The organism is Streptomyces sp. P1-3 (genome assembly GCF_050613155.1).
Taxonomy (GTDB): Bacteria; Actinomycetota; Actinomycetes; order Streptomycetales; family Streptomycetaceae; genus Streptomyces.
Genome location: NZ_CP192512.1, coordinates 4080255 through 4137754, shown reverse-complemented (window position 1 = coordinate 4137754; position 57500 = coordinate 4080255). Strand labels below are relative to the sequence as shown.

Below are 57500 nucleotides of genomic sequence, written 5' to 3'. Positions count from 1 at the left end.
CTGGAACGGCACGATGGTCGTCCTGGACAAGGCCCCCATGGTCAACATGACCAGCGAGTCCGTCGGCATATCCGACCCCTACAACAAGGACGTCCCCTGGGCCGTTCACCTCACCACGTCCGGCACCTACGCCCACGCCGCACCTTGGAACGAGGGCAAGGGCATCTTCGGTAACGTCAACAAGAGCCACGGCTGTGTCGGTATGACCAGCAAGGACGGCAAGTGGTTCTACGACCGCGCGGTCCGCGGCGACATCGTCGAGGTAACCGGCTCCAGCCGCCAGACCGTGCCCACGGGCAACGGCTACGGCGACTGGAACCCGTCGTACGAGGAGTGGCAGAAGCTCAGCGCCCTGGACTGACGAGCCGTCGGCTCATGAAGAGCGCGGTCTCGCCCTCCGACTGCGTGCCGTCGTACAGGCTCGTGTCCAGACCGCACAGGGTGAAGCCGATCCGCTGGTAGGCGCGGATCGCGGGGGCGTTCACGTTGGTGACCTCCAGCCAGGCTGTGCGGGCGCCGCGGTCGTGGCCGTAGGCGAAGGCCCGGGTCATCAGGTGGCGGCCGATGCCCTGGCCTCGGTGGGTGGGGGCCACGGTGACCTGGCGGATGACCAGTCGGTGGTTCCAGTCCTCGTAGTCGAGTGCGATGAAGGCGCAGATGCGGTCGCCGTCCACCGCGACCACCGTGTGGTCGACCCGGTCGTCGTCCTCGTCGTCCTCGTCGTCCGGGAAGTGCTTCGTCAGGGGCGGGCGGACGGGTGCCGGGTGGAGCGAGAAGCCGGTCGCGGTCGCGGTGACCTCGTACACGGTGTCCGTGGTGAAGGAGTCGTCCAGCGCCGTGAGTTCGGCGTCGTCGGCCGGGGTCGCTGTGCGGTACATGTACGGGGGCGTCGTCATTGACCAACCTTCAAGCGATCGAATAGCGGCTGCGGCAGGCTTCGGATCCGGACAGACCGGCGGCCCTGGTGTCAAGGGGGGAGAGAGACCAGGGCCACCGGCGTATCAGGGCGTGGGGGGGAAGGAGGGAAGCAATGGGTGGGGGGCGCGGGCGTGCGGCGTCCGTTACGGGTTCTGGCCGTGCTCCCGCAGCCAGGCCAGCGGGTCGATCGGCGCTCCGCCGCCCGGTCGTACCTCCAGGTGCAGATGCGGTCCGGTCACATTGCCCGTGGCACCGACGCGTCCGATCACGTCACCCGTCGACACCGAGCCCGATGTCCGGACCATGGAGGACAGATGGCAGTACCAGATCTCCGTGCCGTCCTCCAGCGTGAGCACGATGCGGTAGCCGTACGACCCCGCCCAGCCGGCCTCGGTGATCGTCCCGCCGTGCACCGCCTTGACCGGGGTGCCGGTCGGGGCCGCGAAGTCCTGGCCCGTGTGGTCGGCCGACCACATGTCGCCTGCCTCGCCGAACGTCGAGGTCAGGGTGTACGAGGAGAGGGGAAGGGCGTAGGACGCGGCCAGCTTCGCGCGGCGCTCGGCCTCGGCCTTGCGGGCGGCCTCCGCCGCCTTGCGCTCGGCTTCCTCGGCGGCCTTCCGCTTGGCCTCCTCCTCGGCGGCCTTCCGCTCCGCGACGTCCTTCGCCTTCTGCTCCGCAGCCGCCTTCGCAGCGGCCTCGGCCTCCGCCCGCGCCGCCGCCGTCCACTCGGCCTCGTCGGCGGCCGTCTGCTGCTGCTCCGCCTGCTGCATGATGCGGGCGCGGAGCGCCTCGCCCGCGTCCGTGGTGCCGCTCGCCCGGTCCTCGGGGGTGAGCCCGGCCTGGGAGAGCGGAGTGGAGGAGCCCTGTGGGGCGGTCCCGGAGGAGTCGCCGCCGGAGATCAGCGGTCCGATGCCGGGAAGGTCCTCGGTGTCCGGGAGCGCGTCCCGCACCTCGTCGGCGACATGAGCCAGGTCCGGCATGGATATCGGGGCATTCGGCCGGTCCTTGGCGGTCGCCATGCCGCCCGCGCCGACCGCCGCGATGACACCGACGCCGAGCACGGCGCCGCTGCGCGCCATGGTCCCGCCCCGCTGCTTGGCGACCCGGTGCCTGCCGCGGACCGGGGCGACGGACTCCTCGGTGGGGTTCCACTCCTCCCACGGCTCGCCGTCGTCGGCGGCGCCGGGGGCGAAGACGGCGGTCCCGGAGGGCCCGGCTCCGCCGGAGATTCCGTACGGTGCCTCGTCAAGGGCAGACCTGTTGGACGCCACCGGGGCGCACTCCTTTCCTTCCTTCTCGCCTACCGGGTTAGCTGACGGGTTCGGAGCAGGAAGGTCTCCTACGGGCCCAGGTGCGGCCCGATTCACCCCAAGGTTGGTGGTTCCCCGGTTCCCTTGGTGTTGCTGGTGGTGCAGTGGTGGTGCGTAGGGATTCGGCGACGGCGCACGGTGCCGCCTCTGCGACGGCTGTGACGACCGCGCTGCGTTATCGAACGTTAATAGACCCGGCGACATGATTCCAAGCCGTTCCCCGGAATCCATGAACCTTTGACGCACACCAAACGGTCATTTGTGGGCAGTGTTGGGCGAGTTACCGCCCTGCCTGCCGCGCGGTGGCGCTGTGTTCCATGTACACGCAAACCTGACACGCCTGATCGTGTGTCAATCGTTATGCCGGGCGGGTCACCTTCGACTACGGCCCGTCACGCCCGAGGCGCCGCCATCACACCCGAGGCCCCCATCACGCCCGGGGCCGCCGGCGCGGGCTGTGGCCCGGACGCCACCGCGCCGCCGACGTGCGCTGGATCGCGAGCAGCGCCATGTCGTCCACCCCCGCCCCGCCCGTGTGCCGCGCCACATCCGCGACAAGGGCGTCCAGAAGGACGTCAGGGCCGCGGTGGGCCCGGCCGCTCAGCCACCCGACCGGGTCGTAGAACCGCCCCCGCCGGTCGCGCGCCTCGGTCACGCCGTCCGTGAAGAGCAGCAGCGTCGCGCCTTCGGGGAAGTCCACCGCCTCCACCCGGTCCGGCCATACGCCCAACTCGCCCATCCCCAGCGGCAGCGCCGGGGTCGCGGGCTCGGCCTCGTACACCGTGCCGTCAGCGTGGAGCAGCAGCGGAGCGGGGTGACCGCGGCTGATCAGGCGGACCGTGCCCTCGGCCGGCGGGATCTCGCCCAGTACGGCCGTGGTGAACCCCTCGAACCGGTCGATGCCCGCGCGCGTCGCACCCTCCCGGTCCAACGCCCGTTCCAGCCGGGCGGCCAGCCCCTCCAGCGCCGGCTCCTGCTCCGCCGCCTCCCGGAACGCCCCGACGACGACGGCCACCGCCTCCACCGCGCCCAGGCCCTTGCCTCGGACGTCGCCGACGATCAACCGTACGCCGTAGGGGGAGTCCTGCACGGCGTACAGGTCGCCTCCGATCCGGGCGTCGGCCTGCGCCGCCTCGTAGCGCGCCGCGATGCGCAGCCCGCCGAGCGCGGCGGGAGGGGCGGGCAGCACCGCCCGCTGCACGGCCTCGGCGATCCCGCGGGCGGACTCCAGCTGCTGGGTGCCCCGCCGTACGACCCGGTTGGTGACAAGGGCGAGGAGGGCGACGGTGAGGACGGTGGTGAACTCGACCATCGCCCCGGTCTGGCCCCGCATCCCGTGGACCACGGCCAGGACGAGCGCCGCGCCGGACGACGCGACGGCGGTGGCGACGGTCGTGCGCAGGGTGTTGAAGGGAGCGGCGATCAGCGGGGCGGCGGAGAGGAAGGGGGCGGCGGTGTAGTCGCGCGGGGTGATCACGTCGAACGCGACGCCACCAACGATCAGAACGGCCGAAATCCAGCGGGTGAAGCGACGGTTCCGGGCATCGCTCGCGTCCGGTGTCCTGCCCATGCGGGCGGCCCTGGACCCTCGCACCCGCACCGGCCACTCCCGTTGTCCGCTGTCCCACCGCCCCACAAGGCTCGCGGCTCCGGTGCGGGCGGGCGACTCGGTGTCGGCCATGTGGGGCAACGCGCCGGGCGGACTCAGGCCCGGGTGGACGACGGGCGAGGGCAGGCCGGACGGGGGCGGACTCAGGCCCGGGGAGACGACGGGCGGGGGCAGGCCTGGTGGCCGCCGTCCGGGCAGGCCGCGGCCGGGCCCTTCACGTCACAGGTCCACGCCGAGTGCCCGGGCCCGCCGGTCCGCCGCCAGCTCCGCCGCGACCTCGTCGAGATAGACCTCGCACACCAGCCGCCCGTCGCTCGTCAGGTTGTGCTCCAGCTCCCACAGACTGATCTCGTCCCCGCACGCCAGCAGGAACGCGTGCTCATAGAAGCGGCACCAGGTCGCGTCCCGTCCTCCCGAGCGGCGCCGCGGCTTCGGGGCGAGCGCGATGTCGTGCGCGAACGCGGTCGTGAGCAGCTGCTCGACCTCCTCGCCCGGCCGGTCGGCGTTCTCCGCACGGCGCAGCACGCGCCGCGCGTGGTCGGCGGAGTTGTCGGCCACGTACGCGCGCGACATCTCCAGCGGCACCGTGGAGTGCAGCAGTTGCTCGGGGAACCACACCGGGCCCTTCTCGAACTCCTCCCAGTCCTCGTCCTCCCAGCGGCCGCCGCCGGTGAGCTCGTGCACACGGCGCTCGGCAGCGGTGAGGGCCTCCTCGTCCAGGTACAGCTCGTACAGCAGGCTCCCGTCCCGGGCGGTGTTGTGCTCCAGCTCCCACAGCAGCCCACTGCTGCCGTCCGGCAGCAGGAAGACGTGCCTGAACGTGCTGTATCCCACCGGCCCTTGCGGCTCGTTGCACTGCCGGCACGACCGCAGTTCGGTCTGGTGCATCAGGGCGTCACGCAGCCGGGCGAGCTCCGTGTCGTCGAGCTCGAACGCGTTCTGGGCGCGGGCCAGAACCCCGTCAAGATGCTCGGCGGGCGACCCACCGGCTTCTGCGTGTCCCATGTCTCTACTCCTCCCGGACATCGACTCGCCGCGCCCCCGAAGCGACATCTCGCGACTTACCGTAGCGGCGTCGACACACCCCGCGTGCGGTGTTTGGCGAAGCCGTGAACCGCACTTCCTTCGCCCCCTCCTGCGGCGCTTGGCCGAGAATCATCACTCTGCGGGCTCGTACGGTGACGAATTCGGCCACATGCGGCGCGGGGCCGGAGAAGCCGGGAAGGGCCCCGTCTGGCACACGCTCCATCCGGTGGGGATCATGACCGGCGTGACCCTCGTGCTGAGCCGCGGCGACCTGCTCGCCGTGCTGGATCCGGAAGCCTGCGTCGCCTCCCTGCGGGAGGGGTTCCGCCGCGCCGGCACCGTAGGGGCGCGTGGCGGCGCGCCCGTGGACGGGCTGCGGATCCGTACGGATCTGCCGTTCCCCGGGACGGCCACGGCGCTCATCCCCGGGGTGCTGCCGGGGATCGAGGCGTACACGGTGAAGGTGAACGCCAAATTCCCCGGCGCCCGCCCGGCGCTGCGCGGGGTGGTCTGCCTGCACAGCGGCCAGGACGGCGAACTGCTCGCGCTGATGGACTCCGCCACCGTCACCGCCTGGCGTACGGGGCTGGCCGCGGCCCTCGGCACACATCTCCTGGCGCCCGCCGACCCGGCGGGAGGCGCGGTGCTCGGCGTCATCGGCGCGGGCGCCCAGGCCGAGATCGCCGTCGGCGGGCTGCGCCGCCTGCGCCGCTTCCGCGACCTGGCCGTCCACGACATCGACCCGGCGCGCGCCGCCGACTTCACGTCCCGGCACGGCGGCCGTACGGTCGCCTCGGCCGCCCGGGTCGCGGCGGCCGCCGACATCGTCGTGCTGGCGACCTGGTCACGCGCACCGTTGCTGCGCGCCGCGGACACCCGGCCGGGGCAGCACCTGACCACGCTCGGCGCCGACGAGCCCGGCAAGCAGGAACTCGCCGCCGACCTCCTCGAGACCGGACTCCTCGTCGTGGACGACCGGGACCTGGCCGCCGACATGGGCGCGCTCGCGGCGGCGGGGCTGCCGCCCGCCGCCGCCGTCACACTCGGCGAGATCCTCCGCGGCGATCATCCCGGCCGTACGCACGCCGCGGAGCGCTCCGTCTACGCCCCGGTCGGGCTGCCCTGGCAGGACCTCGCCATCGCCTGGACCGCGTATCAGCGAGCGCGGCAGCTCGGCGTCGGAACGCGCGTCGACCTGCTGTCGTAAGTACCGCCGTCCCAGGTACCGCCGTCGTAGGCACTGCCGTCGCAGGGGTGGCGTCGTTCCGTCACGCGGCGCGCCGGATCCGCGGAAAGGCCGGGACCGCGGCGATGAACAGCCAGGTGGTGATGGTGAAGGGCCAGGTGAGGGTCCGTCCGCCGAAGGGCGTGAAGTAGGCGTTCAGAGCGGCTGTCAGTACGGTGGCGGCGGCCACGGCCACCAAGGTGTAGACCGCGCTCGGCACCGTCCTGGCCAGGAAGAGGGTGCCCAGGGCGACGGCCACCAGGACTCCGTTGTAGCCGTAGACGCCCACCGCGACCGCGCCCGGCGGGGCGCCCAGGGCCCAGGCCACGAGGACCGCGACGGCGCTGCCCAAGACGGCGGCCAGCCCCTGCCGGATCCCGGCGACGAACAGCCCCACCAGCATGATCGCGCCGACATACCAGTGGGCCGAGAGGGCGACCTGGGAGATGTTGGTGAAGAACCCGTGCCACAGGTCGGTCCACGTGTAGTCGACGCCCGCGGTCGCCATGACGGGCAGGGCCGCGGGGCTTCCGCCGTGCCAGACCCGGGTGAAGGCCGGGGCCCCCATCACCGCCACCCCGGCGACGACGCAGAACGGCGCGGTCAGCGCCGGGAGGTTCCAGGGAGCCAGCAGGTTGGTCAGTGCCGAGTACAGCGGCACGCAGGCGACGGCGCCGCCCACGGTCAGCAGGTAGGTCGCGGGGTAGTGGCCCAGGAACACGAACAGGGCCATGCCGGTCAGGCAGCCGCTGAAGCCCTGCAACCCGAGGTCGATGGTGCCCTTGTCGACGCCCAGCGCGTACGCGGTCGCGGTGGCGACCGCGGCGCCGAGCAGCCCGAGGGCGCCCATCCGCCAGTCGCCCACGAAGAGCGCGAGCAGGATGATGGCCCCCGCCCATACGTTCGCTTGCAGGCTGAGCTGGGCGAAGCCGCGGACCAACTGCGCCGCGAGGCGGACCGGGCCGGGCGGAGCCGCGGCCTCCGCGGTGTCCGGCGAGGCCGTCTGCCATGTGTCGGGAGCGGTCATGGTGCCTCCAAGGCGGCATGGACGTCTCCACGACCGCGTCCGGCCTCACGACAGGACGTGCGGCGTCGATGAGGGTGTTGACGAGGGCATCGGCGAGGTATCCGGTGAGAGCGTCGGCGAAGTGTCCGGTGAGGAGGTATCCGGTGAGAGCGTTGGCGAGGTGTCCGGCGAGAGCGTCGATGTGGGCGCCGGCAAGGGCGTCGGAGGGAGCGTCGACGCGCCGGGCTCGAACTGCCATGGACCGTCGTCCTCGCGAACGGCGACGACGCGCGCGCCCGCCAGGCACCCCCCGGCCCCCGCGAACCAGCGGGCGTCGCTCGGGTCCCACCACCGGTCTCCGACCCGGATCACCTCGTGGTGCACCACGCTCCGCCCGATCCACGCGACGTTCGCCTGCGCCTCGTTCCAGCTGACGCGCCAGTGGGCCGGGGCCAGCGGCCCGGTCAGCAGCGCGGCGCGACCCCGCGCGTGGGGAATGCCTTCCCGCTCGAGGAGCGCCGCCGCCACGTCGGCGTGGACCCCGCAGTCGCCGGCGAGCCCGTCATGGTCTGCCAGGTGGCACCAGTACGCGGGCCACTGCACGGGCCCCCAGCGGAAGAGCTCGGGAACGGCGGCGAGCCGGGCTCCCATGTCCGCGTACTGCGTGAGCCGGGCGAACACACCGTGCCTGACCATGTGGCAGCACGCCGCCGCATGGCTGGCCACCCGGGACAGGCCGATCCGGTCGAACCGCTTCAGCTCCGCGAGCAGCTCCGTCGTGGCTACTGTCGCCGCCCCACTTCCCGCGGTCATGACTGCCCCAGTTCCCGTGGCACGGTCCCGCGCCCGAAGTCGTAGGCCATCGACGTGTCGTACGCGCCGCACATGCCGAACGCGAGGTAATCGCCCTCCCGGACGCCGGACAGGTCGAGGCAGACGGAGAGCACGTCGTGCTCCATGCAGGATCTGCCCAGAATCCGGTTCCGGCCGGGGAGCAGCGGGACCCAGCGGGATCCGTCGAACCGGACCACGGGGTGCGGGTGGAACGGCGCCTCGGGCATGTCGCCCTCGGCCGCGTCGACGACGACGTCGCAGCCGTGGCGGGACTCCCGGCGCACCAGGACCTGGGTGACGACGGCGGCCGTCGGCTGGGTGAGGAGCTTGCCCGCCTCCAGCACCAGCAGCGGATCCGCGTCGTGTACGGCAGAGGGACCGTGCGCGAGCACGTACTCCATCGACGTACGCAGCCCCGGCATGTCGTCGACGTGCCACCCGCCGCCGATGTCCAGCACGGCCGGAGCCTCCCCCAGCTGATCCGCCAGCGGATCGGCGGCGCCGAGCGCCGCCGCGCACTCGCGCTGCCAGCGCGGCGCGCCGAGGACGCTCTGGGCGTAGTGGAAGTGCAGTCCCCAACGGGCCCCGAGCCGCTCCGCGAGAGTGCCGAGGAGCTGAGCCGTCTCGGCCATGGCGTCGCGCTCGTGCAACGGGATGCCGAACCGGCTGGCGAGGCCGACCGGGGCGACGCGGACCCCGACCACCTCGGCCTCCAGCTTGAAGCCGTCGTCCAGCAGGGCGGTCAGTCCGCGCAGTTCCGCCAGGGAGTCGGCGAAGAAGGCCCAGCAGCGCACGCGGTCGGCGGCGGGCCACCATTTCGCGGGCCCGTTGAGGATCGCCTGTTCGGCCGCCAGGCCGAGGCGGTCGGCGGCGTCCAGCTCGTCCAGGCTGATCGCCTCGGCGACCAGGCCGAGCCGTGCGGCCTCGCGCAGCACCTCGGGCTGCGGGCAGGTCTTCACGCTGTGTGCGAGAAGTACTCGGCACAGTCCTTCGAGCTCCTGCCGCACGGCCTGGACCCGCTCGGTGAACAGGGGCACGAGGAGCTGTCTGCGCGGCGTGGCCCCGCGCCCGGGGGGTTCGAGCAGGTCCTCGAACCCACCGGTCTGGTCGGCCGCCACCGCATGGCTCCCGACCGGCTCCTCGGCCGCCGCGTCGCCTTCGGTGGGGACCAGACGCCGCTGGCCGAGCGCGGGCATCCCGGAATGGTGGTGCTTGTCCTCGGGATGGGACAACCCACCGGCGACCCACCCGATGGGGGTGATGCCCAGCGCCGGGTTGACCGGGATCTCCTCGACCACCCGGGTGAAGCCCGGCACCAGGCGCCTGCCGGGGCCGGTGGCACTCCCAGAGGTCGTGGTGGCAGCGCCGGCGAGCAGGGCGGCGGGCAGGTTGGCCCCGCACACCGAGGCACCGTGGATCCAGGCGGGGAGGCGTGGGTTGACCTCCATGAGCGTGAGGTCGCCGTTCCAGGCGCGGATCAGCTCCAGCTCGCCGCCGCCGGTCCACAGGACCTCGGCGACCAGATCGGCCAGTCGGTCGCGCAGCGGCCCGTCCAGTTCCGCGACTTCACCGGACCACGTCTTGCCCTCGCCCGTGACCATCGCCTTCGTCATGAACACCGCGTCGAGGAGCCGGCCGTCGAAGGCGCAGAACGCGATGCTGCACTCCTGGCCCGCGACGTGCGCCTCCACATGCCACCCGCCGCCCCACGTCCGGCGGACGACGTCGCCCAGGGCCAGCGCCTGCCCGGCGGTGTAGGCCCGGTACGCGTCGTAGTGCTGGCCCTTCACCCACACCCCGTGCGGAGCAAGGCGGACGAACCGGTCGATGGCCGGCCAGCTGGTGTCGGTCTCGTACGCCGGAGTGCGCAGGCCGAGCCGTTCCGCGGCATCGAGCGGAGGCTTGCGCACCAGGTCCAGCGCCGTCTTCGAAGGGCCCAGAATCCGGTCGTGGGAGCCCAGCTCCCTGGCCAGCAGCCGGACTTCAAGATCCAGGCAAGGGATCAGGTACGCGTCCTCGGGCTCTAGGAGCCGGCCCATCTGCTCGGTCCAGGTGGCGAGGTGCGCCCGCTTCCACGGCGGAAGGCACACCAGGTCGTCGAGGAGGCCGGAGTGCAGCCCCGAACTCTCCGACGAATAGTCCAGGCCGACGATCCGCAGTTCGGGCCAGGCCAGACGCAGGGAGCGGGCGACACTCAGGCCCGGCGACGGGTTCGGGCCGCTGTGCATGCCGCTGATGAAGACCGTGCCGGCTGCCGCCGCGGGGCCGAAGGAGCCCACCGCCTTCTCCGCCCATGGGGCGATTCCCTGCGATGTCTCAAGTCTTACGACATCCCGGGTCGCGCCCACTGGCTCGCGTCCAGTACGTGCTAGAAGCCCCATGCCGACATCATCAGCAGAGGTCACTCCCCCGCGCACCCGGTGGCATCCGGCAGGGTGAGCCGCCCCTCCGCGACCTCCGGCACCTCGCGACGCCACTCCCGCGCGGCGGCTCTCACACGCGACGCCTCCGAACGCGGAAGCGCCCCGGCCGGTGAGTGTGGCCGAGGCGCGTTTCCACTGGTCAGAGGCCCTGAAAGGGGGCCTGTCCGGTGGGTCATCAGGGGCTCGAACCCTGAACCAATGGATTAAAAGTCCACTGCTCTGCCAATTGAGCTAATGACCCCGCACACCGCAGCATAGCCCGGACGGCGGCGAAGGCCCGAGCCAATACCCTCCAGAGGCCGTGTCAGCTGATCGGCACCGCTCAACTGGGCGGATTCCGCGCGGGCTTGCCCACGGCGCACGAAGGCCCGTACGACACACTCCGGTGTCGTACGGGCCCAGGTGTCAGAGCCTGCCGGGGTCAGCCGTTGCGCTTCCAGCGCGGCTTGTCGGCGCGGCGGTCGAAGGAGCGGGCACCGGTGGCGCCGCGGTGGTCGTCACGGCGGGCCGGGCGGTCGTCGCGACGGTCCCGGTTGAACGGACGGTCGTCACGGCGGTCGCGGTTGAACGGGCGGTCGCCGCCACGGTGGTTGTGGTCGCGGAAGCCGGGCTCGCGGCGCTCGAACGAACGAGCCGGACGCTCGTCGCGGCGGTCGCGGTTGAAGCCGCCGCGGTCGCCGTCACGGCGGTCGCGGTCGCGGTTGAAGCCACCGCGGTCGTCACGGTCGCGGTTGAAGCCGCCACGGTCGTCGCGGTCACGGTTGAAGCCACCGCGGTCGTCGCGACGGTCGCGGTTGAAGCCACCACGGTCGTCACGGCGGTCACGGCCGAAGCCGCCACGGTCGTCACGGCGCTCATACGAACGGCCGCCACCGAAGCCGCCGCGGTCGCCGCGGTCGCCGTCACGGCGGTCGCGGTAGGACGGACGGTCCCCACCGCGGTCACGGTCCCCGCCACGGTCACGGCCGAACCCGCGGTCGCGGTCCCGGTCGCGGTTGAAGCCACCACGGTCGTCACGGTCACGGTTGAAGCCGCCACGGTCGTCGCGACGGTCGCGGTTGAAGGACCGGTCGTCACGGCGGTCACGGTCACGGCGCTCGAAGTTGCCACGGTCGTCACGGCGCTCGTGCGCGGGGGCCCGGCGCGGCGCCTCGGCCGCGCTGGCGCCCTCGGCCTCCGACGCGGCGGCCTGCTCCGGCACCACCGGAGCGTCGGCGGCGGCCACGGCGGCGGTGTCGGCGATCGCCTCGCCGGCCGCGGCGGCCGCGGCGGCCTGCGGCTCCTCGCCGCGCTCACGCGCGGCACGTGCCGCCAGCCGGTCGGCCTCCTCGCGCAGCTCGGTCGCGCGCCGCGTCACCTTCTCCAGCTCCCGGCTCAGGTGCTGCACCTCACGCTCGGCCTGCTTGGCCGAGTTCGCCGCCGACTCCGCCTGCACCTCGGTGAGCGAACGCGCACCGGTGATACGGGCCACGTCCTCGTCGAACGCGCCGGCGCCGCCGACGATGTGGCGCGAGGCGTCCACGCCCGCGTCCTCCATCAGCCGGAAGATCTGCCGCCGCTGGTGCGGCAGGGCGAGCGAGACGACCGTGCCGCTCTGCCCGGCACGGGCCGTGCGGCCACTGCGGTGCAGGTAGTCCTTGTGGTCACCGGCCGGGTCCACGTTCAGCACCAGGTCGATGCCGTCGACGTGGATACCGCGCGCGGCGACGTCGGTGGCGACCAGCGCGTTGACGTAGCCGTCCTTGAAGTCGGCGAGCACGCGGGTACGGGCACCCTGCGTCATGCCGCCGTGCAGCGCGTCCGCCTTCACGCCCGCCTCGACGAGCTGCTCGGCGATACGGTCGGCGCCCAGCTGCGTCCGTACGAAGATGATCGTGCGGCCCTTGCGGGCGGCGATGGCCGCCGTGACCGGCGCCTTGTCCTTGGGCTTCACGACGAGGACGTGGTGCGTCATGGTCGTGACGTTGCCCTGGGCGCTGTCGACCTCGTGGCTGACCGGGTTGTTCAGGTAGCGCTTGACCAGCGTGCCGATCTCGTTCTCCATGGTGGCGGAGAAGAGCATGCGCTGGCCGCCCTCGGGCACCTGGTCGAGCAGCTCGGTGACCTCGGGCAGGAAGCCCAGGTCGGACATCTGGTCGGCCTCGTCGAGGACGGCGACCTGGACGTTCTCCAGGGAGCAGGCGCCGCGGTTGATGATGTCGCGCAGACGGCCCGGGGTGGCGACGAGGATGTCGACGCCGCGCTCGAGGGCGTAGATCTGGTTGCCCATGGACGTACCGCCGCAGACGACCTTGATCTTCAGGCCGAGCACGTCGCCGTACGGCTGGAGGGCGTCCGCGACCTGCATCGCGAGCTCACGGGTCGGGGTGAGGATGACCGCGCGGGGCTTCTTCTTCTCGGTGTGGCCGCCGGCCAGCCGGGCCAAGGTCGGCAGACCGAAGGAGAGCGTCTTGCCGGAGCCGGTGCGGCCGCGGCCGAGGATGTCCTTGCCGGCCAGGGCGTCCGGGATGGTCGCGGCCTGGATCGGGAAGGGCGTGGTCACACCGTTCTGCGCCAGCTTGCGGACAATCTGCTCGGGGAGCCCGAGGTCGGCGAAGGTGATCTCCGGAGCCTTGGCGGCCTCGGGCTCGGCCGCGGTGGCCTCGTCGGCAGCGACCTCGTCGGCAGCGGCGACGGCTTCAACCGTCTCCTCGGTCGCCTCCGGCACCTCCACCGCCTCATCGGCAGCGGGCATGACGGTGTGATCAGTGGAAATGGACATGCGAAATGCGAAACCTTCCGGAGTCTCGGCACGCGCCCAAAGCTCCGTGTCATTTCGCAAACGACCGCCTCAATGCGGTCAGGCCACGGCAAAGTAAGGAACGCGCCACGCGGCGCGCTTCGGTGTGGCGCCGGGCAAATGGGATCAAACGATCTACCACCATACGCACTCACCCCCACCGAAAGCAAATTGACCCTGGACGGCCCGCCGCGGATCCGGTAAAGGCCCTGCTCAGCGGCGCCCCGATGGCCGCCGCCCGACCGCCGTCCGCCCGGCCCTCACCTCGCTCCCCCGGACTCCGGCGATGCCCCCGGCACGGTTCCACCTCCGCCCGGCGGCTCGGAGGTCGGCGAAGGCGACGGCGGCTCAGACGTGGTCGGCTGCGGCTCGGAGGCGGTCGGCGCCGGGGCCGACGGGCGCGGCGGCCGGGAGGGGGACGGCGCGGGGCCCGACGGGCCGCCGCCCGGGCCCGAGGAGGTGGAGGGCGGCACGGGTAGGTGCGGGTTTCCCGACCGCGACACGGACGCGGAGGCCGACGGGGACGCCGAGGGCCTGCCCTTCTCCTTCGCCGCCTTCTTCTTCCCGCTCTTCCTCCCGTCCCGCCCCTCACCATCACCCCGGTGCCCCGCCTCCGCCGACCCCAGCGGCCCGCCGCCCGGCTCGACGCCCTCCGTGCCGCTGCGCTGCTGGGTGCGGCCGCGCGAGTCCGGCCGCTCGGGGCCGTCGGACACGCTCATGCAACCCCCCAGGGCCACGGCGGCGGCTATGACCGCCGCGACACGCGCCGCGGCACGGGGGGCGCGAGGGGGCAGAGCGGGAATTCCAGGCATGGGCGGGCCACCTCCAGGCCGCAGGGTGCAGACTCCCTGCCCAACTGGCGCCGCCCCGCGCAGGACACGCGCTCAGCCGTACCCGAGCGCGTGCAGCCGCTCGTCATCGATCCCGAAGTGGTGGGCGATCTCGTGCACCACGGTCACTTCGGTCTCGGCGACCACGTCCTCGCGTGTCTCGCACATCCGCAGGGTCGGGCCCCGGTAGATCGTGATCCGGTCCGGGAGCACGCCCGCGTACCACTCGCCCCGTTCGGTCAGCGGAGTCCCCTCGTACAGCCCGAGCAGCTCGGGGTCGTCCGCGGGCGGCTCCTCCTCCACGAACACGGCGACGTTGTCCATCAGCCGTGTCAGCTCCGCCGGAATCCGGTCGAGCGCCTCGGCGACCAGTTCCTCGAACTCCTCGCGCGTCATCTCCAGCACGCCGCCATTGTCGACCAGGACGCCCCCGCCGGGGCAGCCCGGCCACGCTGCGCGTCCCGACCCCGCCCCACCGAGGCCCCCGCGGCGCTCCCCCGATCCCCCGAGGAGACCCCCGTGGCGCCCCTGGAACAGGCCGTTCGCCCAGGCGGCCGTAAACCGTTTTGGCGAACCTCCCCGGCATCCCATATGCTTCTCACGTCCCCGACGGCGCCGAGAGGCGCAAACGGTGGGCCATCAGCCCTCATCGTCTAGTGGCCCAGGACGCCGCCCTTTCAAGGCGGTAGCACGGGTTCGAATCCCGTTGGGGGCACGCAACACCATGTGCGAGACTAGTCCTCGCACAAGCTTGGTCCTGTGGAGCAGTTTGGAGTGCTCGCCACCCTGTCAAGGTGGAGGCCGCGGGTTCAAATCCCGTCAGGACCGCTGCAACCGCGAGGTTGCCTCCCCAAGCTCTTCGAGCTGGGGGACGCCCATGGCTGGGTAGCTCAGTTGGTACGAGCGTCCGCCTGAAAAGCGGAAGGTCGCCGGTTCGACCCCGGCCCCAGCCACCATAGGAAAACCCCTGGCGAGATCACTCGCCGGGGGTTTCTTCCATTTGACGACGCAAACATCCAAGGTCGCCGCCGCCCGCAGGGTCGGCGGCTTCCACACCGCCCCGGTCGTCCACCGCCCCGGTCGTCGACGCCGACCCGAACGCCGAGGCGCCCTGGCTCGCCACCGCCCTACGTCCCCGGCCCCACCCTGTCCCAGCTGATCGCCGCCCAGGGCCCAGTGGAGTGCCCTCCTCGACGCCGTGCTCCGGCGCTGCGCCCCCGGACTCTGACCGCCCCCGTGCCCCGCGTCCCCGCGCCCGCGGATTCATGTCCGACCGCTCACGGATTCACGCTGACGCCGCCGTCCCCGACATACTTCCCCGATTAGTCCGGACAGAAATGGCTCGCCAGCCGTTTCGGCGAAGTGAGATCCTGGATCGCGTATGTCCACAATGCCTGCCCCCACCCTCCCCGCCCTGCTGGAGCGGATCCCCGAGCTGATGCTGCGCGACCAGCAGCGGCTGGGGCGCCGGCTCGACGGCGCGCGCCGGATCCGTAAGCCCGAGGCACGGACCGCCGTGCTCGCCGAGATCGCCGCCGACGTCGAGCGGGCCGAGCTGCGGGTCGCCGACCGCCGCGCCGCAGTGCCCCAGGTCAGCTACCCCGAGGCGCTGCCGGTCAGCCAGAAGAAGGACACGATCCGCGACGCGATCCGCGACCACCAGGTCGTGATCGTCGCCGGCGAGACGGGTTCCGGGAAGACGACGCAGATCCCGAAGATCTGCCTGGAGCTGGGGCGGGGCGTACGGGGCCTGATCGGCCACACCCAGCCGCGCCGGATCGCCGCCCGCACGGTGGCCGAGCGCGTCGCCGAGGAGCTGAGCACCCCGCTGGGCGAGTCCGTCGGCTGGAAGGTCCGTTTCACCGATCAGGTGAGCCCGGACACCCACATCAAGCTGATGACGGACGGCATCCTGCTCGCGGAGATCCAGACCGACCGCGAGCTGCGCCAGTACGACACGATCATCATCGACGAGGCGCACGAGCGCAGCCTCAACATCGACTTCATCCTCGGCTACCTCGCGCAGCTGCTGCCGCGCCGCCCCGACCTGAAGGTCGTCATCACCTCGGCCACGATCGACCCGGAGCGCTTCTCCCGGCACTTCGGCGACGCGCCGATCGTCGAGGTCTCGGGCCGTACGTATCCCGTCGAGGTGCGCTACCGGCCGCTCCTCGAAGAGGGGGGCGAGGACTCCGACCGCGACCAGATCACCGCGATCTGCGACGCGGTCGACGAGCTCCAGGCCGAGGGGCCCGGCGACATCCTGGTCTTCCTCTCCGGCGAGCGGGAGATCCGGGACACCGCCGACGCGCTCAACAAGAAGCAGCTCAGGCACACCGAGGTGCTGCCGCTGTACGCGCGGCTCTCGCACGCCGAGCAGCACCGGGTCTTCCAGCGCCACACGGGGCGGCGGATCGTGCTGGCGACCAACGTCGCGGAGACGTCGCTGACCGTGCCCGGTATCCGGTACGTCATCGACACCGGCATGGCCCGCATCTCGCGCTACAGCTACCGCACCAAGGTGCAGCGCCTGCCCATCGAGCCGGTCAGCCAGGCCAGCGCCAACCAGCGCAAGGGCCGCTGCGGCCGCACCAGCGACGGCATCTGCGTCCGGCTGTACTCCGAGGACGACTTCCTCGGCCGCCCGGAGTTCACCGACGCGGAGATCCTCCGTACGAACCTCGCCTCCGTGATCCTCCAGATGACCGCGGCGGGCCTGGGCGACATCGAGAAGTTCCCCTTCATCGACGCGCCCGACCGGCGCAACATCAAGGACGGCGTGCAGCTCCTGGAGGAGCTCGGCGCCCTGGACAGCAAGGAGAAGGAGCCGAAGAAGCGGCTCACCCCGACCGGGCGCAAGCTGTCGCAGCTGCCGGTCGACCCGCGGCTGGCCCGGATGGTCCTGGAGGCCGACCGCATCGGCTGTGTGCGCGAGGTGATGGTGATCGCGGCGGCGCTGTCCATCCAGGACCCGCGCGAGCGCCCCTCCGACAAGCAGCAGCAGGCCGACCAGCACCACGCCCGCTTCAAGGACGAGACCTCCGACTTCCTCGCCTTCCTCAATCTGTGGAAGTACATCCGCGAGCAGCAGAAGGCGCTGTCGTCGTCCGCCTTCCGCCGGATGTGCCGCAGTGAGTATCTGAACTACCTCCGGATACGCGAGTGGCAGGACATCTACAGCCAGCTGCGTACGGTCGCCAAGTCGATGGAAATCCATCTGTCCGAGCAGGACGCGGCGCCCGAGCACATTCACACCGCGCTGCTGGCGGGGCTCCTTTCCCACCTGGGACTCAAGGACACCGACAAGAACAACGAGTACCTGGGCGCGCGCAGCGCCAAGTTCGCGGTCTTCCCCGGCTCGGCGCTCTTCAAGAAGCCGCCGCGCTGGATCATGTCGGCGGAGCTGGTGGAGACCTCGCGGCTGTGGGCGCGGGTCAACGCGCGCATCGAGCCGGAGTGGATCGAGCCGCTGGCCCAGCACCTGGTGAAGCGTACGTACAGCGAACCGCACTGGGAGCAGAAGCAGGCGGCCGTGATGGCGTACGAGCGGGTCACGCTCTACGGTGTGCCGATCGTCGCCCAGCGGAAGGTGAACTACGGGCGGATCGACCCGGAGACGAGCCGGGATCTGTTCATCCGCAACGCGCTGGTAGAGGGCGACTGGCGCACACACCACCAGTTCTTCCACGACAACCGCAAACTGCTCGGCGAGGTCGAGGAGTTGGAGCACCGGGCGCGGCGCCGGGACATCCTGGTGGACGACGAGACCCTGTTCGACTTCTACGACCAGCGCATCCCCGAACACATCGTCTCGGGTGCCCATTTCGACTCGTGGTGGAAGCACAAGCGCCGCGACGAACCGGAGTTGCTCAACTTCGAGAAGTCGATGCTCATCAACGAGCGGGCGGAAGGCGTCACCAAGGACGACTATCCGGATTCCTGGCGGCAGGGCAAGCTGAAATTCCGGGTGACGTACCAGTTCGAACCGGGCGCGGACGCGGACGGCGTGACCGTCCATATTCCGCTCCAGGTGCTCAACCAGGTCTCTCCCGAGGGCTTCGACTGGCAGATCCCGGGGCTGCGCGAGGACCTGGTGACCGAGCTGATCCGGTCGCTGCCCAAGCCGGTGCGGCGGCACTACGTCCCGGCGCCGAACTATGCCAAGCGCTTTCTGGACGGCACCGTCCCCCTCCAGGAGCCTCTGACGGCCGCTCTCGGCCGTGAGCTCCAGCGGATGGTCGGGGTGAAGATCGAGGCGGAGGACTGGGATCCGGCGAAGGTCCCGGACCATCTGAAGATCACCTTCCGGGTCGTGGACGAGCGGCGCCGCAAGATCGCCGAGGACAAGGATCTGGAGGCGCTGCGGCTGAGGCTCAAGCCGAAGACGCGGGCCGCGATCTCCAAGGCCTTCGAGACGTCCAAGGAGGGCACCGGCATCGAGCAGCGCACCGGGCTGACGGCGTGGACGATCGGCGCGCTGCCGCGCACGTTCGAGACCCGGCGGTCCGGTCAGCCGGTCAAGGCGTATCCGGCGCTGGTCGACGAGGGCGCCTCGGTCGCCGTACGGCTCTTCGACACCGAGGCCGAGCAGCGGCAGGCCATGTGGCGCGGCACGAGGCGGCTGATCCTGCTCAATCTGCCGTCCAACCCCGCCAAGTTCGCCCAGGACAAGCTGACCAACAGCGCGAAGCTGGCCCTGGCCCGCAATCCGCACGGCGGCGTCCCGGCGCTCTTCGAGGACTGCGTGGCGGCGGCGGCCGACCGGCTGATCGCGGCGCGCGGCGGCCCGGCCTGGGACGAGGAGGCCTTCCGCAAGCTCTTCGACGCCGTGCGCGCGGACATCACGGACGCCACGCTGGACACGATCCGCAAGGTGCAGGAGGTGCTGGCCGCCTGGCAGGCGTGCGAGCGCCGGCTGAAGGCCACCACGAGCCCCGTGCTGCTGGCCTCCCTCGCGGACGTCAAGGAGCAGCTGGCGGAGCTGGTGAAGCCCGGTTTCGTGACCGCGCACGGAGTGCGCCGGCTGCCCGATCTGATGCGCTACCTGGTGGCGGCGGACCGGCGGTTGCAGCAGCTCCCGGGGAACGCCGAGCGGGACCGCGCGCGGATGGCGAAGGTGCGCGAGATGCGGGACGAGTACGCGTGGCTGCTGGAGCAGCTCCCCCAGGGGCGCCCGGTGCCGCGCGAGGTCCTGGAGATCCGCTGGATGATCGAGGAGCTGCGGGTCAGCTACTTCGCCCACGCGCTCGGCACGGCCTATCCCGTGTCCGACAAGCGCATCGTGAAGGCGATCGACGCGGCGGTGCCGTAGGGCCGCCGGGTGCGGCGACGCGCTGCTCGGGGCGGGCCCCGGCCGGGTGCCGAGGCGCCCCACGACCTTCGGCCGGAAGGTGTTCCACCGCGAGTTCGACCGCACCCCCTGACCTGCTGTAGAGTCTGTTTCCGCAGCGCACACCGTGCGAAGCGAAGCAAGGTCCTGTGGAGCAGTTTGGAGTGCTCGCCACCCTGTCAAGGTGGAGGCCGCGGGTTCAAATCCCGTCAGGACCGCCCGAGATGAAGGCCCGGATCCATCCCAGGATCCGGGCCTTCGTGTGTCTTGACTGGGGCATGTACCGGCGGTACCCAATCAGTGAGTGATGTGGGGGCGCGGGAGGTGCGCGTATGACGACATCCGCGAGGCATGAGATCCGGGCGCTGCTGCGCGCCCATCTGTCCGCTGCGACGGGGTACCGGCACTCCACCCGTCACTGCCCGGTCTGCCATCGGCTGCTGCGCCTCGCGATGGAGCACGACCCCGCCGCTTCCCGGCCGGGCGACGCCACCCCATCGAGCGACACGCCACCCGAGCCCGCACCACCGGATGGACCGCCGGCCCAGTGCGGCCGAACCGAATGAGGCCGGCCCTCCGCCGACCCGACCGCCCCTTTACCGTAGGTATGCGCTTGATGACAAGCCGCACGCAATGTGACGGGAGTCACCGAACGGCTTTGTAGAACGGCCGAACTTACCCCCCTCCTACAACGGGTCAATTTAATATGTGCAATTGCACCAACCTCGAAGAGGCACCCGGAGCGCCCGTCGACACCCCTCCGGGAGGCGCTTCCGGAGTCGGCCGCCTGGCCCGAAGAGCGCCCTTGCGATGCCCCCCGAGCGGCGCCGTCAGGGCATAAAAAGATCGCGCTGGATCCGGCGGAATCCAGCGCGATCGACGACTCACCCCGATGTGCGGGCGGCGGGCCTGTTGGGGCAGGCACCTGTCGTGTGGTGCTCAGGGTCGGACGGTCACCAGGCTGGGATGCCTGGAAAATGCCCGGTCATGCGGTATGTCAGGCCTCGCTGCGCTGCTGCGGGATGCCCGCGAGAAGCGCACGGACCTCCGCTTCGCGGTAGCGCCGGTGCCCTCCGAGCGTGCGGATGGACGTGAGCTTGCCTGCCTTGGCCCAGCGCGTGACCGTCTTCGGGTCCACGCGGAACATCGTGGCAACCTCAGCCGGGGTCAGCAGCGGCTCGGCATCAGGGGTGCGAGCGGTCATGAGCGGCCTCCTCGGGAGAACCGAACCATCACGGTTCTTTCCTCTAAATTCTGCACCTTGACCCGCGTTGCCCGAAATGGCGGACGCGGGCCGAGTCGGTTATAGGACGAACGGCTTGTCCTCGGCACTACAACTACACCATCTGTCCAGCCCCGTCGGCCAAACCGACGGAATTGCCCTCTCAGGTGTTCAACCTCGGCGGATGCCGATGGACCATGTCATAGCGGACAGTCACCCCGTCGTAACGATCAGTCACAACAGGATCAGGGGTCACCAGACCCACCAAGGCGTGCAATACCGAGAAATCCGCCCTTACTTGGGCGGAAGGAGGCCCACCTGGACTCCTTGTCCTATTTTGACACGAGGGTAGGGGATACCCGCAAGACCCTAGGAAAGTGGGTTACATCACGCTTGACGTTAAAAGTCCGTATCGGGACCTACGTCCTGACCGTCCGACATCAAGACGGCGTCAACTCGCGTTCTGCCGTGCCCGCACCGCGGTCCAGCGTTCCGTCAGCCTCTCGTACGCCTGCCCCGCCCGATCCCCGTCGCCGTCGCGCAGGGCCGCCAGCCCCTCGGCCACATCCGCCGCCGAGTGATCGCCGTCGAGATCCTCCTCGGGCACCGTGTGCACCAGGCCGCCGTAGTCCAGTTCAACAAGCGAACGCGGATGGAACTCTTCGAGCCACCGTCCTACATCTACCAGGCCGTCGATGAGCGGCCCCTCCCCCAGGGCCTCACGCAGCACCTTGAGCCCGCGCGCCACCCGCCGCCGCGCGTCCACCATCGGCGTCCGATAGCGCAGGACGAGCCCGTCCTCCCCCTTGGTGAATTCCCGCTCCTCGTCCGAGAAGAGGGCGAACCAGCGCACCGGGACATGCCAGGTCGCCGACCGGATCCACGGCCGGGCGTCCGGATTGCGCTCCAGCCACCGCTCGAAATCGGACAGCGCCTGCCGGCGCACCACCGGCGGCAGCACGGCGTCCAGCAGCGGCGCCGGGAACCGCTCCGCGAGCTCCTCCAGGGCCAGCCAGCCCCGCAGGCGGGTCCGCCAGGGACACACGCAGACGATGCCGTCCACGACCGCCACGAAGGCGTCGCCGCTCTCGTGCACCGGAACCGCCACCGGCGGCACCGGCAGCAGGTCCGCCAACGAGCGCCGCAGTTCGTCCTGGGCGCCGGGCAGCCGCGCGCGCCGGGCGTAGCGCGCCCAGTGGGTGCGTTCCGGCTCCGGAAAGGCCGCCAGCGGCTCGTAGACCCGCAGATACGCCGCGTACGGGACGATCACCGAAGACGCCAAGGCCACGCACGCTCCCTCAAGGCCGATTCCACCACGGGCAGTTGCCTCCCCGACGCTCGAATCGTCCCACGCCGTCCACGCAGTGGACTCGGCGACTCGGCTGCCAGGTCGAGGGCGAAGAGCGGCCCCATACGGCCCCGCCAGGGCTTACTCTCTTGGCGACCGGCCCTCCCCCACCCCCGGGAGGGCGTCCACCGCGACATATGGGAGTCACCACCGTGACTGACGTACGTCTCACCGACGATGCTGATGGCGTGCTGAACACTCTTTTCCGCTCCGAACAGGGCGGCCACGAACAGGTCGTCCTCTGCCAGGACCGCGAGACGGGTCTGAAGGCCGTCATCGCGATCCACTCCACCGCCCTGGGCCCCGCCCTCGGCGGCACCCGCTTCCACGCGTACGCCTCCGACGAGGAGGCCGTCATGGACGCGCTCAACCTCTCCCGGGGCATGTCGTACAAGAACGCGCTCGCCGGGCTCGACCACGGCGGCGGCAAGGCCGTGATCATCGGTGACCCCGACCAGATCAAGACGGAGGCGCTGCTGCTCGCCTACGGGCGATTCGTGGCCTCCCTGGGTGGGCGCTACGTCACCGCCTGCGACGTCGGCACCTATGTCTCGGACATGGACGTCGTCGCCCGCGAGTGCCGCTGGACCACCGGGCGCTCCCCGGAGAACGGCGGCGCCGGAGACTCCTCCGTGCTCACCGCCTTCGGCGTCTTCCAGGGCATGCGCGCCTCCGCGCAGACCGCCTGGGGCGCGCCCACCCTGCGCGGCCGCCGGGTCGGCATCGCGGGTGTGGGCAAGGTGGGCCACATCCTTGTCGAGCACCTGCTGGAGGACGGTGCCGAGGTCCTGATCACCGACGTACGGGCCGCTTCGGTGGACCGGGTCCGGGCCAAGCACCCGCAGGTGACCGCCGTCGCCGACACCGACGCGCTGATCCGATCCGACCTGGACGTGTACGCGCCGTGCGCGCTCGGCGGCGCGCTGAACGACGACACCGTGCCGGCCCTGACCGCCAAGGTGGTGTGCGGCGCGGCCAACAATCAGCTCGCGCACCCCGGTGTGGAGAAGGACCTCGCCGACCGCGGCGTCCTCTATGCCCCGGACTACGTCGTGAACTCGGGCGGTGTCATCCAGGTCGCCGACGAGCTGCACGGCTTCGACTTCGACCGGGCCAAGGCCAAGGCGACGAAGATCTTCGACACCACGTTGGCCATATTCGAACGTGCGGTGCGGGACGGTGTGCCGCCGGCGGTGGCCGCCGACCGGCTGGCCGAGCAGCGGATGGCCGAGGGACGCCGGAAATGATCCGCCCGGCGGACGGGCACGCGCACCGCTCCGCCGGTTCCGCCTGGCCGTCCCGGTAGCTCGACCCGGCCGTTTTCGGCCAGACGGGCAGACGGGTCACCCGTTTGTCGGCACTCCGACAGGCCGTGAGGGAGAGATCCCTCACGGCCTGTCGGCGGGTCGGCGCTCAGGACACGTTAAAATCGCAGCTGACCAGCGAGGACGGGGCGCCTCGCGGGTTGTGTGACGTGGCACGTCATGCGGGCGACGTACCGTATGGCCACAGAAGCAGGTACCGTTGAAGCCCTACGGACCGGGTTCTCTCTGGAGAGTCCGCTCCGATTCATGAACGTGAACGCGTGTCAAGACTCTGGGGCCGTCGAGCCCCGTCGTTGAGGGGGTCGAGCCATGGGGCGCGGCCGGGCCAAGGCCAAGCAGACGAAGGTCGCCCGCCAGCTGAAGTACAACAGCGGTGGGACGGACCTCTCACGCCTGGCCGAGGAGCTGGGCGCATCGCAATCGAGCCAGCCGCCGAATGGCGAGCCGTTCGAGGACGATGAGCACGACGAGGATCCGTACGCACAGTACGCGGATCTGTACAACGACGACGAGGACGAGGACGACGACCAGTCGTCGGGGTCGTCCGCGCACCGCCGTCGCGCCTGAGCGCGCACGCGCAGCTGGCATCCAGCCACTCGCTGCACCTCCGCCGGTCCGGGGCAACCGCCTCGGACCGGCTTCTGTGCTGCCTTCAGGGCGCCGCCCAGCTCGCGGCTCGCGCCCTCAGCTCGCGTAGTCACCGGTCAGCGCCACCGCTTCGGTGTGGCCACCGTCGCGCTCCAGGATCTCGCCGCACACCCAGGAGTCGACGCCGCGGTCCGCGAACGTGGTCAGCGCCACGTCGACGGACTCCTGCGGGACGACCGCGATCATGCCCACGCCCATGTTGAGCGTCTTCTCCAGCTCCAGCCGCTCCACCGAGCCGGCCTGGCCGACCAGGTCGAAGATCGCGCCCGGCGTCCAGGTCGACCGGTCCACCGTGGCGTGCAGGTGGTCGGGGATGACCCGAGCCAGGTTGTTGGCCAGACCGCCGCCGGTGATGTGCGAGAAGCCGTGCACCTCCGCGGTACGGGTGAGGGCCAGGCAGTCCAGCGAGTAGATCCGGGTGGGCTCCAGCAGCTCCTCGCCCAGAGTCCGGCCGAGCTCCGGAACCTCGCGGTCCAGCGCCCACCCGGCCCGGTCGAAGAGCACATGCCGGACGAGTGAGTACCCGTTCGAGTGAAGTCCGGACGACGCCATCGCGATCACCGCGTCACCCGTACGGATACGATCGGCGCCCAGCACCCGGTCCGCCTCGACCACACCGGTGCCCGCGCCCGCCACGTCGAACTCGTCCTCGCCCAGCAGGCCGGGGTGCTCGGCGGTCTCGCCGCCGACCAGCGCGCAGCCGGCCAGCACACAGCCTTCGGCGATGCCCTTCACGATCGCGGCGACCCGCTCCGGGTAGACCTTGCCGACGCAGATGTAGTCCGTCATGAACAGCGGCTCGGCGCCGCAGACGACCAGGTCGTCCACGACCATGCCGACCAGGTCGTGGCCGATGGTGTCGAAGACGCCCATCTTCCGCGCGATGTCCACCTTGGTGCCGACGCCGTCGGTGGCCGACGCCAGCAGCGGCCGCTCGTACCGCTTGAGGGCGGAGGCGTCGAACAGACCGGCGAAGCCGCCCAGGCCGCCGACGACCTCCGGACGGGTGGCCTTCTTCACCCAGTCCTTCATCAGCTCGACGGCGCGGTCGCCCGCCTCGATGTCGACGCCCGCGCTCGCGTAGCTGGCACCGGTGCCCGCGTGCGGGACACGATCAGAAGACTCAAGCGACATGGCTGGGAACTTTCGTGTCGTGTGATGACGTTGAGTGTCGTGTGATGACGAAGCGTTACGGACGGCGCAGCGCGTCCGCGGCGTCGGCACCGCCGGCGAGCTCGGTCTCCAGGAGGTGCTTGCCCAGCAGCTCCGGGTCCGGCAGCTCCATGGGGTACTCGCCGTCGAAGCAGGCCCGGCACAGGTTCGGCTTGGCGATCGTGGTCGCCTCGATCATGCCGTCGATGGAGATGTACGCGAGCGAGTCCGCGCCCAGCGACTTGCCGATCTCCTCGACCGACAGACCGTTGGCGATCAGCTCGGCGCGGGTGGCGAAGTCGATACCGAAGAAGCACGGCCACTTGATGGGCGGGGAGGAGATCCGGATGTGGACCTCGGCCGCGCCCGCCTCACGGAGCATCCGCACCAGCGCGCGCTGGGTGTTGCCGCGCACGATCGAGTCGTCCACGACGACCAGACGCTTGCCTCGGATGACTTCCTTGAGGGGATTCAGCTTGAGCCGGATACCCAGCTGCCGGATGGTCTGCGACGGCTGGATGAAGGTCCGGCCCACGTAGGCGTTCTTCACCAGGCCCGAGCCGTACGGGATGCCGCTGGCCTCGGCGTAGCCCACCGCGGCCGGAGTGCCGGACTCCGGGGTGGCTATCACCAGGTCGGCGTCGGCGGGCGCCTCGGCGGCGAGCCTGCGGCCCATCTCGACCCGGGAGAGGTAAACGTTCCGCCCGGCGATGTCGGTGTCGGGGCGGGCGAGGTACACGTACTCGAAGACGCAGCCCTTCGGCCTGGCCTCGGCGAACCGGGACGTCCGCATGCCGTTCTCGTCGATGGCGATCAGCTCGCCCGGCTCCACCTCGCGGATGAAGCTGGCGCCGACGATGTCCAGGGCGGCGGTCTCCGAGGCCACCACCCAGCCGCGCTCCAGGCGGCCGAGGACCAGCGGGCGGATGCCCTGCGGGTCGCGGGCGGCGTACAGCGTGTGCTCGTCCATGAAAACGAGGCTGAAAGCGCCCTTGACCTTCGGCAGGATCTGGGTGGCGGATGCCTCGATCGTCAGCGGCTTGCCGTCGCCGTCGACCTGGCCGGCCAGCAGCGCGGTCACCAGGTCGGTGTCGTTGGTCGCCGCCACCTGGGTGGCCCGGCCGTTCTCCCGGGGCAGCTCCGCGACCAGCTCCGCCAGCTCGGCGGTGTTGACCAGGTTGCCGTTGTGGCCGAGGGCGATCGAGCCGTTGGCCGTGGCCCGGAACGTCGGCTGCGCGTTCTCCCACACCGAGGCCCCGGTGGTGGAGTAGCGGGCATGGCCGACCGCGATGTGGCCTTGAAGGGATCCGAGGGAGGTCTCGTCGAAGACCTGGGAAACCAGGCCCATGTCCTTGAAGACGAGGATCTGTGAGCCGTTGCTCACTGCGATGCCCGCGGACTCCTGTCCACGGTGCTGCAGCGCGTACAGCCCGAAATAGGTGAGTTTGGCGACCTCTTCACCCGGAGCCCAGACACCGAAGACGCCGCAAGCGTCCTGGGGGCCCTTCTCGCCGGGGAGCAGGTCGTGGCTGAGTCGTCCGTCACCACGTGGCACGCCATCGAGTCTAGGCCAGTTCCGCCGCACCTCCGAACGAGGGACGCCCTCACAGACGCACATCACACCCCTCGAACGCGCCCCGCCAGCGAACTGTCGTTGACGGGGCGGGCCCGGCTGCGGCGAGGATCACATTTCCGCCGACCGGCCGGGCCCCGGGACCGGCCGCCGTCCGGCCCTAGCCGAGCAGCGGCAGGTACGCGGCGAGGTCGGCGCGCTCGCCGCTCGCCGTCACCGCGGCGTCCTCGACCGCCTCGCCCCACGTCGTACGCCCTGTGGCGAGGCGGATCCAGGTCAGCGGGTCGGTCTCGACCACGTTCGGCGGGGTGCCGCGGGTGTGCCGCGGTCCCGCGACGCACTGGACGACGGCGAACGGCGGGATCCGGACCTCCACCGACCCCCCGGGCGCCTTCGCCGCGAGCGCGTCCGCGAGCAGCCGGACGGCCGCGGCCAGGGCCTGGCGGTCATACGGGATCTCCAGCCCGGTGGCCGCCGCGAGGTCGTCGGTGTGGACGACCAGCTCCACGCAGCGGGTGACGAGCAGCTCGTCCAGGCGCATGGCGCCGACGCGGGCGGACAGCAGCCGGTCGGCGGGGACGGGGGCCACCAGCGCCTCGTACCGCGCGGCGGCGCGCTCCAGCAGGTCGGCGGGGGCGGCCCCGGCGGCGACCGCGCGCGTGTCCTCCTCGATCCGTCCTGCGTGCTCGGCCGTCGAGAGGACCCAGTCCGTGGCGGTCGCCTCCGGGGTGGGCGGCGCGGGGCGCTCCAGGTTCCCGTTCACGTGCTCCACCGCCATGGCCAGGTGCGCGACGAGGTCCGCCACGGTCCACGCCCCGAGCCGGGTGGGGGCACCGAGCCGCGCGGCGTCGAGCCCCGCCACGGCGTCCCGTACGTGCCGGAACTGCGCCGCGACCGCGGCCCGGGTCCGGGCGAGGTCGTAGCGGCGGGCGCGAGGCTTGCGGGGGGCGCCGGGCATGCCGGTGATCTTACTCAGCGGGTCTGACACCACGGCGTGGACAGCCACCGGGGCCCGGCAGATGATGGAAAAGAGGCTGAATCCGCAGAATTCCCGCAAGAAGGGGGTGCGTTGCCATGGGCGAGCACCCGGACAGCGCTCTGGTACGGCGTGGCTACGACGCGTTCACCAGGGGTGACATGGACACCCTGGCCATGATGATGACGTCGGACTGTGTCCACCACGTGCCCGGCAATGGCCCGGTGTCCGGCCATCACAAGGGTCGCGACGCCTGCATCGCGCTGTACCGCCGGATGCACGAGGAGACGGGCGGCACGATGCGTGTCGAGCTCGAAACCGTGACCGCCGACGGGCGCGGGCACGCCATCTCCGTCCACAAGTTCTACGCGGACCGCAAGGACCGCGGCATGGAGATGCGCGAGGCCCTGTTCTTCACCATCGTCGGCGGCAAGATCAGCGACATCGACGAGTGCTGGGAGGACATCGACGTCGAGGACGAGTTCTGGAGCAACTGACCGCACGCGGCGCCCCGGGCCGGACGTACGGCGTACGTCCGGCCCGGGGTGTGTGTAGCAGCGTGCGTACGACCTGAGGCGGCCCTCAGGTGAACCGCGGCCCTCAGACCAGCAGGCCGGGGATGGTCGCCTCGTGCGCCTCCTTGAGCTCGGCCAGCGGAACGCTGAACTCGCCCTGGAGCTCCACCTCTTCGCCGTCGATCACGCCGACGCGCGTGGCCGGGAGGCCGCGGGCGCCGCACATGTCGTTGAAGCGGAGCTCCTCGCTGCGCGGCACCGCGACGACCGCGCGGCCCGCCGACTCGGAGAAGAGGAAGGTGAAGGCGTCCAGACCGTCCGGCACGACCAGGCGCGCGCCCTTCCCGCCCCGCAGGCAGGACTCGACAACAGCCTGGACCAGACCGCCGTCGGACAGGTCGTGCGCCGCGTCGATCATGCCGTCGCGGGAGGCGGAGATCAGGATCTCGGCCAGCAGCCGCTCCCGCTCCAGGTCCACCCGCGGCGGCAGACCGCCGAGGTGGTCGTGGACGACCTGGGACCAGGCCGAGCCGCCGAACTCCTCGCGCGTGTCGCCGAGCAGGTAGAGCAGCTGGCCCTCCTCCCGGAACGCGATCGGGGTGCGGCGGGTGACGTCGTCGATCACACCGAGCACCGCGACGACGGGGGTCGGGTGGATCGCGGTCTCGCCGGTCTGGTTGTACAGCGAGACATTGCCGCCGGTGACCGGGGTGCCGAGCGTCTGGCAGCCGTCGGCCAGACCGCGGGTGGCCTCGGCGAACTGCCACATGACGTCCGGGTCCTCGGGCGAGCCGAAGTTCAGGCAGTTGGAGATCGCCAGCGGCCTGGCGCCCGAGGCGGCGACGTTGCGGTACGACTCGGCCAGCGCCAGCTGCGCGCCCGTGTACGGGTCGAGCTTGGCGTAGCGGCCGTTGCCGTCCGTCGCGACCGCGACGCCGAGGTTGGTCTCCTCGTCGACGCGGATCATGCCGGAGTCCTCCGGCTGGGCGAGGATCGTGTTGCCCTGGACGAACCGGTCGTACTGGTCGGTGACCCAGGACTTGGACGCCTGGTTCGGGGAGGCGACCAGCTTCAGGACCTGCGCGCGCAGCTCCTCGGCGGTCTGCGGGCGCGGGAGCGCGTTCGCGTCGTCCGCCTGCAGGGCGTCCTGCCACTGGGGGCGGGCGTAGGGCCGGTGGTAGGTCGGACCCTCGTGGGCGACGGTGCCGGGCGGCACGTCCACGATCTGCTCGCCGTGCCAGAAGATCTCCAGCTGCTCGCCGTCGGTGACCTCACCGATGACGGTGGCGATGACGTCCCACTTCTCGCAGATCTCCAGGAAGCGGTCGACGTTGCCGGGCTCGACGATCGCGCACATGCGCTCCTGTGACTCGCTCATGAGGATCTCCTCGGGCGAGAGCGTCGCGTCGCGCAGCGGAACGGTGTCCAGCTCGACCCGCATGCCGCCGGAGCCGGCGGAGGCCAGCTCGGAGGTGGCGCAGGACAGGCCGGCGCCACCGAGGTCCTGGATGCCCTCGACGAGGTGCTCCCGGAAGATCTCCAGGGTGCACTCGATGAGGAGCTTCTCCTGGAAGGGGTCGCCGACCTGGACCGCGGGGCGCTTGGTGGGCTTGGTGTCGTCGAAGGTCTCCGAGGCCAGCACGGACACGCCGCCGATGCCGTCGCCGCCGGTGCGGGCCCCGTAGAGGATGACCTTGTTGCCGGCGCCGGAGGCCTTGGCGAGGTGGATGTCCTCGTGCTTCATCACGCCCACGCACAGGGCGTTGACCAGCGGGTTGCCCTGGTAGCAGGGGTCGAAGACGACCTCGCCGCCGATGTTGGGCAGGCCCAGGCAGTTGCCGTAGCCGCCGATGCCCGCGACGACGCCGGGCAGCACGCGCTTGGTGTCGGGGTGGTCGGCCGCGCCGAACCGCAGCGGGTCCATCACGGCGACCGGGCGGGCGCCCATGGCGAGGATGTCGCGGACGATGCCGCCGACGCCGGTGGCCGCGCCCTGGTACGGCTCGATATACGAGGGGTGGTTGTGCGACTCGACCTTGAAGGTGACCGCGTACCCCTGGCCGACGTCGACGACACCGGCGTTCTCGCCGATGCCGACGAGCAGGGCGTCGTTCTCGGGGGCCTTCTCGCCGAACTGCTTGAGGTGGACCTTGCTCGACTTGTACGAGCAGTGCTCGGACCACATGACGGAGTACATGGCGAGCTCGGCACCGGTGGGACGGCGGCCGAGGATGTCCCGGATGCGCTCGTACTCGTCCTGCTTGAGGCCGAGTTCGGCCCAGGGCTGCTCGACGTCCGGGGTCTCGGCCGCGTGCTTGACCGTGTCCAGGCTCATGTGGTGACCAGCTTCTTGAGGATCGAGGTGAAGAATCCGAGACCGTCGGTGCCACCGGTGCCGACCAGCGGATCCACGGCGTGCTCGGGGTGCGGCATCAGACCGACGACGTTGCCCGCCGCATTGGTGATGCCCGCGATGTCGCGGAGCGAGCCGTTGGGGTTGCCGTATCCATGAGCGGCCGCGCCGCGGGCCACGTACCGGAAGACGACCCGGCCCTCGGCCTCCAGCTCGTCCAGGACGCGCTCTTCGGCGACGTACCGGCCGTCGATGTTCTTCAGCGGAATGTTGATCTCCTGACCGAGTTCGTACGAACTCGTCCAGGCCGTCCCGTTGTTTTCCACCCGCAACTTCTGCTCGCGGCAGATGAAGTGCAGATGGTTGTTCCGAAGCATCGCGCCGGGGAGCAGGTGCGTCTCGGTCAGGACCTGGAAGCCATTGCAGATGCCAAGAACGGGCATACCCGCCTTCGCCTGTCCAATGACCGACTCCATGACCGGAGAGAAGCGCGAGATCGCACCGGCGCGCAGATAGTCCCCATAGGAGAAGCCACCGGGAAGCACCACGGCGTCGACCTGCTTGAGATCCTTGTCACGGTGCCAGAGCGGCACCGCTTCCAGGCCCGCGACGCGTACCGCCCGCTGGGTGTCCCGGTCGTCCAGCGTGCCGGGGAATGTGACGACTCCGACGCGGGCCGTCACGACTCCACCTTCACGTCTTCGTCCTCCAGTCGGACGACGAAGTCCTCGATGACGGTGTTGGCGAGGAACGTCTCGGCGATCTCTCGGATGCGGGCGAGGGCGGCGTCGTCGACCGGCCCCTCCACCTCAAGTTCGAAACGCTTGCCCTGGCGGACATCGGAGATCCCGTCGAATCCCAGGCGGGGCAGTGCGCGCTGCACCGCCTGGCCCTGCGGGTCGAGGATCTCCGGCTTGAGCATGACGTCGACTACGACGCGTGCCACTGGCACTCCCGGTGTGATGTGGTGCGTAAGGCGGTGGCCTAAGCGTACCCCGCGAGAAAATCTACGCGGGTAGATATACTTGCACCCCGGTCACGTTTAAGCATCGGCGGCAAGAAGGTGTGCGGAAAGGGGCCGGAAAAACGTAGGGTCCCGATTGCGGCGTGACACGCGGATGAAATTCGCGGGGCTTCACAATGCAATGCCCGCCGCTGTACAAAAGAAAAAGCATTGGCCCCATACACCCTCACACTCGGCATCTACGCACGTCAACGCATCGATGCCGCCGAAAGGACCGATATCCGTGGCGCAGCGCGTAGTGGTCACGCTCTCTGACGACATCGACGGCGGGGAGGCAGAGGAGACGGTCACCTTCGGACTCGACGGCCGGATGTACGAGATCGACCTCAACTCCGCCAACGCGAAGAAACTGCGCGGCGCCCTCGCCCCGTACGTCGCGGCCGGCCGCAAGCGCTCACGCTCCGGCAAGGCCTACCACCGCACGGCCGTGGCACCGGACCCGGCGGCGGTGCGCGCGTGGGCCCAGTCGCGCGGGATGGAGGTGCCGCCACGCGGCCGCATTCCGAAGAAGGTCTACGAAGCGTTCAACGAGGCCAGCTGAACCCGGCCGAACCCGGTGGGAGAAATGACCCCCAACGGGGCGAAAACGCCCAACGAGGGGAATTGAACCGCCCGTTCGGCGTCGGCTCCGGCGTCCGGAGCCGAGTTGCGCGACGCCCCCGGTGATCCGCTAGAGTCTGGAGCACGCCGAGGGGCGAGGCCGAAAGGCAAAACCCCGAGGAACGCGCGGGTGTAGCTCAGTAGTAGAGCGCCCTCTTTCCAAGAGGGAGGCGCAGTGTGCGATCCCTGTCACCCGCTCTCATCACTTGCCGGATCTTCTCGATGGATCAGGCGAAGTGACGATGCGGGTGTAGCTCAGTAGTAGAGCGCCCCCTTTCCAAGGGGGAGGCGCAGTGTGCGATCCCTGTCACCCGCTCTCCGCCACGTACCGGACCACCTCGGTGGATCAGGTATGGTGGTTCTCGCGCCGATCGGTGAAAGCCGGTCGGAGGCATGCGGACGTAGCTCAGTTGGTAGAGCGCAACCTTGCCAAGGTTGAGGTCGCGAGTTCGAGCCTCGTCGTCCGCTCTTGGAGCGAAGGCCCCGGTCATCAGGACCGGGGCTTTCGTCGTTTCACGGCACGGATCCCACAGCGTTCTGGCCGACGGGATACGGCACCGATCCCATGACATCTGTCATCTCAAGTGATGACAGGTCGCACTGCCTTCCGGCGCCCGCCACCGGGAGCCTTGAATCATGGAACACGGCGAGAATGTGATCGAGGCCACGGAGGTGTGGCGCAGGTACGACGGCGGATTCGCGGCGGTGCGGGGCGCCTCCTTCTCCGTAGCGCGGGGGGAGCTGTTCGCCCTGCTCGGGACGAACGGCGCGGGCAAGACCTCCACCGTCGAGCTGCTGGAGGGGCTCGCGGTGCCGGACGAGGGATCGGTGCGGCTGCTCGGACACGATCCGCACCGGGAGCGCGCGCAGGTGCGCCCGCGGATCGGGGTGATGCTGCAGGAAGGCGGCTTCCCTTCGGAACTGACCGCGGCGGAGACGGCACGGATGTGGGCGGGCTGCACCAGCGGGGCCCGGCAGGTGACCGACGCTCTGGAGGCGGTCGGACTCGCGGAGCGGCGGGACGTCCGGGTCAAGCAGTTGTCCGGTGGCGAGCGGCGGCGGCTCGATCTGGCGCTGGCTCTGCTGGGCCGGCCCGATGTGCTGTTCCTGGACGAGCCGACGACCGGACTCGACGCGGAGGGGCGGCGTGAGACCTGGGAACTGGTGCGGTCGTTGCGGGACAGCGGCACGACCGTCCTGCTGACCACCCACTATCTGGAGGAGGCCGAGGAACTGGCCGATCGGCTCGCGATCATGCACGAGGGTCGGATAGCCGCCTCCGGCCGCGTCGCCGAAGTCGTCGCGCGGTACCCCTCGCGCATCTCCTTCCAGCTGCCGGACTCTTACGTGCTCGCAGACCTGCCGCCGCTTCCCGAACTGGGGGTCACGGGCCATGAGGCGACAGGGTGCCAGGTGCGGCTGCTCACGGACGACCTTCAGCGGACCGCCACCGGACTGCTGCTGTGGGCGCGGGACGCGGGGGTGGAGCTGCGCGGCCTCGACGCCCGGTCGGCCTCGTTGGAAGAGGCGTTCCTGGACATGGCGAAGGAGCTGGAGACGGAGGGGATCTCACGATGAGCGCGGAGATACTCACGGCGCGCGGCGCACAGCGGGCGAGCGGGACCGCGGCACGGCTGAGGGCGCTGGGCCGGGCCGAGCTGACACTGCTGCGGCGGAACAAAGTGGCCCTGTTCACCACACTGGTGCTGCCCCTGACCTTCACCACGGCCATGAAATCCACCGTCGACGGCTTGAACCTCAAGGACGCCGGGCTCTCCCCGGGGACGGTGCTGCTGCCGGGCGCGCTCGGCTTCGTACTGCTCTTCGGTGTCTATTCCCATCTCGTGCCGGCCTACGTGGTGCGGCGGGACGAACTGGTCCTCAAGCGACTGCGCTGCGGGGAACTGACCGACCAGGAGATCCTCGCCGGCACGGCACTGCCGTCGGTCGTCATCGCACTGGTGCAGTGTCTGCTGGTGGCCGCGGGCGCTGCACTGGTCCTGGACGTCGCGCCTCCTGAGGCCCCGCATCTGGCGCTCGCCGGGGTGCTCTTCGGGACGGTGATGCTGGTGGCGCTGGCCGCCGCGACGGCCGGAGTGACCCGGTCCGCTGAGGGCGCCCAACTGAGTGTGATGCCGCTGCTGATGCTCTCGATGGCCGGCTCCGGGCTGGTCTTCCCGCTGGAGGTGCTGCCGGATCGGATCGCCTCGGCATGTGAGGTGCTGCCGCTGACGCCCGTGGTCGGGCTGATACGGGCCGGGTGGACGGGCGGCTCGGGGCAGACCCTGGCACAGCTGGGCACGGCGGTGGTCTGGACTGGCGTGGCGGTGTTTGCTGTACGGCGGTGGTTCCGCTGGGAGCCTCGGCGCTGAGAGGGAGAGGGGCGACGGCGTGGCCGGGCGGAAATGGCGCAGTAGGAGCAGGCTCGCGCAGGTCGACCTGTACACGCGATGGACTCTGTACTCCTTCGCCTGGCTGGCTCCCGCCGCCACCCTGCTGTTCCTGACCACAGTGCCGGTGCGCACGTCGGGAGCGCCGCTCACGCTGATCTTGCTGGTCGCGGCGCTGGCCCTCGTGCAGGGTGTGTCCGGTATGGGGCTGATGCGCGGCGGACTGGACCAGTATCTGAAGACCGGGACAGTCGCCCGTCGGCAGACTGCGATCGGGGCCGCGCTGCTGGTCGGGATGGTCGGAGGGGTGCTGGCGCTGGCATCGCTCGGCGACCTGGAGCGCTCCGGAGTGATCGCGTCGCTGCTGACGTCCGTCAGCACCCCGTTCCTTGCGGCGCACGTCCTGATGGTGCCGGTGCGGACGGCGATCGTGGCGCAGGTGGGCATCGCGGTCGTCGCAGGTGGCGGGCTGGTGGCGATCGGCAGCGGGGTCCAGACCGCGGTGGGAGCGTCCCTGGTGATGCTGGTCATCATCGGCTGGGTCGCCTTCACCGTCCGGTGTTCGGCGTGGGTGCTGGCGGTGATGTGGGAGCTGGACGCGGCCCGGGGTGTCCAGGCCCGGCTGGCCGTGGCGGAGGAACGACTGCGTTTCGGCCGGGACATGCATGACGTCCTGGGCCGCAACCTCGCGGTGATCGCCCTCAAGAGCGAGCTGGCCGTCCAGCTGGCGCACCGGGGGTCGGCGGCGGCCGTGGACCAGATGACCGAGGTGCAGCGCCTCGCGCAGGACTCTCAGAGGGAGGTGCGGGACGTGGTGCGCGGCTATCGGGAGGCTGATCTGCACACCGAGTTCGTGGGTGCCCGCTCGGTGCTGCGAGCGGCCGGCGTGGACTGCCGGATCGACGACGGCGGGGCAGGGGGCGAGCCCGACGACGGAGCGTTGGGCGAAGCACCGGACGGGGCGCCGCTGCCGGAGGCGGTGCAGTCGGCGCTGGCATGGGTCGTGCGGGAGGGGACGACGAATGTGCTGCGGCACGCCGAGGCCCGGCACTGCACGGTGCGACTGCGGGTGGGGGATGCGGCGGTGCTGGTGATGGAGAACGACGGGGTGCGCGACACCACGGGCAAGGGACCCGCCGCAGGAGGCGGCGGAGGGCCGGGGAGTGGGAGCGAGCCCAAGGGCGGGGGTGGCTCGGGAGGAGGGCCGGGCAGTGGGGTGAGGGACGAGAGGGCCTCCGGAGGGGGGCCGGGGAGTGGGCTCAGAGGGCTGCGGGAGCGGCTGGCGGCACTGGGCGGCACCGTGGGCATCGAGTCCCGCCCCGGCGGCGTCTTCCGGCTCACGGCGGAGGTGCCGCTGGTGGACGGGGAATCGCCGACCGGGTCGCAGGCCGGGCTGGCGGAGGCGGTTGCCGGGACGGGAGGCGAGGAGCGGTGACGGAGCGGACCGGCACAGGCTGCGAGGAGGTGCGGCTGCTGCTCGCCGACGATGAGCATCTGATCCGGGGTGCCCTGGCCGCGCTGCTGGCGCTGGAAGACGATCTGCGGGTTGTCGCCGAGGCAGCGACCGGGCCCGAGGCCCTGGCGATGGCGCGGGCGCACCGGCCCGATGTGGCGGTGCTGGATCTGCAGATGCCGGGCGCGGACGGTGTGGCGGTTGCCACATCGTTGCGGACCGAGCTGCCCGACTGCCGGATCATGATCGTCACCAGTCATGGCCGCCCTGGCCACCTCAAGCGGGCACTGGCGGCCGGGGTGCGGGGGTTCGTACCGAAGACGGTGTCGGCACAGCGGCTTGCGGAGATCATCCGCGCGGTGCACAGCGGAAGCCGTTATGTGGACCCCGAGTTGGCGGCGGACGCGATAAGCGCCGGAGACTCCCCGTTGTCCGCGCGCGAGGCGGAGCTGCTGGAGCTGGCGGAGGGCGGGGCACCCATCGCGGAGATCGCGCGGCGGGCGGCGCTGACGCCGGGAACGGTGCGCAATTACCTCTCGTCGGCCGTGGCGAAGCTGAACGCGGAGAATCGGCATGCGGCCGCGCGCATCGCACGCGAGCAAGGTTGGCTATAGTGGACTCCGCACCGCACGGAAGTGCGGGGCATGCGGACGTAGCTCAGTTGGTAGAGCGCAACCTTGCCAAGGTTGAGGTCGCGAGTTCGAGCCTCGTCGTCCGCTCTTGATAGCGAAGGCCCCGGTCATCACGACCGGGGCCTTCGGCGTTCCTAGGACCAGCGGGTGCCGGTGAGGCGCTCGTATGCCTCCACGTACTTGGCGCGGGTCTGCTCGACGATCTCCGCCGGGAGCGAGGGCGGGGGCAGGGTGCCGTGGCGGTCCCAGCCGGAGGCCGGGGAGGTCAGCCAGTCGCGGACGAACTGCTTGTCGAAGGACGGCTGGGCGCGGCCCGGCTGCCACTGGTCCTCGGGCCAGAAGCGGGACGAATCGGGGGTCAGCACCTCGTCGGCGAGGATCAGCTGCTCGCCCTCGTAGCCGAATTCGAACTTGGTGTCGGCGAGGATGATCCCGCGGTCGCGCGCGACGTCCCGGGCCCGGTTGTAGACGGCGAGGGTGAGCTGGCGCAGGTGCGCGGCGGTCTCGGCGCCGACCTGGCGGGCGACCTCCTCGTAGGAGACGTTCTCGTCGTGCTCGCCGACCTCGGCCTTGGTGGCCGGAGTGAAGATCGGGGACGGCAGTTCGGAGCCGTTGACCAGACCCTCGGGGAGGGCGAGCCCGCAGACCGTGCGGTCCCGCTCGTACTCGATGAGGCCGGAACCGGTCAGGTAGCCGCGCGCCACGCACTCGACCGGGATCATCTTCAGCGACCGGCAGACCATGGTGCGCCCGGCCCAGTCGGCGGGGGCTCCCGCGGGGACCTCCGTCGACAGCACATGGCTGGGGACGAGGTCGGCGAGCTGGTCGAACCACCACAGGGAGAGCCGGGTGAGGACGCGCCCCTTGTCGGGGATCTCGGTGGGCAGCACCCAGTCGTAGGCGGACATCCGGTCGCTGGCGACCATCACGAGGTCGCCGTTCTCGTTCCGGTAGAGGTCGCGCACCTTGCCGGTGTGCAGGTGCTCAAGGCCCGGCACCTCGACCGGTTCGGGCTTCTCTACGAATCCGGACACGGATCCTCCTGGGGGTTTCGACCAAGTGCTCTGATTGTCCCCCACGGCCCCGGGCGCTGGTGACACGGGTCCGCCCTGGTCAGTCGCGTTTGCACATACGGTCCAGCAGGTTCGCGGTGGCGCGCTGGATGCGCTCGTCGACATGGCCGGGCCGGTCCAGCGCCGGTGACCAGGCGAAAGTGCCGGAGGCGAAGACGAGTGCGCCGCTGGGCGCGCGGTACAGCGAGGTCTCCTGGTGGCGTGCGGCGCCGTCCCCGTCGGCGTACGGCGAGTGGGCGAGGAGGATCCGCCGGGTGTGTTCGGGCAGGTTCGTCCGGGGGAAGTAGCGGTCGGCCTCGCCGGCCACCAGGCCGGGCAGTTCGTCCCCCTCGCATGCGCCGGTGGCCTCCCACAGCCAGTGGTCGGCGTTGCGGACGACCAGCGGGTGGGGTTCGGGGACCCGCCCCGCGTACTGGATGCCGATCACTTCCTGCTCGGGCTCCGCCGTCTCCCGCCACAGCGCGGAGCGGCCCGGTCCGCGGCGCTTGCGGCAGGTCAGCAGCCGGTCCGGGCCGGCCGGCGAGGGTGCGAGCTCCACCTGCCAATACATGGTGTTGGCGGACAGGAAGACCAGCGAGGTGCCCGTGTCACGGGCGAGCTCGACCGTGCGGCGCATGGGAACCGACCAGTACTCGTCGTGGCCGGGGAAGACCAGGGCGCGGTAGCGGGCGGGATCGATCCGGCCGGCGTGCAGATCGCGGGTGTCGGCGTAGGCGAGGTCGTAGCCGTACCGCTCGGCCCAGCGGATGAAGTCGTAGGCGTGGCCCACATGCAGGGGCAGGCCCGCGCCCGCGTACGGCCGGTCGAAGGAGACCGTGACCGCCGCGTCCTGCTCGCCGAGCAGCCGTCCGTGCTCGTCCCACGCGTGGTAGAGGCTGGCGCCGGTGTGGCCGTCCTCGGGGTAGAGGTTGTACGCCTGCCAGGTGATGTCCGGCAGTACCAGCAGCAGATCGGCCGGATGGTCGTCGCGCACGGTGAAGGGGATGTGGCTGCGGTAGCCGTCGGCGGTGGTCAGCACGGCGACATAGGCGCCCAGCTGCCAGTACGAGGGGATCTGGAGCCGCCACGACAGCCACCAGTGGTGGCAGGAGACGGTGCGGTCGGCGGTGAGCGGCGGCGGCTGGACGATGCCGGACAGCCGCGGGCTGGTGGTGATCTTCGCGGCGCCGTCCCCGGCGTAGTGCCCGATGCGGTAGACGTCCACGCTGAACTGCTGGGGCGGATCGACGGTGATACGGAAGTCGATGGCCTCGCCGGGGGCGACCGCCGGGGTGGAGGTGAAGCCCTTGATCTGCCGGTGGACGTCATCGGCGGTGCGCGGACCGGAGACACCGGGGCGAGTGCTGGTGCGACCGGAGCCCCGCGTCGAGCCACGTGCGGCGCCTCCGGGACCGGCGGCCGGGCGCGGCCCGGAGACCGGGCCCGCCCCGGGGCCGTCGCCGTAGTCCACGTACCACGGCACGACATGACCGGTGTCGTCGAAATAGTGCTCGCTGCCCCGCAGCCACGGCAGCGGCCCCTGACCGAAGGGGTCCGTCACCGCATGCGCGAGTGCCCCCGACTCCCAGCGCCGGATGTGCTCCGTCCCCATGCGCGCTCCCCTCCCGTTCTTCCCCCCGGCGGCCCACGCCCCGCCCGTCCGCTATCCCGTCGCCCGCTTCGCTCGGCCGCTCCCCGCTCGTCCCCGTGCAGATCCGCTCACTCTGCTGTCGGGCCGAGTACTGGCGGTCGACTACAAGCACATCACATAACGCACCCACTCCATCACTGTTCGTCGCGAATTGGCGGGAGTGAACTTTCCCGGACACGGCGCGTACCACCTCGCACACCACGCCGCGCGCGACGCGGCGTCTCACGAGAACCCGCGGCGCGCCTCGCGGCGGCCCGCGACGTCTCGCGGTTGTCCGCGGCGTCTCGCGGACTCACGCCAGGCGCACGGGCTTCTCCGAGCGGACGCCGATCTCCGCCAGCCACGCGCGCAGCGGCCGGGCGTCGCCGTCCTCGACCAGGCTCAGCACCGGTGGCGCCAGGTCGGGCGCGCGGCGGCCGTCGACGAGCAGCACGGGCCCGTCCAGCCAGTCCAGGCCGGGCTCCGCTCCCGCGGTGTCCACAGCGGCGCAGCACACGATGGCGGTGACGTGGTCGGCGAGCAGCTCGCGGCCGGTGCGCGGCGGCTGGAGCGGGAACAGCGGCACGTACCCGTCGATCCAGGTGTCGGCCACGACCACGGCCGCGCCCTGGCCGCGGCTGTCCGCCGCACGGCCCGGATCCAGCCCGTCCACCGCCGCCTGGCTCGCCGCGCGCCGGGCCGCGGTCTCCTCACGGGCCAGCTCGCCGGTCAGCCGCGCGGCCAGCTCCTCCCCCGCGTCGGCGGCGGCGACGGCCGCCTGAGGTGTCGCCGCACCGCCGCGCCCCGGGGCGGACAGCCGGTCCATGACCCGTGCAAGGGTCGCCGTACGGACCTCCGGCGCGCCCGACCTTGGCCGGCGCCCGTCGGACTCGATCCCCTCGCGCCGGAGCCCCTCGCGCCGGAGGTCCACAGGCCCGAGGTCCACGCCCCGGAGCCCCTCGGACAGGAACTCCTCGGACCGCCGGTCGCCCCGCTGATCGCCGCGGCGATCGCCCCGGTGCGGCGCGCTCTCACGGCCGGGGGCGTCGGAGGAAGGCTCGTCCAGCACGCGCAGCAGTCGCGCGGCCTCCAGCCGCCACTTGCGGTCGACCACCTGCTCCGGATAGTGCTCCCACTCAACGGGAGTCCAGCCCGGTCCCGGCCGGGGCGGGCCGCCGTGGAACAACCGGGCGGCCAGCAGCGAGGTCGCCTCGTCGACGACCCCCGGCTCCTCCAGCAGATCGCAGGCGGGGCGCTCACCGAGCCGGGAGGTGAAACCCTCGGCCAGCCGGTCGCGGCGGGACAGCTCGGTGAGGGCCGAGACGACGCCCGCGTCCAGCTGCGAGGGCCAGCGGCCCATCCGCCACGCGGGCAGCGCGACCCGGGTCAGCAGCCGGTCCCAGCCCGCGTAGGCGAGCCCCACCTGCTCCTGGGCGACGATCCGCAGACCGTAGTCCACGTTCTGCGCACGCTCGGAGGCGGCTGCGGCGACGCCGCGCTCCATTTCGGCCACGTGGTCCCGGCAACTGCGCAGCAGCAGCCGGGCGACCCAGCCGACGAAGGCGAGGGCGGGACGGCGCAGCACCCGTTCGAAAGCGAGCGTCACGACGCGCCGCGCACGGCCGCCGCCCACCGCGCCCTCCGGGCCGCCACCGCCTGTCGCGGCGCCCGCCTGGAAGGCAGCGGCAGCGCCGTACGGGACGTCCCCGGGGAAGCCCGGTGCCACCGGGCGCGATCCGCCGCCCTGAGCCGCGACGGCGACCGCCGCGTCCAGACCGCGCACGAATCGCCGGGCGGCGGCTATGTCGGGGTGGGCGGACGGGCCCGTACCCGCGACGACCGGTGCGAGCAGTGCGCGCAGCTCGGCGACGCGCATCCACCACAGGAACGGTGAGCCGATCACCAGGACCGGGGCCTGCGGTGCCCGACCGCCGCGCCCGCGCGTGCCCGCGCGCCGGTCCCCTGCCGTACCCGGGTCCTCGGCGCCTGTGCCCGCGTCGGCCGCGCCCGTGCCCGTATCACCGCGCGCGGCGGCCGTACCCGCGGTCGCCGGCACACCCCGGTCCGTCGCCCCGGCGCCCGCGCCCGCCCTGGACCGGCCGTGCGCGCGGTGCGTACGGTCCTCCAGCCAGCTGTCGCAGTCAGGGGTCAGAGCTATGGCGGACGGCGCTGGCACCTCCAGGCGGTCGGCCAGGTCGCGGACCAGCCGGTAGAGGTCGGGGGCCGACTCCTCGGGGATCAGCACGGTCGGGCTGAGGGCCGGCCTGGCCAATACGACCACGGCGGCCACCGCGGCCGCCACCAGCAGCACCACCAGGGCCACGCCGGTCACCGCCCACCGCACGGCGCTCCATCCCTCACCGCCGCCGATCCGGCCGGTGGCGCTCCCCACCAGCAGCACCACGGCCGCGGCCGCGGGTAGCAGCGCCACGGCCAGTGCCGTGCCGCGGATCCGCAGCACCGCGAGCGCGCGGGCGCGCGCTGCCTGTGCTCCTGCTTCTGGAACTGCCACGAGTCTGATCACCCCCTACTGCCCTGCTGACGAGTGAGACAGCGGGCGCTTGGCGGCGTTGCTTCGTACTCCCCCCACTGTCACACCGGTCCACGCTGTCGCAATGCCGGTGGGCCAGTTGCCGCAGCGCACCTGAGCGGCACATTAGTTGGGGCAACGGCGCCCGTCAGCAGGATGGCCAAGCGCTCACTCGATGGAATGGGATTGGCCGGAGCAGGCAACCATCAGGCCCTGCCGCCGCGTGGGAGGGCCGGCAGGGCCTGTCGGATCAGTCCTGTCTTGGCGGAGGAGCCGCCGCGCGTCAGCCGGAGGCCGCCTTCAGCGCGATGTCCGTGCGGTGGTGCGAGCCCGGGAGGGTGATCCGCCCGACGGCCCGGTACGCCCGCTCACGCGCCGTGGCCAGATCGGAACCGGTGGCGGTGACGGACAGCACCCGGCCGCCCGCGCTGACCACCTGCCCGGCGGCCTCGTCGCGCCTGGTGCCGGCGTGCAGGACGTACGCCTTGGGCCCGTCCTCCTCCGCCACCTCCTCCAGGCCGGAGATCGGATCGCCGGTGCGCGGCGTGTCCGGGTAGTTGTGGGAGGCGATGACGACGGTCACCGCGGCTCCGTCGCTCCAGCGCAGCGGCGGCTCCGCGGCCAGGTTGCCGGTGGCGGCGTTGCGCAGCACGCCGGCCACGGGGGTCTTGAGGCGGGCCAGGACGACCTGGGTCTCCGGGTCGCCGAAGCGCGCGTTGAACTCGATGACGCGCACGCCGCGCGAGGTGATCGCCAGGCCGGCGTAGAGCAGTCCGGAGAAGGGCGTGCCGCGGCGGCGCAGCTCGTCGACGGTGGGCTGGAGGACGGTTTCGAGGACCTCGTCGGCGAGCCGCGGATCGGCCCAGGGCAGCGGGGAGTACGCGCCCATGCCGCCGGTGTTGGGGCCCTCGTCGGCGTCGTACGCGCGCTTGAAGTCCTGCGCGGGCTGGAGCGGGAGGACCGTCTCACCGTCGGTGATGGCGAACAGCGACACCTCCGGGCCGTCCAGGAACTCCTCGATGACGACACGCTCGCAGGCCAGGGCGTGGGCGCGGGCCTGCTCGACGTCGGCGGTCACCACGACGCCCTTGCCCGCGGCGAGGCCGTCGTCCTTGACCACGTACGGGGCGCCGAAGGCGTCGAGGGCTTCGTCGATCTCCTCCGGGGTGGTGCAGACGTAACTGCGGGCGGTGGGCACCCCGGCCGCCGCCATCACGTCCTTGGCGAACGCCTTCGAGCCTTCCAGCTGCGCGGCCTCCGCGGACGGGCCGAAGACGGGGATGCCCCGGTCGCGCACCGCGTCCGAGACACCGGCGACGAGCGGGGCCTCCGGACCGACGACCACGAGGTCCGCCTCCAGCGAGGCGGCGAGGTCGGCGACGGCGGCGCCGTCGAGGACGTCCACGGCGTGCAGGGTGGCCAGCTCGGCGATACCGGCGTTGCCGGGGGCGCAGTGCAGGGCGGTGACGTCGGGGTCGAGGGAGAGAGAGCGGCACAGGGCGTGTTCGCGGGCGCCGCCGCCGATGACGAGGACCTTCACGGTACGCAGCCTATTGCCTCGCCGGTTGGCCCATGGCGCGCGGGCCGCCCGGCGGCCCGTCCGGCACCCCTCGTACGTCACGGCCGCGGCTCGTACGTCACGGCCGCGGCGGTGCGTACGTCACAAGGCGCCCGGGCGGCGGGGCGTGGCCGTGTCCCCTTTCGGGTGAGGGCGGGGACGCCCCTATATCCGATCAGCCACCACGTACGGGCGGAAATATCCCGATCGCGGCGGTGAGGCCAACCGTTCGGCGGTAGGAATGGTGGCTCTCGTCAGAGAACGCAACCGCAGCAGGGAGCGCACGGGTGAGTCAGCCGGAGATGCAGCCCGAGGGGCCCCTGGAGCCCCCTCGGCAGGGACGGAAGCCCCCTCGACGGGAACGCGGGAGGAAGCGGGGCGACCTGCTCCGTCAGCCCTTCCCGCTCGGCGACTGGGCCGAGCCCGCCGAGCGTCTGGACGAGCTCTTCCGCTGGGCGGAAGACAGTGCGCTGCGCGTGGCCGAGTGGTACCTCGCCGACCGGGTGTGGAAGCGGCGGACGGCGTTCGCCCTGCGGGTGGGTACCGGGATCGCGGTGGTGGCGGGCGCCACCCTTCCGCTACTGGATCTGAACGGGCTGGTGGGCGAGGGCGCGGGCTGGGGCGCTCTGGCGCTCCTGCTGGCGGTGGCGTGCGTCGCCTGCGACCGGTGCTTCGGGCTGACGTCGGGCTGGATGCGCGACGTGGCGACGGCGCAGGCGGTGCTCCGGCGGCTGGAGGCGCTGCGGTTCGACTGGGCTGCGGAGGGCGTACGGGAGGTGCTGGGCCCCGCCGAGGGCACGGCGAGCGAGGCCGCCGACCGCTGCCTCACCGTGTTGCGGAGGTTCTGCGAGGACGTCTCGGAGCTGGTTCGGGCCGAGACGGCCTGCTGGATGGCGGAGTTCGGGTCCGGCTCCGCGCCGCTGTTCACGCAGGCCCTGGCGATGGGCGCGACCCGCGTGGACGGCGAGGGTCCGGCCGGCCGCCTTCCGCCGCCGCCCGGCGGCCGGCCGAACATGCCGCGGCAGCGGCCGCCCGGGCCGCCGCGTTGAGCGCCGTCAGCTGAATACGATCATGGAGCCCTGGCCCAGGCTGCGGGTCGCGGCCGCGTGCAGGCCGAGCCACACATGGCGTTCCCGGGCGAAGGGGTTGTCCTCGTACGGGAACGACGCCGCGGGCTCCTCCAGGCCGGTGGGGCGGGCGGGGGGCGCCGGGGCGGCCGGCGGGTTGGCCGGGTCGATACCGAGCACCGGGGCGACCGCCTGGAGCTCGCGCAGCAGGCCGTGGCTGGAGCCCAGCGGCCCACCCCCTGCCATCAGTTCGTCGCTGGACAGCGGCGCCGCGAAGTCGACGGGGACGTATGCTCCGGCGTGGTCGTAGTGCCACACCAGATGGGACTGCTGGGCCGTGGGCTCGAACATCTCCAGCAACTGCTCGTAGTCACCGCCGAGTTCGTCCACCGGGGTGACCGCGAGTCCGCACAGCTGCAGCAGGTAGGCGCGGCGCAGGAAGTGCAGCGCGTCGTAGTCGAAGCCGGCGACCGGGGCGACGTCTCCGGACAGGCCCGGCATGTAGCCGAAGACGGGCACGGGTGGGAGCCCGGCTTCGCCGAGGACCTTGTCGTATTCCGCGATCTCCTCGGCGAACGGGTTGTCGGGGCTGTGGCACAGCACATCGACGAGGGGGACCAGCCAGAGGTCACATGCCACGTGATCTCACTCTCGCTCGGGGAACGGCCGTCGGATGGATGGCTGATGGTCGGGCCAGCGTAATGCCCCGAGTACGCTCCGCGAAGTGCGCAGGAGGCGGGAATTCAGCCGTCGTCCGAGCCGCCCGCCGGACCGCCCACGGGTCCACCCGCGGGTCCGTCCACCGGTTCATCCACCCGTCCGTCCACCGGAGGCGAACCGGCGGACGCTCCGGCGCACCCCGCCAGCTCCTCGATGAGCGCCAGCGCATGTGCGTTGTACTCCGAGATGATCCGCTCCGCCGCCGCCGCGTCGGCGCGCGTGACGGCGTCGGTCAGCTCGCCGTGCGCGGCCCACAGCCGCCCGGACAGATCCGGTACGCGGCGCAGATGCGGCACGGTGAACACCCAGCACTGCACCCGCACCCGCTGGAGGAAGTCCGAGACGTACGGATTGCCGACCAGGCCCGTCAGCTCGCGCCAGAACCGCAGGTCGTAGCCGATCAGGATGTCCAGATCGCCGAGGCGGGCGGCGCGTTCGGCCTCATCGGCCCGGCGTCGTACGGAGGCCAGGGCCTCCGGCGAGATCGAGGCCAGCACCTGATCGGCGGAGCGCCGGAACATGCCCTCCACGATCAGCGCCCGGGCCTCGAGCATCGCGCGGAAGTCGTCCAGCGTGAACTCGTGGACCCGGAAGCCCCGGTGCTCCTCGACGTCCAGCAGCCCCTGCGAGCACAGGTCGATGAGCGCTTCGCGGACCGGGGTCGCCGAGACCCCGTACTGCTCGGCCATCTCCTTGACGGTGAACTGCCGGCCGGCCGGGAGCCTGCCCGAGAGCACCTCGTCGCACAGCGCGTCGGCGATCTGCTGACGCAGGGTGCTGCGCTTGACCTGGCTGCTGCCGGGCAGGGGCATCGACGACCGTCTCCTTTGACACTCTCCACGGCCGTCGTCGCGGATGTGCGCGACGGCCCTTGCCTCACGATATGCGAGGGCTGTCGCGGGGAGTACGCCGTGGTCTACACCGCGCTACACCTTCACCGTTCCCTCAGACGGTGTGCGCGTCGGCGGCGGTCAGCGCCTCGTCGAGGATGGCGAGGCCCTCCTTGGCCTCGGTCTCGGTGACGGTGCACGGCGGCACGACGTGCGTACGGTTCATGTTCACGAACGGCCACAGCCCGCGCTGCTTGCAGGCGGCCGCGAAGTCGGCCATGGGCTGGTTGGCGGGGCCGCTCGCGTTGTACGGGACCAGCGGCTCGCGCGTCCGGCGGTCCTTGACCAGGTCGAGTGCCCAGAAGACGCCCATGCCGCGCACCTCGCCCACCGACGGGTGCCGCTCGGCGAGCTCGCGCAGCCCGGGGCCGATGACCTTCTCGCCGATCTCGGCGGCGTTCTCCACGATCCGCTCCTCCGCCATCGCGTTGATCGTCGCGACGGCGGACGCGCAGGCGAGGGGGTGGCCGGAGTAGGTCAGACCGCCGGGGTAGGGGCGCTGGTCGAAGGTGGCGGCGATCTCTGCGGAGATGGCGACGCCGCCCAGCGGGACGTAGCCGGAGTTGACGCCCTTGGCGAAGGTCAGCAGGTCGGGGGTGACGCCCCAGTGGTCGGCGGCGAACCAGCGGCCCGTGCGCCCGAAGCCCGCCATCACCTCGTCCAGGATGTAGACGATGCCGTACCGGTCGCAGATCTCGCGGACCCCGGCCAGGTAGCCGGGGGGAGGGACCATGATCCCGGCCGTGCCCGGGACGGTCTCCAGGATGATCGCGGCGATGGTCTGCGGGCCCTCGAAGACGATGGTGTCCTCAAGGTGGCGCAGGGCGCGCTCGCACTCCTGCTCCTCAGTCTCGGAGTGGAACGGCGAGCGGTAGAGGAACGGCGCCCAGAAGTGGACGACGCCCGCCGAGGCGGTGTCGGAGGGCCAGCGGCGCGGGTCGCCGGTGAGGTTGATCGCGGCGGCGGTGGCGCCGTGGTACGAGCGGTAAGCGGAGAGCACCTTGCTGCGGCCGGTGTGCAGCCGGGCCATCCGGACCGCGTTCTCCACCGCCTCGGCACCGCCGTTGGTGAAGAAGATCTTGTCGAGGTCGCCGGGGGTGCGCTCGGCGACCAGCCGCGCCGCCTCGGACCGCACGTCCACGGCGAAGCCCGGGGCTATGGTGCACAGCTTCGCGGCCTGCTCCTGAACCGCCGCGACGACCTTGGGGTGCTGGTGGCCGATGTTGGTGTTGACCAGCTGGCAGGAGAAGTCGAGGTAGCGCTTCCCGTCGTAGTCCCAGAAATACGAGCCCTCGGCGCCCGCGACGGCGAGCGGGTCGATGAGGCCCTGGGCGGACCAGGAGTGGAAGACGTGCGCGCGGTCGGCGGCCTTGACGGCGGCGCCGGCGGCGGGGTCGGGGACCTGGGGAGAGACGCTCACGGGTTCGCACCTCGATCACTTGTGGACGGTCCGTTCAGCGTACGGAGCCTCCGGCACGGACCGGCACCGCCAATCTGTATGGCTTCGGCCACTTCGCTGGGCAGCGTGTCGGGGCGCCGAGCACTGCCCCGTTGACAGCACACTGTCGATAGGGCAGCATGCTGTCATGATGAATTCCACGGAACAGCAGCAGCAGCCGACCGTGCACGTGGCCGTCTACGACACGCTCGCGGACTGGGAGATCGGCTTCGCGACCGCGCACCTGCGCGACACCACCTATCACCGCGCGCCCCGCACCGGCTTCGCCATCGCGACGGTGGGCCTGACCACCGAACCGGTGACGACGATGGGCGGGCTGCGCGTCACCCCCGACCTCGCGCTCGGCGACCTGCGCCCCCAGGACAGCGCGCTGCTGGTCCTGCCCGGAGCCGGCGCCTGGGACGACGGTGACGCGAACGCGCCGTTCGCCCGTACCGCGCGCGCCTTCCTCGACGCGGGCGTCCCGGTCGCGGCGATCTGCGGCGCCACGGCGGGACTGGCGGCAGAGGGGCTGCTGGACGACCGGGACCACACCAGCGCGGCCGCCGGATATCTGGCCGCCACCGGGTACAAGGGCGGCGACCGGTACCGCGAGGCGGCGGCCGTCACCGACCGGGATCTGATCACGGCCGGCCCGACCGAGCCGATCGCGTTCGCGCGGGAGATCCTGGCCCGGCTCGACGTCTTCGAGCCGGAGGTGCTCGACGCCTGGTACCGGCTCTTCGCGGCGTCGGACGCGAGCGCGTACGAAGTGCTCGCCGCGGCGGCCCAACGGTGACCGGCACACCGGCGAACGGCGCGGCGGACGGCCCGTCGTCGAACGACGCGGCGGCGGACAGCCCGTCGTCGAACGGCGCGGCAGCGGACGGCGTGGCGGCGCACGGCTCCTCGTCGAACGGCGTGGCGGCGCACGGCCCCTCGTCAAACAGCGCGGCGGCGCACGACCCGTCGCCGAACGACGCGCCGGCGCACCGGGCATCAGAGCCCGCTCCCACACTGCTCAGCCGTACCGCGCTCGGCGTCTTCCGGCTCAACGGCCAGTTCCTGTCCGTGGCGGAGGAACTGGCCCGGCCCGCCGGGCTCACCGCCGCCCGCTGGCAGGTGCTCGGCGCGGTGCTCAACGAGCCGCTGTCCGTCGCCGGGATCGCCCGCGCCATGGGCATCACCCGGCAGAGCGTCCAGCGCGTCGCCGACCTGCTGGTGGCGGCCGGCCTCGCCGAGTACCGCCCCAACCCCGCCCACCGGCGCGCCAAGCTGCTCGCCCCCACCGAGCAGGGCCTGGAGGCGGTCCAACGCATCGTCCCCGGGCACCGCGCCCTCGCGGAACGGCTGTCCGAAGCGCTCGGCGGCGAGGCCGAGTTCCAGCGCGTCATGTCCGCCGTGGAGCGGCTGTCCGGCGCACTGGACGCGCTGGCGGAGCGGCGGCCGGCGGACTAGGACGGTTCCGCGGCAGCGGGCTCCGGGCTGCGCCCGGTGTCCGTCGGCGCAGGTCGGGCCGGCTTGTCAGACCCCGCTGTTACGGTCCGGGCATGGGAAAGCGTGTGCCCTTCACGGGCGATGAGAAGGAAAGCCTGCACGTCAGCCTCGACCGGCACCGCGACGCGGTGCTGTGGAAGCTGGAAGGTCTGGACGACGAGCAGCTGCGGCGGCCCATGACGCCGTCGGGGACGAACCTGCTCGGGCTCGTGAAGCACCTGGCGGCCGTCGAGTACGCGTGGTTCTGCGAGACGTTCGGGCGCGAGACCGAGCCGCTCCCGTTCGATCCGGACGACGAGAACGCCGACCTGCGGGTGGAGCCGCACGAGTCCACCGCCGACATCCTGGCGTTCTACGGCCGCGCCCGGGCCGCCGCCGACCAGGCGATAGTCGAGGTCGCGCTCGACGAGCTGGGCACGGCGTGGTTCGGCGACTCCGTGTCGATGCGATGGGTCCTGATCCACATGATCGAGGACACCGTGCGGCACGCGGGCCACATGGACATCCTGCGCGAGCTCATCGACGGGGCGAGCGGCGACCACCGGTCGGACTGACCCACCGGGCCACCGCCGTACCGAGCCACCGGCCGTACCGAGCCCCCGGTTATCCTCCGGCAAGGACTTTCGGGGGACGAGGACATTCGGGGGAAGGACACCGCCGTCATGGACAGCCTGGCGCCAGGGGACCCGCGCACGCTCGGTTCGTACCGGCTGCTCGGCCGGCTCGGCGCGGGCGGCATGGGCCGGGTCTACCTCGCCCGTTCCGATCGCGGGCGTACGGTCGCGGTCAAGCTCGTCCACCCGGATCTCGCGGGTCAGGAGTCGTTCCGCCACCGGTTCCGGCAGGAGGTGGCCGCGGCGCGCCGGGTCGGTGGCGAGTGGACCGCTCCGGTGCTCGACGCCGACACCGAGGCCGAGGTGCCCTGGGTCGCCACCGGCTATATCGCCGGGCCCTCGCTGCAACGCGTCGCGCGGGACTTCGGGCCGCTGCCCGAGCGGTCCGTGCGGGTGCTCGGCGCGGGGCTCGCACGCGCTCTCCAGGCCATCCACGGGGCCGGGATCGTGCACCGGGACCTCAAGCCCTCCAACGTCCTGATCACCATCGACGGGCCGCGCGTCATCGACTTCGGGATCGCCCGCGCCCTGGACTCCCTCACCGACGGCGGGCTCACCTGTACCGGAGCGGCCGTCGGCTCGCCCGGTTTCATGTCCCCCGAGCAGGTGCGCGGCGACCGCGTCACGCCCGCCAGCGACGTCTTCTGCCTCGGCTCGGTGCTGGCGTACGCGGCCTCCGGCCGGATGCCGTTCGGCGGCGAGTCCAGCGGGGTGCACGCGCTGATGTTCCGCATCGCGCAGGAAGAGCCGGACCTCACGGGCGTACCGGAGGGACTGCGCCCACTCATCTCCGCGTTCCTCGCCAAGAACCCGGCGGACCGGCCCACCCCCGAGGAGGTGGTGGACCGCACCGGAGTCGAGGAGCTGCTGACGGATCTGCGGGCCGCGGAGTACTGGCTGCCGGGCGGTCTGGTCGCCCAGTTGGGGCGGCACGCGATACGGCTGCTGGACACGGAGGACCCCGACGTGGGCGACGCGGCGCCCGCGGGCGGCATGGCGTCCCCCACGGCGATGACGCTGACCGGGTCGGGGCCGCGGCCGGGGACCCCGGTTGCCGCCGAGGACGGATATCCCCCGGCTGACGCCGCCGGCGCCCCGACTCCGGCCGCTCCCGCTCCCACGCCCGGGCCCGGGCCCGTTACGGCACCAGTCCCCGGCGGACGGCCAGGGCGGTCCAGGGCGCCGCTGGTCATCGCCGCGGTGGTCGCCGCCGCACTGGTCGGAGGCGGCGTCTACTACGTCGTCCAGCACTCGAACGACGCCGGGAACGGCGAGGGGGCCAAGGGTGGCGACGCGTCATCGACGCCGGACGCCTCAGGTCATGTGCCGAAGCGGTTCCTGGGCACATGGACCACCAGCTTCAGGACGCCCCAGGGGCCCCAGACCCGACGTATCGTCATCAGCCAGGGACGGACCGGGGCGGACGTCGCCACGATCACCGGCGAGGGCACGGACACGGTCGGGCGATACCGCTGCGTCTGGACCGCCGCCCTCACCGCGGAGGGGACGGCAGACGGCCCGCTCAAGCTGGGCCCGTCGGTCGTCACCGTCGCCGAGCCCGGCGGGTCCTCCTGCCAGTCCGGTGCGGCGAGCTACCTGACGATGCAACAAAGAGGCACGTTCCTACGGGGTTTCGTCGACGCCGACAGGCAGTCCGCCGAGCAGTCCCTTACCTACTCGCGCGTCAAGTAACGGCCTCCCGTGGGTGGTTGAAGCAGCGCCTTGGATACGGAACCGATAACGGATCGTCCGCGTCGTCCCCATCGCTCTTCGCCGCCTCCTATTCTCTGGCGAGGGTTGATCAGGGGAAGGGGCACGAACGCATGGAAGACCTGGGGGCTGAGGACCCTCGTCGGATCGGCGAGTACCGGCTGCTGCGGCGGCTGGGCGCGGGCGGCATGGGCCGGGTGTTCCTGGCGCATTCGGCACGCGGCCGCACGGTCGCCGTCAAGCTCGTCCAGACCGAACTGGCCCAACAGGCCGAGTTCCGGCGAAGGTTCAAACAGGAGGTCAAGGCCGCCCAGCGAGTCGGCGGCGACTGGACCGCTCCCGTACTCGACGCCGACACCGAAGCCGACACCCCGTGGGTGGCCACGGGCTACATCGCCGGTCCCTCCCTACATGAGGTCATCGCCGAGGGCCGCCGCCCGCTGCCCGAACGGTCCGTACGCATCCTCGGCAACGGGCTGACCCGCGCGTTACAGGACATCCATGCCGCCGGTCTCGTCCACCGCGACCTCAAACCCTCCAACGTCCTGATCACCATCGACGGGCCGCGCGTCATCGACTTCGGGATCGCCCGCGCGCTGGAGACGGTCACCGACGGCATCCTCACGCGCAGCGGCGCGGTCGTCGGGTCCCCCGGCTTCATGTCCCCGGAGCAGGTGCGCGGCGAGCGGGTCACCCCGGCCAGCGACGTCTTCTGCCTCGGCTCGGTGCTCGCGTTCGCGGGTACCGGGCGGCAGCCCTTCGGCACCGCCGACAGCGGCGTGCACGCCGTGATGTACCGCATCGCCCAGGAGGAGCCGGACCTGGCGGGGCTGCCCGAGGGGCTGGAGGGCCTGGTCCGGGACTGCCTGCGCAAGGACCCCGCCGAGCGGCCCACGCTGCCGGAGCTGCTCGAGCGTACGGCCGCGCCCGAGGACGAGGACGAGGAGACCGCCGCCGAACCGTGGCTGCCGGGCAGCCTCGTCGCCCAGCTCGGCCGGCACGCGGTGGAGCTGCTCGACGCGGAGTCGCCCGCCGCCCCGGCGGCCCTTGGCGCACCCGGCCCGATGGCCGCGGGCGCGCCCGCCCCGCCTGCCGTACCGCCGAGCGCCCCTGCGGCGTCCGGGGGTACGGTTCCGCTGCCGCCGACCGTGCCGCCCACGGCGGTGGGCGGACCCCCTCCGCCCCCGTCCGGTCCCCCGACGCCTCCGCCGCCCTCGGGGCCCCCGGCGCCTGCGCCGTCCTCGGGACCCGCGGCGCGTGCGCCATCCTCGGGACCCGCGACACCTCCGCCACCGTCCGGCCCAGCGGCAGTTCCGGCGCCGTCACAGCCTGGGGCGGCACCTCCGGCACCGTCGGGACCCGCGACACCTCCGCCGCCGACCGCGCCTCCAACGCCGACATCCTTCCCGCTGGCAGCGCCCGCCACGGAACCGGCGACGCCCCCGGCGCCGTCCGGACCGCCGGTGAACGCCCCGGCCACCCTGCCGAAGGCTCCGCCGTCGGCCCCACCCGTGCCTCCGTCGGGCGCCTCGCCGCCCCCGCCGGGCGCCGAGCCGTCGGCCCCGCCCGCGTCCGCGGCTCCCGCGGCCGCGCCCACGCCTGCGGCGTCCACCCCGGCATCGGCCTCCGCACCGGCCGCCCAGCCGGATCCACGGGCGGGGTCCGGCGCCGCTCCCGTACCGGAACGCGAACCGACGTCCACCGCCGAGCCCGCGCCGGAACCCGCCGCTGCCCCCGGGTCCGTGGCGGGGGCGGGGGCGGGCGCCGCGGTGGGGGCGGGCGTCTTCGGGCCGCCGCAGGTCACCTCGTTCGAGACGACCGGCCACACGCCGCCGGGCGGCACCCCGCCGATGGGCGGCGGTACCCCGGGCGGCCCCGGCGGCACCGGCGGCACCGGCGGCCCCGGCGGCCCCGGCGATGGCGGTCCAGGTGGCCCCGGCACCCCGCCCCCGTCGTCGCCCAAGCGCGGCAGGCGCAAGCTCGTCATCGTCTCGGCCGCCGTCGTGACGTTGCTGGTCGCGGGCGTGGCCACGTTCGCGGTCACCCGCGGCGGCGACGACAAGGACGCCGAGGCGAAGGACCGGGACGGCCGGTCGTCCGCGGCGCCCTCCCCCCGGACGCCCGGCGCGGGCGGCTCCCTCAGCCCCTCCGTCTCCGCCTCCCCGACCGACCCGGCGACCAAGCCCGTCACCACGGGCGACATCCCGGACGAGTATCTGGGCGCCTGGGAAGGCGAGATCCTGGAGGACGGCACGCCGACCGGCAAGATCCGCCGGGTCGTGCTCACCCAGGGCACGATCGGCTCCGAGGTCGCCGACACGCTGACCTCCGCCAGCGATGCGTTCTGCCAGGGGGCGGGCACGCTCAGGAAGGTGGAGAGCCTGCTGGTCATCGACACCGACGTGACCACCAGCGTGCCGCAGGACGCGTGCAGCGCCATGGGCGAGCAGACCCTGAAGGTGCGCGACGACGGCTCCATGGCCTGGACCGACACGGACAGCTCCGCGACGGCGACACTGCGGCCCACCGAATCGGGCAGCGAGCCGGTCCCCAGCACCTACCTGGGCACCTGGCAGGCGGCCGACGCGTACGGGGTGAAGAACGCGACGTTCAAGATCACCATCACGCAGGGCGCGTACGGGACCGAGGTGGCCACCACCCTCTGGCAGAGCGACGAGGCCGAGTGCAAGGGCGGCATGCGGCTCGTCTCGACAGACGGCGGGCTCGTCCTGAGCACCGAGGAGATCACCAAGGCGGTGCCGGAGGGCAAGTGCACGGCCTCCGACTCCCTCACCTTCACCGCGTCGGGTGAGAACAAGCTGCGGATCGAGTACGACTCCGACGACAGCGACGAGCCGCAGACGCAGACGTTCACCCGCCTCGACTGACCCCCGCGCCGGCACCGCCCGGAACCGTCGGGAACCGTCGCGAACCGGAAACGCCGCAGGGTCCGCCCCTCATGACGAGGGGCGGACCCTGCGGCGTATTCCGCTCAGCGGTCAGAAGCCAGAGATCAGAGGCCAGAGGCCAGAGATCAGAGGAACGAGTTGATCTCGATCGTCTCGTCGCGGCCGGGGCCGACGCCGATCGCCGAGATCGGCGCCCCGGACATCTCCTCCAGCGCCTTCACATACGCCTGGGCGTTCTTCGGCAGATCGGCGAAGGCCTTCGCCTTGCTGATGTCCTCGGACCAGCCCGGCAGCATCTCGTAGATCGGCTTCGCGTGGTGGAAGTCGGTCTGGCTGTACGGCAGCTCCTCGACCCGCTTGCCGTCGATCTCGTACGCGACGCACACCGGGATCTGCTCCCAGCCGGTCAGCACGTCCAGCTTGGTGAGGAAGAAGTCGGTGAGGCCGTTGACCCGGGTCGCGTAACGGGCGATGACCGCGTCGAACCAGCCGCAGCGGCGGTCGCGGCCGGTGGTCACGCCGCGCTCGTGGCCGATGGTGCGCAGCTTCTCGCCGTCCTCGTCGAACAGCTCCGTCGGGAACGGGCCCGCGCCGACGCGCGTGGTGTACGCCTTCAGGATGCCGATGACGCGGCTGATCTTCGTCGGGCCCACGCCCGCGCCCGTGCAGGCGCCGCCCGCGGTCGGGTTGGAAGAGGTGACGAAGGGGTATGTGCCGTGATCGACGTCGAGCAGCGTGCCCTGGCCGCCCTCGAAGAGGACGACCTTGCCCTCGTCGATGGCGTTGTTGAGCACCAGGGTCGTGTCGCAGACGTACCCGCGGATCTTGTCCGCGTAGCCCAGCAGCTCCTCGACGACCTGGTCGGCGGTGATCGCACGACGGTTGTAGAGCTTGGCGAGCACCTGGTTCTTGAAATCGAGAGCCGCTTCCACCTTCTGCTGGAGGATCGACTCGTCGAAGATGTCCTGGACGCGGATGCCGACTCGGTTGATCTTGTCGGCGTACGTCGGGCCGATGCCGCGCCCGGTGGTGCCGATCTTCCGCTTGCCGAGGAAGCGTTCCGTCACCTTGTCGACGGTCGTGTGGTACGGCGTGATCAGATGCGCGTTACCACTGATCAGCAGCTTGGACGTGTCGACGCCGCGCTCGTTGAGTCCGCTCAGCTCGGAGAGCAGGACCGCCGGGTCGACGACGACGCCGTTGCCGATGACCGGGGTGCACCCCGGGGAGAGGATTCCGGAGGGAAGGAGGTGAAGCGCATACTTCTGGTCGCCGACGACGACCGTGTGGCCGGCGTTGTTGCCACCCTGGTAACGCACCACGTAGTCGACCGAGCCACCGAGCAGGTCAGTGGCCTTTCCCTTGCCCTCGTCACCCCACTGAGCACCGAGCAGCACAAGTGCGGGCACAGGCGTACACCCCTTCCGGGCGGGGCATGTCCAACGTGCGCGGTGGCATGTGCCAGCGCAGAGCCGTCGAACCGGTGCCCCGGATAGACGAAGCCCCTGGCGCAACAGCGACAGGGGCTCTTGCACCGAGAGATTACCTGAGGAAGGACGAAGGTGTCGGCTCCAGACCTCGCCGGAGATTTTCCCGTGGACGTCCGGGAGCGCCCGCTGCTGGTGATCATCGACCCAGCCGCGTGGCAGACGGACGGCGAATCCGTGCGCATCGCGAAAGATGTGCTGTGTGCGGGCGCGCAGGCGAAGATCTGCCTGCCGGACGGGCCGGAGGAGGTCGCGCGGGCGCTGGCCCGCCGGGGCAGTAGGCGGCCCGTCGTGGTGGGGGACGACCGCGCGCTGCTGCATGTGGTGCGGCTGCTGCACCGGCAGCGTGAGCTGGCGGACACGCCGCTGTCCATGGTGCCGGTCGGCAGCGCGGCGACGGTCGGGCTCGCCCGCTCGCTGGGCGTGCCGACCGGGGCGGTCGCGGCGGCACGGACGGTCCTCGACGGCCGCGAGCGGCGGTTGGATCTGCTGACCGACGACAGCGACGGGGTGGTGCTGGGCGGGCTGCGGATCCCTTCGGGTGGAGAGGACGGTACGTACGGGGGGTACGAGCCGTATGAGCCGTACGACGAGGCGTACGAGGCCGACGAGGCTCGTGGGGCTCACGGGGCGTACGAGGCTCACGAGGCGGCGCAGGGCAGGGCGGGCGGTGCCGGCGCCGCTGCCGACGAGGCGGACGCGGCTGGCGGGACGTACGGCTCCGGCCGGGCCGGGCTCGGCGCAGCGGGCGGGCTCGGCGCAGCGGGGGCCACTGGCGGCACGGGTGCCACTGGCGACCCGGCGGCTTCTGCATCTACGCGATCTGCGGGGTCTGTGGGGGCTGTGGGGGCTGTGGAGTCCCCGGGTCCGGCAGGGCACGTGAACGGTCGGGGCGAGCCTGGCACCTCGGATGCCGCGGGAGCCTCGGAACCCGAGGACGCTTCGGGCGCCTCTCGTGCTCCCGATGCTTACGACGCCCCGGGCGCCTCGGGCAGCTCAGGTACCTCGGGCACCTCGAACGCTTCCACCCCAGGCGGGGCCGGCAGGGCCAGGAGCGGAGGCCGTCCCGCGAGGCGGCCCGGTGGTCTCTCGCACCCCGCCCGGCACCACGCGTGGTGGACACCCGCCGCTCGCACGGCGCGGACGGCACTCGCGCTGCTCACCTTGCCGGTGCCCGGCCTGGGCGGCAGCTCGCAGCGCGGGCGCCGGGTCCAGCCGCCCGCCCTGCGGCTGCGAGTGGAGGCGGACGGCTCGCTGCTGGTGGACCTGGACCGGCCGGTGCGGCGGCTCTCGGTGTCGGCGGCGGGTACGGGCCTGGCCGAGATCGTCGTCCACGTGCACGGCGTGGAGACCCCGTTGCGCGCCCGCGCCCGTGCGGTCACCGTCTCAGGACCGGACTTCCGCTATCGAGCGGACACCCTGGTCGGCGGCCCCGTGCGGACCCGGACATGGACGGTGATGGCAGACGCCTGGCGACTGCTGCTCCCCCACGCGTAAGCCGTATCGCGTCACGCGGCGGTAGTCGCATCTCGGCACAAACACCGCGCGGCGGTCATCGCATCTCGACACAGCCACCGCGCGCCCGAGACAGCACACAACCCGCCGCCGGCCGCGGCGGCTCCTCGCCACCTCAGGGGAGTGCCGCGAGGCGGCTCCCAAAGCCTCACGTCAAACCCCGTTCCGTTTGTCCACAGGCTGTGGACAAACGGAACGGGGCGGGTCAGACCTCGACCACCAGCTCCCGCAGGCCCCGGATGACGTAGCCGGGGTTCCACTCCGGCTCCCGTACCAGCCGCAGACCAGGGGCGTGCCGCAGCAACGCGCCGTAGGAAGCCGCGAGTTCCATCCGGGCCAGCGGCGCACCCAGGCAGTAGTGGATGCCCGCGCCGAAGCTGAGG

44 protein-coding genes, 9 tRNA genes, 2 pseudogenes and 1 riboswitch (2 of these 56 cut by a window edge) are annotated in these 57500 nt (G+C 71.7%); of the genes and pseudogenes, 27 read left to right on the top strand and 28 right to left on the bottom strand.

Features of this window, described 5'->3' with window-relative positions; genetic code table 11:
- Positions 1 to 361: the final stretch of an Ig-like domain-containing protein gene (locus ACQUSR_RS17795; RefSeq protein WP_431043549.1), read on the top strand. Its footprint begins 827 nt before the window's first position; the window shows 361 of its 1188 coding nt (coding positions 828–1188); the start codon falls outside the window, past its left edge; it ends in the stop codon at positions 359 to 361.
- Here the strand turns inward: ACQUSR_RS17795 and ACQUSR_RS17790 are convergent.
- The 4 genes from ACQUSR_RS17790 to ACQUSR_RS17775 all read right to left on the bottom strand — a co-directional run bounded on the left by ACQUSR_RS17790 (position 345) and on the right by ACQUSR_RS17775 (position 4842).
- Positions 345 to 896, bottom strand: coding sequence for a GNAT family N-acetyltransferase (locus tag ACQUSR_RS17790; RefSeq protein WP_431043548.1), 552 nt, complete (start codon positions 894 to 896; stop codon positions 345 to 347). The two genes, ACQUSR_RS17795 and ACQUSR_RS17790, sit on opposite strands and share 17 nt — an antisense overlap.
- Positions 897 to 1061: 165 nt before the next feature.
- Positions 1062 to 2189, bottom strand: a complete 1128-nt coding sequence (locus tag ACQUSR_RS17785; RefSeq protein WP_431043547.1) for a M23 family metallopeptidase — start codon at positions 2187 to 2189, stop codon at positions 1062 to 1064.
- Between the two features lie 11 nt (positions 2190 to 2200).
- A riboswitch (cyclic di-AMP (ydaO/yuaA leader) is annotated at positions 2201 to 2337 on the bottom strand.
- A gap of 321 nt (positions 2338 to 2658) precedes the next feature.
- Complete coding sequence (locus ACQUSR_RS17780; protein WP_431043546.1) at positions 2659 to 3909, bottom strand: PP2C family protein-serine/threonine phosphatase; 1251 nt, start codon at positions 3907 to 3909, stop codon at positions 2659 to 2661.
- Positions 3910 to 4056: 147 nt separating this feature from the next.
- Complete coding sequence (locus ACQUSR_RS17775) at positions 4057 to 4842, bottom strand: DUF6227 family protein (protein WP_431043545.1); 786 nt, start codon at positions 4840 to 4842, stop codon at positions 4057 to 4059.
- Positions 4843 to 5107: 265 nt separating this feature from the next.
- Between ACQUSR_RS17775 and ACQUSR_RS17770 the strand changes: the two genes are divergently transcribed.
- Positions 5108 to 6070: an ornithine cyclodeaminase family protein gene (locus tag ACQUSR_RS17770; RefSeq protein WP_431047653.1), complete on the top strand. Its 963-nt coding sequence runs from the start codon at positions 5108 to 5110 to the stop codon at positions 6068 to 6070.
- Positions 6071 to 6131: 61 nt separating this feature from the next.
- Here the strand turns inward: ACQUSR_RS17770 and ACQUSR_RS17765 are convergent, their stop codons facing one another.
- From ACQUSR_RS17765 to ACQUSR_RS17735, 7 genes are all read right to left on the bottom strand, one after another.
- Entirely contained in the window at positions 6132 to 7115 is a 984-nt protein-coding gene (locus ACQUSR_RS17765) for an urea transporter (RefSeq protein WP_431043544.1), read from the bottom strand.
- 45 nt (positions 7116 to 7160) lie between these two features.
- Entirely contained in the window at positions 7161 to 7907 is a 747-nt protein-coding gene (locus ACQUSR_RS17760; protein ID WP_431043543.1) for a hypothetical protein, read from the bottom strand.
- Positions 7904 to 10207, bottom strand: a complete 2304-nt coding sequence (locus ACQUSR_RS17755) for a hypothetical protein (protein WP_431043542.1) — start codon at positions 10205 to 10207, stop codon at positions 7904 to 7906. Before ACQUSR_RS17755 ends, ACQUSR_RS17760 begins: the two co-directional genes overlap by 4 nt.
- A 312-nt stretch (positions 10208 to 10519) precedes the next feature.
- Positions 10520 to 10592: transfer RNA gene (locus ACQUSR_RS17750), tRNA-Lys, on the bottom strand.
- A gap of 180 nt (positions 10593 to 10772) precedes the next feature.
- A complete protein-coding gene (locus tag ACQUSR_RS17745) occupies positions 10773 to 13112 on the bottom strand; it encodes a DEAD/DEAH box helicase (RefSeq protein WP_431043541.1) in 2340 nt (779 codons plus the stop codon).
- Between the two features lie 278 nt (positions 13113 to 13390).
- The gene (locus tag ACQUSR_RS17740) at positions 13391 to 13849 is read right to left on the bottom strand and encodes a hypothetical protein (RefSeq protein WP_431043540.1); all 459 of its coding nucleotides are present in this window, start codon (positions 13847 to 13849) and stop codon (positions 13391 to 13393) included.
- Between the two features lie 165 nt (positions 13850 to 14014).
- Entirely contained in the window at positions 14015 to 14365 is a 351-nt protein-coding gene (locus ACQUSR_RS17735; RefSeq protein ID WP_304462593.1) for a metallopeptidase family protein, read from the bottom strand.
- A gap of 237 nt (positions 14366 to 14602) precedes the next feature.
- Between ACQUSR_RS17735 and ACQUSR_RS17730 the strand changes: the two genes are divergently transcribed.
- The 6 genes from ACQUSR_RS17730 (at position 14603) to ACQUSR_RS17705 (ending at position 19855) form a co-directional block, all read left to right on the top strand.
- Positions 14603 to 14675, top strand: a tRNA-Glu gene (locus tag ACQUSR_RS17730).
- A 38-nt stretch (positions 14676 to 14713) separates the two neighbouring features.
- Positions 14714 to 14788, top strand: a tRNA-Asp gene (locus ACQUSR_RS17725).
- Positions 14789 to 14839: 51 nt separating this feature from the next.
- Positions 14840 to 14916, top strand: a tRNA-Phe gene (locus tag ACQUSR_RS17720).
- Between the two features lie 425 nt (positions 14917 to 15341).
- Complete coding sequence (gene hrpA / locus ACQUSR_RS17715) at positions 15342 to 19271, top strand: ATP-dependent RNA helicase HrpA (protein WP_431043539.1); 3930 nt, start codon at positions 15342 to 15344, stop codon at positions 19269 to 19271.
- A gap of 161 nt (positions 19272 to 19432) precedes the next feature.
- Positions 19433 to 19507, top strand: a tRNA-Asp gene (locus ACQUSR_RS17710).
- Between the two features lie 114 nt (positions 19508 to 19621).
- Positions 19622 to 19855: a DUF6274 family protein gene (locus ACQUSR_RS17705; protein WP_431043538.1), complete on the top strand. Its 234-nt coding sequence runs from the start codon at positions 19622 to 19624 to the stop codon at positions 19853 to 19855.
- Positions 19856 to 20286: 431 nt separating this feature from the next.
- Here the strand turns inward: ACQUSR_RS17705 and bldC are convergent, their stop codons facing one another.
- Both bldC and ACQUSR_RS17695 read right to left on the bottom strand, forming a co-directional pair.
- Positions 20287 to 20493, bottom strand: coding sequence for a developmental transcriptional regulator BldC (gene bldC / locus ACQUSR_RS17700; protein WP_003949541.1), 207 nt, complete (start codon positions 20491 to 20493; stop codon positions 20287 to 20289).
- 469 nt (positions 20494 to 20962) lie between these two features.
- On the bottom strand, positions 20963 to 21799 hold the full coding sequence (locus ACQUSR_RS17695; RefSeq protein ID WP_431043537.1) for a hypothetical protein: 837 nt from the start codon (positions 21797 to 21799) through the stop codon (positions 20963 to 20965).
- A 197-nt stretch (positions 21800 to 21996) separates the two neighbouring features.
- On the opposite strand from ACQUSR_RS17695, the gene ACQUSR_RS17690 reads away from it, so the two are divergent.
- Complete coding sequence (locus ACQUSR_RS17690) at positions 21997 to 23106, top strand: Leu/Phe/Val dehydrogenase (protein WP_431043536.1); 1110 nt, start codon at positions 21997 to 21999, stop codon at positions 23104 to 23106.
- Positions 23107 to 23493: 387 nt separating this feature from the next.
- Entirely contained in the window at positions 23494 to 23751 is a 258-nt protein-coding gene (locus ACQUSR_RS17685) for a DUF3073 domain-containing protein (protein ID WP_431043535.1), read from the top strand.
- A 117-nt stretch (positions 23752 to 23868) separates the two neighbouring features.
- On the opposite strand, the gene purM is transcribed toward ACQUSR_RS17685, so the two are convergent.
- The 3 genes from purM to ACQUSR_RS17670 all read right to left on the bottom strand — a co-directional run bounded on the left by purM (position 23869) and on the right by ACQUSR_RS17670 (position 27515).
- A complete protein-coding gene (gene purM / locus ACQUSR_RS17680; RefSeq protein WP_431043534.1) occupies positions 23869 to 24966 on the bottom strand; it encodes a phosphoribosylformylglycinamidine cyclo-ligase in 1098 nt (365 codons plus the stop codon).
- A 55-nt stretch (positions 24967 to 25021) separates the two neighbouring features.
- Positions 25022 to 26539, bottom strand: a complete 1518-nt coding sequence (gene purF / locus ACQUSR_RS17675; protein ID WP_431043533.1) for an amidophosphoribosyltransferase — start codon at positions 26537 to 26539, stop codon at positions 25022 to 25024.
- Between the two features lie 178 nt (positions 26540 to 26717).
- Positions 26718 to 27515, bottom strand: a complete 798-nt coding sequence (locus ACQUSR_RS17670) for a sterol carrier family protein (protein ID WP_431043532.1) — start codon at positions 27513 to 27515, stop codon at positions 26718 to 26720.
- A gap of 116 nt (positions 27516 to 27631) precedes the next feature.
- On the opposite strand from ACQUSR_RS17670, the gene ACQUSR_RS17665 reads away from it, so the two are divergent.
- Complete coding sequence (locus ACQUSR_RS17665; protein WP_431043531.1) at positions 27632 to 28030, top strand: nuclear transport factor 2 family protein; 399 nt, start codon at positions 27632 to 27634, stop codon at positions 28028 to 28030.
- Between the two features lie 103 nt (positions 28031 to 28133).
- On the opposite strand, the gene purL is transcribed toward ACQUSR_RS17665, so the two are convergent.
- From purL to purS, 3 genes are read right to left on the bottom strand one after another with little or no spacing between them, the layout of a single operon-like run.
- Positions 28134 to 30383: a phosphoribosylformylglycinamidine synthase subunit PurL gene (gene purL, locus ACQUSR_RS17660; protein WP_431043530.1), complete on the bottom strand. Its 2250-nt coding sequence runs from the start codon at positions 30381 to 30383 to the stop codon at positions 28134 to 28136.
- Complete coding sequence (gene purQ, locus ACQUSR_RS17655; RefSeq protein WP_431043529.1) at positions 30380 to 31084, bottom strand: phosphoribosylformylglycinamidine synthase subunit PurQ; 705 nt, start codon at positions 31082 to 31084, stop codon at positions 30380 to 30382. Before purQ ends, purL begins: the two co-directional genes overlap by 4 nt.
- A complete protein-coding gene (gene purS / locus ACQUSR_RS17650; protein WP_431043528.1) occupies positions 31081 to 31347 on the bottom strand; it encodes a phosphoribosylformylglycinamidine synthase subunit PurS in 267 nt (88 codons plus the stop codon). The genes purQ and purS overlap by 4 nt, the downstream gene beginning before the upstream one ends.
- A 301-nt stretch (positions 31348 to 31648) precedes the next feature.
- On the opposite strand from purS, the gene ACQUSR_RS17645 reads away from it, so the two are divergent.
- The 9 genes from ACQUSR_RS17645 (at position 31649) to ACQUSR_RS17605 (ending at position 36587) form a co-directional block, all read left to right on the top strand.
- On the top strand, positions 31649 to 31966 hold the full coding sequence (locus ACQUSR_RS17645) for a histone-like nucleoid-structuring protein Lsr2 (protein WP_431043527.1): 318 nt from the start codon (positions 31649 to 31651) through the stop codon (positions 31964 to 31966).
- 185 nt (positions 31967 to 32151) lie between these two features.
- A tRNA-Gly gene (locus tag ACQUSR_RS17640) sits at positions 32152 to 32223 on the top strand.
- Between the two features lie 46 nt (positions 32224 to 32269).
- Positions 32270 to 32341, top strand: a tRNA-Gly gene (locus tag ACQUSR_RS17635).
- A gap of 79 nt (positions 32342 to 32420) precedes the next feature.
- Positions 32421 to 32493: transfer RNA gene (locus ACQUSR_RS17630), tRNA-Gly, on the top strand.
- A gap of 168 nt (positions 32494 to 32661) precedes the next feature.
- Positions 32662 to 33603: an ABC transporter ATP-binding protein gene (locus ACQUSR_RS17625; protein WP_431043526.1), complete on the top strand. Its 942-nt coding sequence runs from the start codon at positions 32662 to 32664 to the stop codon at positions 33601 to 33603.
- Positions 33600 to 34397, top strand: a complete 798-nt coding sequence (locus tag ACQUSR_RS17620) for an ABC transporter permease (protein WP_431043525.1) — start codon at positions 33600 to 33602, stop codon at positions 34395 to 34397. The genes ACQUSR_RS17625 and ACQUSR_RS17620 overlap by 4 nt, the downstream gene beginning before the upstream one ends.
- 19 nt (positions 34398 to 34416) lie before the next feature.
- Entirely contained in the window at positions 34417 to 35850 is a 1434-nt protein-coding gene (locus ACQUSR_RS17615) for a sensor histidine kinase (RefSeq protein WP_431043524.1), read from the top strand.
- Complete coding sequence (locus ACQUSR_RS17610) at positions 35847 to 36482, top strand: response regulator transcription factor (protein WP_431043523.1); 636 nt, start codon at positions 35847 to 35849, stop codon at positions 36480 to 36482. Before ACQUSR_RS17615 ends, ACQUSR_RS17610 begins: the two co-directional genes overlap by 4 nt.
- A gap of 32 nt (positions 36483 to 36514) precedes the next feature.
- Positions 36515 to 36587, top strand: a tRNA-Gly gene (locus tag ACQUSR_RS17605).
- A gap of 47 nt (positions 36588 to 36634) precedes the next feature.
- Here the strand turns inward: ACQUSR_RS17605 and ACQUSR_RS17600 are convergent.
- The 4 genes from ACQUSR_RS17600 to purD all read right to left on the bottom strand — a co-directional run bounded on the left by ACQUSR_RS17600 (position 36635) and on the right by purD (position 43252).
- Positions 36635 to 37534, bottom strand: coding sequence for a phosphoribosylaminoimidazolesuccinocarboxamide synthase (locus tag ACQUSR_RS17600; RefSeq protein ID WP_431043522.1), 900 nt, complete (start codon positions 37532 to 37534; stop codon positions 36635 to 36637).
- Positions 37535 to 37613: 79 nt separating this feature from the next.
- Positions 37614 to 39164 carry a N,N-dimethylformamidase beta subunit family domain-containing protein gene (locus tag ACQUSR_RS17595; protein ID WP_431043521.1) on the bottom strand — a complete coding sequence of 517 codons (1551 nt, stop codon included), beginning with the start codon at positions 39162 to 39164 and terminating at the stop codon, positions 37614 to 37616.
- Positions 39165 to 39495: 331 nt separating this feature from the next.
- On the bottom strand, positions 39496 to 41703 hold the full coding sequence (locus ACQUSR_RS17590) for a hypothetical protein (RefSeq protein ID WP_431047651.1): 2208 nt from the start codon (positions 41701 to 41703) through the stop codon (positions 39496 to 39498).
- Between the two features lie 292 nt (positions 41704 to 41995).
- On the bottom strand, positions 41996 to 43252 hold the full coding sequence (gene purD / locus ACQUSR_RS17585) for a phosphoribosylamine--glycine ligase (RefSeq protein WP_431043520.1): 1257 nt from the start codon (positions 43250 to 43252) through the stop codon (positions 41996 to 41998).
- Positions 43253 to 43557: 305 nt separating this feature from the next.
- Between purD and ACQUSR_RS17580 the strand changes: the two genes are divergently transcribed.
- Complete coding sequence (locus tag ACQUSR_RS17580) at positions 43558 to 44319, top strand: SLATT domain-containing protein (protein ID WP_431043519.1); 762 nt, start codon at positions 43558 to 43560, stop codon at positions 44317 to 44319.
- Positions 44320 to 44325: 6 nt separating this feature from the next.
- On the opposite strand, the gene ACQUSR_RS17575 is transcribed toward ACQUSR_RS17580, so the two are convergent.
- From ACQUSR_RS17575 to ACQUSR_RS17565, 3 genes are all read right to left on the bottom strand, one after another.
- Entirely contained in the window at positions 44326 to 44976 is a 651-nt protein-coding gene (locus ACQUSR_RS17575) for a hypothetical protein (protein ID WP_431043518.1), read from the bottom strand.
- A 104-nt stretch (positions 44977 to 45080) separates the two neighbouring features.
- Positions 45081 to 45869: a GntR family transcriptional regulator gene (locus tag ACQUSR_RS17570; protein WP_431043517.1), complete on the bottom strand. Its 789-nt coding sequence runs from the start codon at positions 45867 to 45869 to the stop codon at positions 45081 to 45083.
- A 133-nt stretch (positions 45870 to 46002) separates the two neighbouring features.
- Positions 46003 to 47367 carry an aspartate aminotransferase family protein gene (locus ACQUSR_RS17565; RefSeq protein ID WP_431043516.1) on the bottom strand — a complete coding sequence of 455 codons (1365 nt, stop codon included), beginning with the start codon at positions 47365 to 47367 and terminating at the stop codon, positions 46003 to 46005.
- A 169-nt stretch (positions 47368 to 47536) separates the two neighbouring features.
- On the opposite strand from ACQUSR_RS17565, the gene ACQUSR_RS17560 reads away from it, so the two are divergent.
- From ACQUSR_RS17560 to ACQUSR_RS17540, 5 genes and pseudogenes are all read left to right on the top strand, one after another.
- The gene (locus ACQUSR_RS17560; RefSeq protein WP_431047649.1) at positions 47537 to 48184 is read left to right on the top strand and encodes a DJ-1/PfpI family protein; all 648 of its coding nucleotides are present in this window, start codon (positions 47537 to 47539) and stop codon (positions 48182 to 48184) included.
- A gap of 218 nt (positions 48185 to 48402) precedes the next feature.
- A complete protein-coding gene (locus ACQUSR_RS17555; RefSeq protein ID WP_431047647.1) occupies positions 48403 to 48843 on the top strand; it encodes a MarR family winged helix-turn-helix transcriptional regulator in 441 nt (146 codons plus the stop codon).
- Positions 48844 to 48935: 92 nt separating this feature from the next.
- Positions 48936 to 49436 (top strand): DinB family protein, encoded by a 501-nt coding sequence (locus ACQUSR_RS17550; RefSeq protein ID WP_431043515.1) that lies wholly within the window; start codon positions 48936 to 48938, stop codon positions 49434 to 49436.
- 108 nt (positions 49437 to 49544) lie between these two features.
- Positions 49545 to 51188, top strand: coding sequence for a serine/threonine-protein kinase (locus ACQUSR_RS17545; protein WP_431043514.1), 1644 nt, complete (start codon positions 49545 to 49547; stop codon positions 51186 to 51188).
- 131 nt (positions 51189 to 51319) lie between these two features.
- Positions 51320 to 52714, top strand: a pseudogene (locus tag ACQUSR_RS17540) (serine/threonine-protein kinase); the annotation flags it as partial.
- A 1526-nt stretch (positions 52715 to 54240) separates the two neighbouring features.
- On the opposite strand, the gene ACQUSR_RS17535 reads toward ACQUSR_RS17540, so the two are convergent.
- Entirely contained in the window at positions 54241 to 55524 is a 1284-nt protein-coding gene (locus ACQUSR_RS17535; RefSeq protein WP_431043513.1) for an adenylosuccinate synthase, read from the bottom strand.
- Positions 55525 to 55737: 213 nt separating this feature from the next.
- Between ACQUSR_RS17535 and ACQUSR_RS17530 the strand changes: the two are divergent.
- Positions 55738 to 56152, top strand: a pseudogene (locus ACQUSR_RS17530) (diacylglycerol kinase family protein); the annotation flags it as partial.
- Positions 56153 to 57322: 1170 nt separating this feature from the next.
- Here ACQUSR_RS17530 and ACQUSR_RS17525 read toward each other — a convergent pair.
- On the bottom strand, positions 57323 to 57500 hold the final stretch of the coding sequence (locus tag ACQUSR_RS17525) for a cytochrome P450 (protein ID WP_431043512.1). 1037 nt of this gene lie beyond the right edge of the window; 178 of the gene's 1215 nt are visible here — the last part of the coding sequence; its start codon lies off the right edge, out of view; it ends in the stop codon at positions 57323 to 57325.

What these genes read in the sequence shown, in the direction of transcription:
- ACQUSR_RS17570 (WP_431043517.1), bottom strand. Translation starts at nt 45,869, where the DNA reads ATGCCCCTGCCCGGCAGCAGCCAGGTCAAGCGCAGCACCCTGCGTCAG.
- ACQUSR_RS17745 (WP_431043541.1), bottom strand. Translation starts at nt 13,112, where the DNA reads ATGTCCATTTCCACTGATCACACCGTCATGCCCGCTGCCGATGAGGCG.
- ACQUSR_RS17790 (WP_431043548.1), bottom strand. Translation starts at nt 896, where the DNA reads ATGACGACGCCCCCGTACATGTACCGCACAGCGACCCCGGCCGACGAC.
- bldC (WP_003949541.1), bottom strand. Translation starts at nt 20,493, where the DNA reads ATGACCGCTCGCACCCCTGATGCCGAGCCGCTGCTGACCCCGGCTGAG.
- purL (WP_431043530.1), bottom strand. Translation starts at nt 30,383, where the DNA reads ATGAGCCTGGACACGGTCAAGCACGCGGCCGAGACCCCGGACGTCGAG.
- ACQUSR_RS17690 (WP_431043536.1), top strand. Translation starts at nt 21,997, where the DNA reads ATGGGAGTCACCACCGTGACTGACGTACGTCTCACCGACGATGCTGAT.
- ACQUSR_RS17780 (WP_431043546.1), bottom strand. Translation starts at nt 3,909, where the DNA reads ATGGCCGACACCGAGTCGCCCGCCCGCACCGGAGCCGCGAGCCTTGTG.
- ACQUSR_RS17545 (WP_431043514.1), top strand. Translation starts at nt 49,545, where the DNA reads ATGGACAGCCTGGCGCCAGGGGACCCGCGCACGCTCGGTTCGTACCGG.
- ACQUSR_RS17765 (WP_431043544.1), bottom strand. Translation starts at nt 7,115, where the DNA reads ATGACCGCTCCCGACACATGGCAGACGGCCTCGCCGGACACCGCGGAG.
- ACQUSR_RS17705 (WP_431043538.1), top strand. Translation starts at nt 19,622, where the DNA reads ATGACGACATCCGCGAGGCATGAGATCCGGGCGCTGCTGCGCGCCCAT.
- ACQUSR_RS17670 (WP_431043532.1), bottom strand. Translation starts at nt 27,515, where the DNA reads ATGCCCGGCGCCCCCCGCAAGCCTCGCGCCCGCCGCTACGACCTCGCC.
- ACQUSR_RS17560 (WP_431047649.1), top strand. Translation starts at nt 47,537, where the DNA reads ATGAATTCCACGGAACAGCAGCAGCAGCCGACCGTGCACGTGGCCGTC.
- ACQUSR_RS17760 (WP_431043543.1), bottom strand. Translation starts at nt 7,907, where the DNA reads ATGACCGCGGGAAGTGGGGCGGCGACAGTAGCCACGACGGAGCTGCTC.
- ACQUSR_RS17685 (WP_431043535.1), top strand. Translation starts at nt 23,494, where the DNA reads ATGGGGCGCGGCCGGGCCAAGGCCAAGCAGACGAAGGTCGCCCGCCAG.
- ACQUSR_RS17740 (WP_431043540.1), bottom strand. Translation starts at nt 13,849, where the DNA reads ATGAGCGTGTCCGACGGCCCCGAGCGGCCGGACTCGCGCGGCCGCACC.
- ACQUSR_RS17550 (WP_431043515.1), top strand. Translation starts at nt 48,936, where the DNA reads ATGGGAAAGCGTGTGCCCTTCACGGGCGATGAGAAGGAAAGCCTGCAC.
- ACQUSR_RS17665 (WP_431043531.1), top strand. Translation starts at nt 27,632, where the DNA reads ATGGGCGAGCACCCGGACAGCGCTCTGGTACGGCGTGGCTACGACGCG.
- purM (WP_431043534.1), bottom strand. Translation starts at nt 24,966, where the DNA reads ATGTCGCTTGAGTCTTCTGATCGTGTCCCGCACGCGGGCACCGGTGCC.
- ACQUSR_RS17625 (WP_431043526.1), top strand. Translation starts at nt 32,662, where the DNA reads ATGGAACACGGCGAGAATGTGATCGAGGCCACGGAGGTGTGGCGCAGG.
- ACQUSR_RS17595 (WP_431043521.1), bottom strand. Translation starts at nt 39,164, where the DNA reads ATGGGGACGGAGCACATCCGGCGCTGGGAGTCGGGGGCACTCGCGCAT.
- ACQUSR_RS17775 (WP_431043545.1), bottom strand. Translation starts at nt 4,842, where the DNA reads ATGGGACACGCAGAAGCCGGTGGGTCGCCCGCCGAGCATCTTGACGGG.
- ACQUSR_RS17620 (WP_431043525.1), top strand. Translation starts at nt 33,600, where the DNA reads ATGAGCGCGGAGATACTCACGGCGCGCGGCGCACAGCGGGCGAGCGGG.
- hrpA (WP_431043539.1), top strand. Translation starts at nt 15,342, where the DNA reads ATGTCCACAATGCCTGCCCCCACCCTCCCCGCCCTGCTGGAGCGGATC.